Origin of the sequence: Microbacterium abyssi (genome assembly GCF_015277895.1) — a bacterium.
In the GTDB taxonomy this organism is placed as follows: domain Bacteria; phylum Actinomycetota; class Actinomycetes; order Actinomycetales; family Microbacteriaceae; genus Microbacterium; species Microbacterium abyssi.
In genome coordinates, this window is the sequence record NZ_CP063815.1 from 2256557 (window position 1) to 2312433 (window position 55877).

At 69.0% G+C, this 55877-nt stretch carries 54 protein-coding genes, 1 tRNA gene and 1 riboswitch (2 of these 56 running past the window's edge); of the genes, 28 read left to right on the forward strand and 27 right to left on the reverse strand.

What is annotated here, in order from left to right; all coding sequences use genetic code 11:
- A protein-coding gene (locus IM776_RS11005; protein WP_194420079.1) for an SDR family NAD(P)-dependent oxidoreductase crosses the window boundary here: on the forward strand, positions 1 to 158 show its final stretch. The gene continues 610 nt to the left of window position 1, outside the view; 158 of the gene's 768 nt are visible here — the last part of the coding sequence; its start codon lies off the left edge, out of view; its stop codon occupies positions 156 to 158.
- 3 nt (positions 159 to 161) lie between these two features.
- Here the strand turns inward: IM776_RS11005 and IM776_RS11010 are convergent, their stop codons facing one another.
- On the reverse strand, positions 162 to 491 hold the full coding sequence (locus tag IM776_RS11010) for a hypothetical protein (RefSeq protein WP_228479730.1): 330 nt from the start codon (positions 489 to 491) through the stop codon (positions 162 to 164).
- Positions 492 to 559: 68 nt separating this feature from the next.
- Here IM776_RS11010 and IM776_RS11015 point away from each other — a divergent pair, with 68 nt between their 5' ends.
- On the forward strand, positions 560 to 946 hold the full coding sequence (locus IM776_RS11015; RefSeq protein WP_194420080.1) for a DUF4307 domain-containing protein: 387 nt from the start codon (positions 560 to 562) through the stop codon (positions 944 to 946).
- 114 nt (positions 947 to 1060) lie between these two features.
- A complete protein-coding gene (greA, locus tag IM776_RS11020) occupies positions 1061 to 1549 on the forward strand; it encodes a transcription elongation factor GreA (protein WP_194420081.1) in 489 nt (162 codons plus the stop codon).
- Positions 1550 to 1552: 3 nt separating this feature from the next.
- Here the strand turns inward: greA and ilvA are convergent, their stop codons facing one another.
- Positions 1553 to 2782 carry a threonine ammonia-lyase gene (gene ilvA, locus IM776_RS11025; RefSeq protein WP_194420082.1) on the reverse strand — a complete coding sequence of 410 codons (1230 nt, stop codon included), beginning with the start codon at positions 2780 to 2782 and terminating at the stop codon, positions 1553 to 1555.
- Positions 2779 to 3972 (reverse strand): AI-2E family transporter, encoded by a 1194-nt coding sequence (locus IM776_RS11030; RefSeq protein WP_194420083.1) that lies wholly within the window; start codon positions 3970 to 3972, stop codon positions 2779 to 2781. Before IM776_RS11030 ends, ilvA begins: the two co-directional genes overlap by 4 nt.
- Before the next feature lie 82 nt (positions 3973 to 4054).
- On the opposite strand from IM776_RS11030, the gene IM776_RS11035 reads away from it, so the two are divergent.
- Both IM776_RS11035 and IM776_RS11040 read left to right on the forward strand, forming a co-directional pair.
- Positions 4055 to 5317, forward strand: a complete 1263-nt coding sequence (locus IM776_RS11035) for a winged helix-turn-helix domain-containing protein (RefSeq protein WP_194420084.1) — start codon at positions 4055 to 4057, stop codon at positions 5315 to 5317.
- Positions 5314 to 5790, forward strand: coding sequence for a hypothetical protein (locus IM776_RS11040; RefSeq protein WP_194420085.1), 477 nt, complete (start codon positions 5314 to 5316; stop codon positions 5788 to 5790). Before IM776_RS11035 ends, IM776_RS11040 begins: the two co-directional genes overlap by 4 nt.
- 96 nt (positions 5791 to 5886) lie before the next feature.
- Here the strand turns inward: IM776_RS11040 and IM776_RS11045 are convergent, their stop codons facing one another.
- The 3 genes from IM776_RS11045 to IM776_RS11055 all read right to left on the reverse strand — a co-directional run bounded on the left by IM776_RS11045 (position 5887) and on the right by IM776_RS11055 (position 9064).
- Entirely contained in the window at positions 5887 to 6453 is a 567-nt protein-coding gene (locus tag IM776_RS11045) for a LemA family protein (RefSeq protein ID WP_194420086.1), read from the reverse strand.
- Positions 6454 to 6524: 71 nt separating this feature from the next.
- Complete coding sequence (locus IM776_RS11050) at positions 6525 to 7838, reverse strand: D-arabinono-1,4-lactone oxidase (RefSeq protein WP_194420087.1); 1314 nt, start codon at positions 7836 to 7838, stop codon at positions 6525 to 6527.
- The gene (locus tag IM776_RS11055; RefSeq protein ID WP_194420088.1) at positions 7835 to 9064 is read right to left on the reverse strand and encodes a type III PLP-dependent enzyme domain-containing protein; all 1230 of its coding nucleotides are present in this window, start codon (positions 9062 to 9064) and stop codon (positions 7835 to 7837) included. The genes IM776_RS11050 and IM776_RS11055 overlap by 4 nt, the downstream gene beginning before the upstream one ends.
- Before the next feature lie 57 nt (positions 9065 to 9121).
- Between IM776_RS11055 and IM776_RS11060 the strand changes: the two genes are divergently transcribed.
- Both IM776_RS11060 and IM776_RS11065 read left to right on the forward strand, forming a co-directional pair.
- Positions 9122 to 9194, forward strand: a tRNA-Leu gene (locus tag IM776_RS11060).
- A gap of 129 nt (positions 9195 to 9323) precedes the next feature.
- Positions 9324 to 9590: a hypothetical protein gene (locus IM776_RS11065; RefSeq protein ID WP_194420089.1), complete on the forward strand. Its 267-nt coding sequence runs from the start codon at positions 9324 to 9326 to the stop codon at positions 9588 to 9590.
- A 76-nt stretch (positions 9591 to 9666) separates the two neighbouring features.
- On the opposite strand, the gene IM776_RS11070 is transcribed toward IM776_RS11065, so the two are convergent.
- The 9 genes from IM776_RS11070 to IM776_RS11110 all read right to left on the reverse strand — a co-directional run bounded on the left by IM776_RS11070 (position 9667) and on the right by IM776_RS11110 (position 17978).
- Positions 9667 to 11100: an NAD(P)/FAD-dependent oxidoreductase gene (locus IM776_RS11070; protein ID WP_194420090.1), complete on the reverse strand. Its 1434-nt coding sequence runs from the start codon at positions 11098 to 11100 to the stop codon at positions 9667 to 9669.
- A 31-nt stretch (positions 11101 to 11131) separates the two neighbouring features.
- A complete protein-coding gene (locus tag IM776_RS11075) occupies positions 11132 to 12427 on the reverse strand; it encodes a S8 family serine peptidase (RefSeq protein WP_228479731.1) in 1296 nt (431 codons plus the stop codon).
- Between the two features lie 11 nt (positions 12428 to 12438).
- Positions 12439 to 12957, reverse strand: a complete 519-nt coding sequence (locus tag IM776_RS11080; protein ID WP_194420092.1) for a DUF501 domain-containing protein — start codon at positions 12955 to 12957, stop codon at positions 12439 to 12441.
- Between the two features lie 45 nt (positions 12958 to 13002).
- The gene (locus tag IM776_RS11085) at positions 13003 to 13503 is read right to left on the reverse strand and encodes an FtsB family cell division protein (RefSeq protein ID WP_194420093.1); all 501 of its coding nucleotides are present in this window, start codon (positions 13501 to 13503) and stop codon (positions 13003 to 13005) included.
- Positions 13504 to 13563: 60 nt separating this feature from the next.
- The gene (eno, locus tag IM776_RS11090; RefSeq protein WP_194420094.1) at positions 13564 to 14844 is read right to left on the reverse strand and encodes a phosphopyruvate hydratase; all 1281 of its coding nucleotides are present in this window, start codon (positions 14842 to 14844) and stop codon (positions 13564 to 13566) included.
- Positions 14845 to 14923: 79 nt separating this feature from the next.
- The gene (locus IM776_RS11095; protein ID WP_194420095.1) at positions 14924 to 15592 is read right to left on the reverse strand and encodes an O-methyltransferase; all 669 of its coding nucleotides are present in this window, start codon (positions 15590 to 15592) and stop codon (positions 14924 to 14926) included.
- A 69-nt stretch (positions 15593 to 15661) separates the two neighbouring features.
- On the reverse strand, positions 15662 to 16603 hold the full coding sequence (locus IM776_RS11100) for a CPBP family intramembrane glutamic endopeptidase (protein ID WP_194420096.1): 942 nt from the start codon (positions 16601 to 16603) through the stop codon (positions 15662 to 15664).
- A complete protein-coding gene (locus IM776_RS11105; RefSeq protein ID WP_194420097.1) occupies positions 16600 to 17631 on the reverse strand; it encodes a DUF1648 domain-containing protein in 1032 nt (343 codons plus the stop codon). The genes IM776_RS11100 and IM776_RS11105 overlap by 4 nt, the downstream gene beginning before the upstream one ends.
- Positions 17628 to 17978 (reverse strand): GntR family transcriptional regulator, encoded by a 351-nt coding sequence (locus IM776_RS11110; RefSeq protein ID WP_194420098.1) that lies wholly within the window; start codon positions 17976 to 17978, stop codon positions 17628 to 17630. Before IM776_RS11110 ends, IM776_RS11105 begins: the two co-directional genes overlap by 4 nt.
- 104 nt (positions 17979 to 18082) lie before the next feature.
- Here IM776_RS11110 and IM776_RS11115 point away from each other — a divergent pair, with 104 nt between their 5' ends.
- Complete coding sequence (locus IM776_RS11115) at positions 18083 to 18556, forward strand: PaaI family thioesterase (protein ID WP_194420099.1); 474 nt, start codon at positions 18083 to 18085, stop codon at positions 18554 to 18556.
- Positions 18557 to 18650: 94 nt separating this feature from the next.
- Positions 18651 to 19844 carry an APC family permease gene (locus IM776_RS11120; protein WP_422730949.1) on the forward strand — a complete coding sequence of 398 codons (1194 nt, stop codon included), beginning with the start codon at positions 18651 to 18653 and terminating at the stop codon, positions 19842 to 19844.
- Positions 19845 to 19875: 31 nt separating this feature from the next.
- Here the strand turns inward: IM776_RS11120 and IM776_RS11125 are convergent, their stop codons facing one another.
- The 4 genes from IM776_RS11125 to nhaA all read right to left on the reverse strand — a co-directional run bounded on the left by IM776_RS11125 (position 19876) and on the right by nhaA (position 23888).
- The gene (locus tag IM776_RS11125; protein ID WP_194420101.1) at positions 19876 to 20667 is read right to left on the reverse strand and encodes an SGNH/GDSL hydrolase family protein; all 792 of its coding nucleotides are present in this window, start codon (positions 20665 to 20667) and stop codon (positions 19876 to 19878) included.
- Positions 20668 to 20735: 68 nt separating this feature from the next.
- A complete protein-coding gene (locus tag IM776_RS11130) occupies positions 20736 to 21989 on the reverse strand; it encodes a histidine--tRNA ligase (protein WP_228479983.1) in 1254 nt (417 codons plus the stop codon).
- A gap of 44 nt (positions 21990 to 22033) precedes the next feature.
- Positions 22034 to 22708 (reverse strand): nucleoside triphosphate pyrophosphohydrolase, encoded by a 675-nt coding sequence (locus IM776_RS11135; RefSeq protein WP_194420103.1) that lies wholly within the window; start codon positions 22706 to 22708, stop codon positions 22034 to 22036.
- Positions 22709 to 22721: 13 nt separating this feature from the next.
- Positions 22722 to 23888 (reverse strand): Na+/H+ antiporter NhaA, encoded by a 1167-nt coding sequence (nhaA, locus tag IM776_RS11140; RefSeq protein ID WP_194420104.1) that lies wholly within the window; start codon positions 23886 to 23888, stop codon positions 22722 to 22724.
- A 78-nt stretch (positions 23889 to 23966) separates the two neighbouring features.
- Here nhaA and IM776_RS11145 point away from each other — a divergent pair, with 78 nt between their 5' ends.
- Positions 23967 to 26660, forward strand: a complete 2694-nt coding sequence (locus IM776_RS11145) for a phosphoenolpyruvate carboxylase (RefSeq protein WP_194420105.1) — start codon at positions 23967 to 23969, stop codon at positions 26658 to 26660.
- A 120-nt stretch (positions 26661 to 26780) separates the two neighbouring features.
- Positions 26781 to 28148: an NADP-specific glutamate dehydrogenase gene (gdhA, locus tag IM776_RS11150; protein ID WP_194420106.1), complete on the forward strand. Its 1368-nt coding sequence runs from the start codon at positions 26781 to 26783 to the stop codon at positions 28146 to 28148.
- 150 nt (positions 28149 to 28298) lie between these two features.
- On the opposite strand, the gene IM776_RS11155 is transcribed toward gdhA, so the two are convergent.
- Positions 28299 to 28895, reverse strand: a complete 597-nt coding sequence (locus IM776_RS11155) for a gamma carbonic anhydrase family protein (RefSeq protein WP_194420107.1) — start codon at positions 28893 to 28895, stop codon at positions 28299 to 28301.
- 52 nt (positions 28896 to 28947) lie between these two features.
- Here IM776_RS11155 and IM776_RS11160 point away from each other — a divergent pair, with 52 nt between their 5' ends.
- On the forward strand, positions 28948 to 29307 hold the full coding sequence (locus tag IM776_RS11160) for a VOC family protein (RefSeq protein ID WP_194420108.1): 360 nt from the start codon (positions 28948 to 28950) through the stop codon (positions 29305 to 29307).
- An 11-nt stretch (positions 29308 to 29318) separates the two neighbouring features.
- Here IM776_RS11160 and mfd read toward each other — a convergent pair whose 3' ends face one another.
- Positions 29319 to 32846 (reverse strand): transcription-repair coupling factor, encoded by a 3528-nt coding sequence (gene mfd / locus IM776_RS11165; RefSeq protein ID WP_194420109.1) that lies wholly within the window; start codon positions 32844 to 32846, stop codon positions 29319 to 29321.
- A gap of 58 nt (positions 32847 to 32904) precedes the next feature.
- Here mfd and IM776_RS11170 point away from each other — a divergent pair, with 58 nt between their 5' ends.
- The 8 genes from IM776_RS11170 (at position 32905) to IM776_RS11205 (ending at position 40154) form a co-directional block, all read left to right on the forward strand.
- The gene (locus IM776_RS11170; protein WP_194420110.1) at positions 32905 to 33474 is read left to right on the forward strand and encodes a GNAT family N-acetyltransferase; all 570 of its coding nucleotides are present in this window, start codon (positions 32905 to 32907) and stop codon (positions 33472 to 33474) included.
- A gap of 204 nt (positions 33475 to 33678) precedes the next feature.
- The gene (locus IM776_RS11175; protein WP_194420111.1) at positions 33679 to 34542 is read left to right on the forward strand and encodes an Fpg/Nei family DNA glycosylase; all 864 of its coding nucleotides are present in this window, start codon (positions 33679 to 33681) and stop codon (positions 34540 to 34542) included.
- A 53-nt stretch (positions 34543 to 34595) separates the two neighbouring features.
- Positions 34596 to 34742: riboswitch (FMN riboswitch) on the forward strand.
- A gap of 52 nt (positions 34743 to 34794) precedes the next feature.
- Positions 34795 to 35826: a bifunctional diaminohydroxyphosphoribosylaminopyrimidine deaminase/5-amino-6-(5-phosphoribosylamino)uracil reductase RibD gene (gene ribD, locus IM776_RS11180; RefSeq protein ID WP_194420112.1), complete on the forward strand. Its 1032-nt coding sequence runs from the start codon at positions 34795 to 34797 to the stop codon at positions 35824 to 35826.
- Entirely contained in the window at positions 35826 to 36455 is a 630-nt protein-coding gene (locus IM776_RS11185) for a riboflavin synthase (protein ID WP_194420113.1), read from the forward strand. Before ribD ends, IM776_RS11185 begins: the two co-directional genes overlap by 1 nt.
- Positions 36452 to 37726 carry a GTP cyclohydrolase II gene (ribA, locus tag IM776_RS11190; RefSeq protein ID WP_194420114.1) on the forward strand — a complete coding sequence of 425 codons (1275 nt, stop codon included), beginning with the start codon at positions 36452 to 36454 and terminating at the stop codon, positions 37724 to 37726. Before IM776_RS11185 ends, ribA begins: the two co-directional genes overlap by 4 nt.
- Positions 37723 to 38199 (forward strand): 6,7-dimethyl-8-ribityllumazine synthase, encoded by a 477-nt coding sequence (gene ribH / locus IM776_RS11195; RefSeq protein WP_194420115.1) that lies wholly within the window; start codon positions 37723 to 37725, stop codon positions 38197 to 38199. The genes ribA and ribH overlap by 4 nt, the downstream gene beginning before the upstream one ends.
- 131 nt (positions 38200 to 38330) lie before the next feature.
- Entirely contained in the window at positions 38331 to 38684 is a 354-nt protein-coding gene (locus IM776_RS11200) for a Fe-S protein (protein ID WP_194420116.1), read from the forward strand.
- An 87-nt stretch (positions 38685 to 38771) separates the two neighbouring features.
- Positions 38772 to 40154 carry an MFS transporter gene (locus tag IM776_RS11205; RefSeq protein WP_194420117.1) on the forward strand — a complete coding sequence of 461 codons (1383 nt, stop codon included), beginning with the start codon at positions 38772 to 38774 and terminating at the stop codon, positions 40152 to 40154.
- Positions 40155 to 40245: 91 nt separating this feature from the next.
- On the opposite strand, the gene IM776_RS11210 is transcribed toward IM776_RS11205, so the two are convergent.
- A complete protein-coding gene (locus tag IM776_RS11210; protein WP_228479732.1) occupies positions 40246 to 41277 on the reverse strand; it encodes a S66 peptidase family protein in 1032 nt (343 codons plus the stop codon).
- A gap of 72 nt (positions 41278 to 41349) precedes the next feature.
- Here IM776_RS11210 and IM776_RS11215 point away from each other — a divergent pair, with 72 nt between their 5' ends.
- The gene (locus IM776_RS11215; protein WP_194420118.1) at positions 41350 to 41556 is read left to right on the forward strand and encodes an AsnC family protein; all 207 of its coding nucleotides are present in this window, start codon (positions 41350 to 41352) and stop codon (positions 41554 to 41556) included.
- A 27-nt stretch (positions 41557 to 41583) separates the two neighbouring features.
- Complete coding sequence (locus IM776_RS11220; protein WP_194420119.1) at positions 41584 to 43491, forward strand: ABC transporter ATP-binding protein; 1908 nt, start codon at positions 41584 to 41586, stop codon at positions 43489 to 43491.
- A gap of 262 nt (positions 43492 to 43753) precedes the next feature.
- Here the strand turns inward: IM776_RS11220 and IM776_RS11225 are convergent, their stop codons facing one another.
- Positions 43754 to 45619, reverse strand: coding sequence for a phosphoenolpyruvate carboxykinase (GTP) (locus tag IM776_RS11225; RefSeq protein ID WP_194420120.1), 1866 nt, complete (start codon positions 45617 to 45619; stop codon positions 43754 to 43756).
- Between the two features lie 116 nt (positions 45620 to 45735).
- Between IM776_RS11225 and IM776_RS11230 the strand changes: the two genes are divergently transcribed.
- Entirely contained in the window at positions 45736 to 47181 is a 1446-nt protein-coding gene (locus IM776_RS11230; protein ID WP_194420121.1) for an XRE family transcriptional regulator, read from the forward strand.
- A gap of 12 nt (positions 47182 to 47193) precedes the next feature.
- On the opposite strand, the gene IM776_RS11235 is transcribed toward IM776_RS11230, so the two are convergent.
- Positions 47194 to 48261: a winged helix DNA-binding domain-containing protein gene (locus IM776_RS11235; protein ID WP_194420122.1), complete on the reverse strand. Its 1068-nt coding sequence runs from the start codon at positions 48259 to 48261 to the stop codon at positions 47194 to 47196.
- A gap of 208 nt (positions 48262 to 48469) precedes the next feature.
- Here IM776_RS11235 and IM776_RS11240 point away from each other — a divergent pair, with 208 nt between their 5' ends.
- Positions 48470 to 49150 (forward strand): DsbA family protein, encoded by a 681-nt coding sequence (locus IM776_RS11240; protein ID WP_194420123.1) that lies wholly within the window; start codon positions 48470 to 48472, stop codon positions 49148 to 49150.
- Between the two features lie 105 nt (positions 49151 to 49255).
- Here the strand turns inward: IM776_RS11240 and IM776_RS11245 are convergent, their stop codons facing one another.
- Entirely contained in the window at positions 49256 to 50704 is a 1449-nt protein-coding gene (locus tag IM776_RS11245) for a glyceraldehyde-3-phosphate dehydrogenase (protein WP_194420124.1), read from the reverse strand.
- Between the two features lie 140 nt (positions 50705 to 50844).
- Between IM776_RS11245 and IM776_RS11250 the strand changes: the two genes are divergently transcribed.
- A complete protein-coding gene (locus IM776_RS11250; protein WP_194420125.1) occupies positions 50845 to 51495 on the forward strand; it encodes an HAD-IA family hydrolase in 651 nt (216 codons plus the stop codon).
- On the opposite strand, the gene murQ is transcribed toward IM776_RS11250, so the two are convergent.
- Together murQ and IM776_RS11260 are read right to left on the reverse strand one after the other, a co-directional pair.
- Positions 51488 to 52450 carry an N-acetylmuramic acid 6-phosphate etherase gene (gene murQ, locus IM776_RS11255; RefSeq protein ID WP_228479733.1) on the reverse strand — a complete coding sequence of 321 codons (963 nt, stop codon included), beginning with the start codon at positions 52448 to 52450 and terminating at the stop codon, positions 51488 to 51490. The two genes, IM776_RS11250 and murQ, sit on opposite strands and share 8 nt — an antisense overlap.
- Positions 52443 to 53336: an N-acetylglucosamine kinase gene (locus IM776_RS11260; RefSeq protein ID WP_194420127.1), complete on the reverse strand. Its 894-nt coding sequence runs from the start codon at positions 53334 to 53336 to the stop codon at positions 52443 to 52445. Before IM776_RS11260 ends, murQ begins: the two co-directional genes overlap by 8 nt.
- 141 nt (positions 53337 to 53477) lie before the next feature.
- Here IM776_RS11260 and IM776_RS11265 point away from each other — a divergent pair, with 141 nt between their 5' ends.
- From IM776_RS11265 to IM776_RS11275, 3 genes are all read left to right on the forward strand, one after another.
- Positions 53478 to 54335, forward strand: a complete 858-nt coding sequence (locus tag IM776_RS11265; protein WP_194420128.1) for a MurR/RpiR family transcriptional regulator — start codon at positions 53478 to 53480, stop codon at positions 54333 to 54335.
- A 113-nt stretch (positions 54336 to 54448) separates the two neighbouring features.
- Positions 54449 to 55441: a GNAT family N-acetyltransferase gene (locus IM776_RS11270; RefSeq protein ID WP_194420129.1), complete on the forward strand. Its 993-nt coding sequence runs from the start codon at positions 54449 to 54451 to the stop codon at positions 55439 to 55441.
- Positions 55434 to 55877 carry the 5' portion of a PIG-L deacetylase family protein gene (locus IM776_RS11275; RefSeq protein ID WP_194420132.1) on the forward strand. Its footprint extends 249 nt past the window's final position, so the window shows 444 of its 693 coding nt (coding positions 1-444); it begins with the start codon at positions 55434 to 55436; its stop codon lies off the right edge, out of view. Before IM776_RS11270 ends, IM776_RS11275 begins: the two co-directional genes overlap by 8 nt.

Genomic DNA, 55877 nt, shown 5'->3' on the forward strand with positions numbered 1-55877 from the left:
CCGAAGAAGTGGCCGCCGAGGACCGCTCACAGGTTCCGCTGGGCCGCACCGGCACGACACAGGACGTCGCCGGAGTCGCACTGTTCCTCGCCAGCGATCTGGCCGGCTACATGACCGGCCAGGGACTCAACGTCACCGGCGGCATGACGATGCACTGACGCTCAGACGGGCGGGGTCTTCCCGTCGTCGCGCGGGCGGCTGCCCGGCGCTTCGCCGTCCGAATCGGGAGCGGTCTCCGCATCCGCCTGCGCCTGTGCCGCCTGCTCGGCATCCAGTTCCTCGCGCACCTCGCCGCGGTAGCGGACCCGGCGGACGCGACGGTTCATGTCCCAGATCAGCAGGACGACGGCGATCACGACGATAACGATCACCGCGAAACCCATAGGACCGGGTGTGACCGAGTTCGGGTCAACGGTCATCGACGGCGTCGGCATCGGGGTCTCGGCTCCTGAGAACACGGCAGCGAACACCGTTCCGAAGTGCACCATCATGTGTCCGCCTCTCGATCGCAGGTCACGTAACCTGGAATCACAAGCCTAACGACCGAAAGGCACCCGCCGTGACGACCGCACTCGAGCTCGACGAGCGATATGGTCGCACCCGTCGCGGACGACTCCCCTGGGTCGTCGGCGTCATCGTGGTCGTGATCGTCGTCGCGATCGCGGGATGGCTCACCCTCTCGCAGTCCATGAACTCCGTCGACGCCGACGATCTCGGGTTCGAAGTGGTCGACGACCACAGCGTGACGGTCCGGTTCCAGGTCACCGGCGCTCAGGGCAAGGACATCGCGTGCGCGATCGAGGCGCTCGACGAGGAGTTCGGCATCGTGGGCTGGAAGATCGTCGAGATTCCGGCGTCCGAAGTCCATCTGCAGCAGCTGAGCGCGGCGGTCCCGACGGTCGCGGAGGCCACCACTGGTTTGGTGAACTCCTGCTGGGTCGCATAGAATCCTCTGAGACGACGCCCTGGCCAATTGCCGGGGCGTCTTGGCATATCCCCTCCGCCCCTTCAGGGCGGTCAGCACAATCGCCCTGAAGGGCGTTCGAAAAAGGAGCACGCTGTGTCCACAGACGCTCAGGTCCCGTTCCTCACGCAGGAAGCCTACGATCGGCTCGTCGCCGAGCTCGAGCACCTCTCGACCGTCGGCCGCGATGAGATCGCCAAACGTATCGAAGCCGCACGCGAAGAGGGCGACCTCAAGGAGAACGGCGGCTATCACGCCGCGAAGGACGAGCAGGGCAAGCAGGAGGCGCGCATCCGCACCCTCGAGCAGCTGCTGAAGACCGCCAAGGTCGGCGAGGCGCCCGCGAGCCGCGGGATCGTCGAGCCCGGCACCGTCGTCACCGCCCTCGTGGCCGGCGGCGAAGAGGTGTTCCTGCTCGGAAGCCGCGAGATCGCCGGCGGCACCGACCTCGATGTGTACAGCGAGGCCAGCCCGCTCGGTCAGGCCATCATCGGGCTCAAGGTCGGCGAGAAGACCGCCTACGAGGCACCCAACGGAAAGTCGATCTCGGTCGAGGTGACCGGCGTGGAGACGTTCGCCGGCTGATCCCTAGTCGGGAACGACGACGGGTTCGTAACCCGCGTGGCGGAGCGTGTCGAGCGTCAGCTCGGTGTGCTCCGCCCCGCGCGTCTCGATGCTCAGTTGCAGGCTGACCTCGCTGATCTGCAGCCCCTGGCCGTGCCGGGTGTGCATGACCTCCATGACGTTGGCACCGGCCTCGGCGACGAGCTCGGAGACCCGCGCGAGCTGGCCGGGACGGTCGGGCAGCGGGATGCGGATCGTCAGGTAGCGACCGGATGCCGCGAGGCCGTGCGACACGACGCGCTGCAGCAGCAACGGGTCGATGTTGCCGCCGGAGAGCACGGAGAGGGTCTTCCCGGTGTCCTTCACCTTGCCGGCGAGGATCGCGGCGACGCCGACCGCGCCGGCCGGCTCCACGACGACCTTGGCCTGCTCGAGCAGCACCAGCAGGGCGCGTGCGATGTCGTCGTCGGTCACGGTGACCACATCGTCGACGATGTCCTCGATGATCTCGAAGGGCACGTCACCGGGCTTGGCCACGAGGATGCCATCGGCGATCGTCGGAAGGGTGGTGATCTCGACCGGGTGCCCCGCCGCGAGCGACGGGGGCACGGCGGCTGCGTTCTCCGCCTGCACGCCGATGACGCGGATCGTCCGCCCGATCTTCGCCGCGGCGGCCTTGGCGGCGGCTGCGACTCCGGCGATGAGCCCTCCCCCGCCGATGCCGACGATGATCGTGTCGACGTCCGGAGCGTCCTCGATCAGCTCGAGGCCGAGCGTGCCCTGCCCGATGACGATATCGCGGTGGTCGAAGGGGTGGATCATGATCGCGCCGGTGCGTTCGGCGAACTCCGCCGCGAGCCGCAGCGAGGTCGCGACCGTCTCCCCCTCGAGCACGACCTCCGCGCCGTAACCGCGTGTCGCAAGCAGCTTGGGGACCGGCACACCCAGGGGCATGAAGATCGTCGCGGGGATGCCGAGAGCCTGCGCCGCGAGGGCGACGCCCTGTGCGTGGTTGCCGGCGGATGCCGCGACCACGCCGTGCGAGCGCTCCTCCGCGGTCAGCTGCGCGAGCCGGTGCCCTGCACCGCGGATCTTGAACGAGCCGGTGCGCTGCAGGTTCTCCATCTTCAGCAGCACGGGCGATCCGAGGATGTCCGAGAGCGCCCTGGACGGCAGCGTCGGCGTGTGGGAGATCACACGTTCCAGCCCCCGCGCGGCGTCTTCGAATTCGGCCAGGGTGGGGACTGCGCTCATGTGTTCCTCCGTCGCCGCTCGCGCGGCACTGTACTCCAGATCAGATCGCCGGCGGGTTGTCGCCCGGTTCGCCACGACCCGGTGCTGAGCGTGACCGCGACCACGTTCACGAACGCGGCCAGCGGCACGGCGAACAGCGCACCGGGGATGCCGGCGATCATCGACCCGCCGGCGACGACGAGGACGACGGCGAGCGGATGCACCTTCACCGCCGAGCCCATCAGGATCGGCTGCAGGACATGCCCCTCGAGCTGCTGGACGCCGATCACCACCACCAGCATCCAGAACGCGTTCCATGGGTCGTTGTAGACCAGCGCGAGGAACACGGCGACAGCACCCGTGGCGACCGCACCGACGATCGGGATGAACGCACCGAGGAACACCAGCACCGCGACGGGGATCGCCAGCGGCACGCCGAGCAGGAAGGCGCCGAGGCCGATGCCGATCGAGTCGATCGTGGCGACCAACAGCTGGGTCTTGGCGTAGTTGACGACGGTGCGCCAGCCGCTGCGCGCCGACGCGTCGACGGCGGGCCGGGCGTCGCGGGGGAAGAGCTTGGTGGTCCAGCGCCAGATCCCGCCGCCGTCGGCGAGCAGGCAGATGAGGATGAAGACGGTCAGCAGCGTGCCGACGACGACGTGCCCTGCGGTCGAGCCGATGGCGAGTGCGCCGGACCAGAGCAGCTCCGCCTGCTGCTGGATCAGGGCCCAGCCCTGGTCGAGGTACTCCTGGATCTGCGTCTCGGTCAGGTGCAACGGGCCGTCGATGAGGTACTGCCGGAACTCCTCGATCGCCGCGGTGGTCCTGGCGTGCACCTGCGGCCACTCCCGGCCGATCTGCCAGCCGACGAGCCACAGCAGGCCGGTGACGATCGCGATCGTCCCGATCAGGGCGAGGATGATCGCGAGCCAGCGCGGGAATCGGTGCCGCAGCATCCACTCGAAGGCGGGCCAGAGCAGCGCCGTGATGAGGATGCCGACCAGGATCGGGATCACGAGGAGTTTGAGCTGGATGACGATCCAGATGATGACACCGGCGGCGGCGGCGATCAGCAGCAGGCGCCAGGCGTAGGCCGCGCTGACGCGCAGCGAGAACGGGACGGTGTTGTCCGCTTCGGTGGATACCGTGCGATCGGTCGGCATGCGACCCCACAGAAGATCGCGCTTGCGGGGGCGCTGCTCGTCCGTCATGCGCCAAGTCTAGTTGCGGCGCTGTGCAGATGCTGTGACGTAGCGCGACCGCGATGTCGGAGCCGGGCGATACGCTGACCGGGTGTCCGAGACTCTCAGTGCCGCTCAGGCCCGACGTGTCGCCCTGGCCGCCCAGGGCTTCACCAGACGCCGGCCCTCCGCGAAGGTCGCGTCTCGGCATGTGCACAACGCCATGGAGCGCCTCGGGGTGCTGCAGATCGACTCGGTGAACGTCTTCGCCCGCAGCCACTATCTCCCGCTGTTCTCGCGGCTCGGCGCCTACGATCCCGCCCTGCTCGACCGCATCTTCATGTCGCGCACCACGCACTACGTCGAGTATCTCGCGCACGAGGCGACGTTCGTACCGGCCCTGGACTGGTCGCTGTGGCGCTTCCGCATGGACGATTTCCGGCGACGGTGGGCGGACGATCCCGGTTCCTGGATGAACCAGAACGCCCGCACGATCGCCTGGGTCAAGGACGAGTTGCGCGCTCGCGGGCCGTTGCGACCCGCCCAGCTGCGCGCCGACGCGCCCCGCGAGCGCGGCACCTGGTGGGACTGGGACGAGGTGAAGCTCGCCCTCGAGCACCTCTGGCGCATCGGCGAGGTCGCCGTCAGCGGCCGCCGGGGATTCGAGCGTGTGTACGCGCTCGAGGAGCAGGTGATCCCCGACGAGGTGCGCCGGGTGGAGATCTCGCGCGAAGACGCGATCCGCGAGCTCGTCCGCCGCGCCGCACGCTCGTACGGCGTCTCCACGGACGCGGACCTCGCCGACTACTACCGCATCCGCGATCGCGTGGCCGTCCGCCGCGCGATCGACGACCTCGTCGACGCCGATGAGCTGCGTCCGGTCCAGGTCCGCGGCTGGGAGAAGTCGGGTCGTCAGCTGCCCGCCTGGATGCACCGGGATGCCGTACTGCCCCGCCGCGTGGAAGCGGCGGCCCTCCTCACCCCCTTCGACCCGGTCGTCTGGTTCCGCGAGCGCGCGTTGAGGGTCTTCGAACTCGACTACCGCATCGAGATATACGTCCCCGCCGCCAAGCGTCGCTTCGGGTACTACTCGCTGCCCGTGCTCGTGGGCGACCGGATCGTCGCACGCGTCGACCTCAAGGCCGATCGTGCCTCGTCGACGCTGCAGGTGCAGTCGGCGTGGTGGGAGCCGCAGGCGCGGACTGAGGATGCCGATGCGATCGCGACGGAGCTCACGTCGGCGGCGTCCTGGCAGGGGCTGGAGAACATCTCGGTGTCCGGTTGGGGCGACGCAGCGGATGCGGTGGCCGGTGCCCTGCACGTCGGGCGCAGTGGCGTGCGGCGTCACGTGCACGAGCGGGAACTGTCGGCGTGAGACGACGGACGACGTGGATCGTGCTCGCGGCGGCCGCCGCCGTGATCGTCGCCGGTCTCGTGTGGCTGACGCTGTCGTCCGGTCAGAGCAACCCACCGCGGGCGCTCGGCGGCGCAACCGCCGATGAGCCGAAGGCCGGTCCCGAGGCGACGGCGCTCGCACAGCGGCAACTCGACGCGCGGCTGGCGACTTGCACTGAACCCGCAGCCGAGGCACCGGAGTCCTGCGGCATCGCGATCCCGTGGGCGGCGGACTTCGCCGCCGTCGAGGTCATCCACTACCGCATCGAGAAGACGCCGGAGCTGACGCTCACGCCGCCGACATTCCGCGCGGATGACGGCATCCTCGTCGCGACCGTCACCGGCACCGGTCTCAACGGCACGGCGAAGACGCTGACCTATCGCACCGAGAACTGGATGCTGCGCGGCGACGTGCGCGCCAAGCGCGCCGGGATCCTACTGGAGCCCTGGTAGGCGTAGGGTTTCGACTCGCTCGCGCTACGCGCGTGCTCGCTCAACCTTGATACGCAAACGGCTCAACGCGCCTGCGGCGCATTGAGCCGTTTCGTATCAAAACTGCACGCGCGGGGGCTCGGAGATCGCGGCGCCGTCGGCGACCTCGAAGAACTCCCGCTCGGTGAATCCGAGTCCGCGGGCGAACAGGTTGTTCGGGAAGACCTTGATCTTCGTGTTCAGCTCGCGCACGCCGCCGTTGTAGAAGCGGCGGGCGGCCTGGATCTTGTCCTCGGTGTCGACGAGCGCATGCTGCACCTGGAGGAAGTTCTGGCTGGCCTGCAGCTGCGGGTAGGCCTCGGCGACGGCGAACAGGCTCTTGAGCGCCTGCTGCAGGTGCCCCTCCGCGATGCCCGCTTCGCCCGGGCTGGTCGCGGCCAGTGTCTCGGCGCGAGCACGCGTGACGTTCTCGAACACGGCCTTCTCGTGCGACGCGTACCCCTTGACCGTCTCGATGAGGTTCGGGATGAGGTCGGCTCGTCGCTTCAGCTGCACTGTGATGCCGCTCCACGCCTCGTCGACGCGGACGTTCAGCTGCACCAGGGAGTTGTACGTCGCCCAGAAGTAGATGCCGATGAGCACCAGCACCGCGACGACGATCAGTACCGGAATGAGCCATTCCATGTCAGGCAACCCCCTTGGACCGAATTTCCTTCATCCTATCTGCGCACCCTGCATGTGCACTGGGCACGGGCTCACTCTCCGAGCACGCGCTCGAGGTGCCTGTTGGCGAAACGACGGGCGGGGTCGAGCCTGTCCCGCAACGCGACGAAGTCGCCGAACCGCGGGTAGCGCTCGCGCAGCTGCTCGGCGTCCAGGGTATGCAGCTTTCCCCAGTGGGGGCGGCCGCCGTGCTCGAGGCAGATCTTCTCGACGGCCTCGAAGTACGCCGTCGGGTCGGCGCGCCAGTACCGGTGCACGGCGATGTAGCCGCTGGCGCGACCGTGCGCGGTGGAAAGCCAGAGGTCGTCGGCCGCCGCGAAACGCACCTCGATCGGGAATTCGATCCTCCAGCCCCGCTGCGCGATGAGCGCTTGGATCTCGCGGAACGCCGGGACGACGTTCTCGGCGGGGAGGGCGTACTCCATCTCGCGGAATCGCACGTTGCGGCTCTGCGTGAGTACCGAATGCGAGCGATCGGTGTACTCGCGGTCGCCGGTGAGCTTCACCGCGAGCCTGCTGAACGGCGGTGTGACTGCGGGGATGACCTGGCCGGCCGCGCACACGATGCGGTAGACCCCGTTGGACAGGAGCGTCTCATCGATCCACCTGCCCACGGTCGGGAGCGGCTTGCGCGGCGCCGACTCGGGAAGTCGCGTCTGACGCTTCGTGAGCGCGACGTCGGTGTGCGGGAACCAGTAGAACTCGAAATGATCCGATGCCGCGACCCGGTCGTCCAGCGTCGTCAGCGCCTCTTCAAGCGGCACGGGCTCATCGATCGCATGCATCACGAACGCGGGAACGCACTGCAGCGTCACCTCGACGATGATGCCGAGAGCCCCCAGCCCCAGCGCGACCGCCGGCAGCAGATCGGAGTTCTCGGTGTCACTGACCCGCAGGAGCTCGCCGTCGGCGGTGACGAGGGTCGCGCCGACGACCTGCGTGGAGATGCCTCCGAATCGGGCGCCGGTGCCATGTGTCCCAGTCGAGATCGCGCCGGCGATGGACTGCCGGTCGATGTCGCCGAGGTTCTCCATTGCGAGGCCGTACGGTGCCAGTAACCGGGGGATCCGGTGCAGCCGGGTGCCTGCGAGCAACGTCACCCTGGAACTGTCCGTGTCGATCGACACGATCCCCTGCAGATCGTCGAGTTCGAGCAGTACCCCCGGGGCGACCGCGATGCCGGTGAAGCTGTGTCCCGCTCCGACGGCCTTGATGGAGAGGTTGAGGGCGACCGCCGCCTGCACGGCGCGCTGCACGCCCTCGGGGCTCCGCGGGCGCTCCACCCGCACCGGCCTCACTCGCGTCGATCGCGCCCAGTTCTGCCAGGTGCCGCCTGGTCGAGTCACAGGAACGCCTTTCCTTCACCGCGATACGTCGGCAGCTCATCGATCACCTCGGTGCCGGAGATGAGCCGGTAGGCATCGATGCGCTCCGCGGGTTCGCCGCTCTTCGCGTGCCGGAACCAGACGCGGTCGCCGATTCTCAGCTCGGCGGCGGCGCGACCGCGCAGCGGCGTCTGCACCTCTCCTGCGGCCTCGCGCGGCATGGTCTGCAGCCCTTCGGGCCACACTGCTCGGGGCTGGCGCGAGGCGACGGCGGGGCCGGAGGCGATCCAGCCGCCGCCGAGCACCGTGGCGATGTCGGCGGCCGGGCGTCGCACCACGTCGAACGCGAAGGCGCTGGCGGGCGCGAGGCGGAACGAGCGATAGCCGTCGAAGAGGTGTCCCGCGAGCAGTCCGCTGCCGGCCGAGGCCTCGGTGACGGACTCGTCGCTGCCGGTGAACTCCAGCGAGCCCGTGCCGCCGCCGTTGAGGAACTCCAGCGGTGCGATGTCGGTGAGCACGTCCGCGATCTCTGCGCGTCGCCGGCGCAACTCCGCGCGCGAACGAGTCTGCACGGCGCGGATCACCGGGGCGTCGGGCCCGTTGTCGCCCTGCCCCGCGATCTGCGCCTCGTACATCTGCAGTCCCACCAGCCGGAATCCCCGCCGTTCAACGATCGTGCGAGCGAACCGTGCGACGTCGGATGCCGTGAACAGCGGCGACCGTCGCACGCCGATGTGCCCGAGCGTCGCGGAGCGCCACGAGGCGTCGGCGTCGATGGCGACGCGGATAACGGCGCGCTTCTCCGGTGCTGCGATGCTGTCGATGAAGTCGAGGTGGGCGACGTCGTCCACCATGAGGGTGATGCGGGACGCGGCATCCTCATCGTGCACGAGACGCTCGAGGCTCGCCCGGTCGACGGTCGGGTAACCGAGCACGATGTCGTCATGGGTCTCGGCGAGCCAGAGAGCCTCGGCGAGCGAGTACGACAGGATGCCGCGGTAGCCGGGAATCCGCAGCACGGCGTCGAGCACGGCGCGCACGCGCACCGACTTCGAGGCGACTCGGATCGGGATGCCCCCGGCGCGCACGAGCAGGTCCATGGCGTTGTGCCGCAGAGCGTCGAGGTCGATCACTGCCACTGGCGCGGCGAGGTGGGAGGTCGCCGCCGTCAGCCGCGACCACCACCTCGCGGGGTCTTCCCAGGCGTGATCTGCTGGCGACGTCGGCGGCGCTGTGAGGTCGAGCACTCCCCCACCCTATGACCTCGTGGCCCCATGACGCGCGGCTAGGCTGAGGGGTGTCACGCCCCCATAGCCCAATGGCAGAGGCAGGCGACTTAAAATCGCTTCAGTCTGGGTTCGAGTCCCAGTGGGGGCACGGGCTTACCAGAAGTGCTCGCCGCGGAGCAAGGGTTAGGCCTCATTTTGTTCAGTTCCATCGTGCCCTGCGAGTCTGATTGCAGAGCGAGCGTTCAAGACCAGCTCGCAGGGAAGGACAAACGAAGCGATGACCATCATCACGACGGCTCCAGTCAGTACCGCCCCCGCACGAGTCCGCTGGGCAGAGGTCGACGACGACCTCTGGGTCGCCGATATCGGCGGTGCATTCGGAGGATCGATCGACTCGGCCGACGGCCGCCACCTCGCCAGGGATCCATTCGGACGCGAGCGTGGAGAGTTCGACACCTTCGATCAGGCGCGGCGTCACCTCGAGGCGTTCCTCGCCCACCCGGCGATGAGTCGGCGTCTGCCAGCACCGTCTGCGGACGACTGAATCGCCCCTCGCGTCGAGAACGCAGAAGCCGCCCTCCCCACATCGGGGAAGGGCGGCTTCTGCGTTCTCGAACTGACTACTTCGACGCAGCCGTCTTCTCAACGGCCGGCTTCGCAGGAGCCTTCTTCACCGGAGGCTTCTCGGCGGCGGGCTTGGCTGCCGGAGCGGCGGCGGGTGCGGCATCCGCTGCCGGACGCGGACGTGCGGCGAACTCCTCGAAGATGTAACGCGGGTTCTGCACGGTCTCGAGGTTGACGAGGTCGCGACCGAGCCACAGGTTGTTCCACCAGCCCCACAGGACGCGCCACTTGCGCTCCCACGTCGGCATCGCAAGGCCGTGGTAGCCGCGGTGAGCGACCCAGGCGACGAAGCCCTTCAGCGCGAGGTTGCCGGACTGGAAGACGCCGTTGTAGAGGCCCAGACCGGCCACGGCACCGAGGTTCTTGTGGAAGTAGTCCTTGGTCTCCTCGCCGCGGAGGACGGCGGTGAGGTTCTTGGCGAGCCGCTTTGCCTGCCGGACGGCGTGCTGAGCGTTCGGTACGCAGTAGCCGCCGACGCCACCGCCGGACAAGTCGGGCACGGCCGATACGTCACCGGCGGCCCAGGCGCCCTCGACGATCTCATCGGCGGTGCCGACGCGCAGGTCGGCGCGGGTCTGGATGCGGCCGCGCTCCTCAGCGGGAAGGTCGCCGCCGCGAACGACGGTCGGGTTGGCCATGACACCGGCGGTCCAGATGATGAGGTCGGTCGGGATGACCTCGCCGGTGGACAGTGCGACATTGCCGCCCTCGGCGCCCTGCACCTGCGTGTCGAGATGCACGTTGGCGCCGCGCTTCGCGAGGTCTTTGAGGACCCACTCGCTGGTCTTGAGCGAGACCTCGGGCATGATGCGGCCCATGGCCTCGATGAGGTGGAAGTGCGTGTCCTCGAACCGGAGCTGCGGGTACTTGGAGACCAGGGAAGAGGACAGCGAGCGGAGCTCGGCGAACGCCTCGATGCCGGCGAATCCGCCGCCGACGACGACGACGGTGAGCAGACGGTCGCGCTCGGGCCCGGCGGGCAGCGAGGCCGCCTTGTCGAAGTTCGACATCAGCTTGTCGCGGACCGCGACAGCCTCTTCGATCGTCTTCAGGCCGATGGCGTTGTCGGCGATGCCCGGAATCGGGAAGGTGCGCGAGACGGCTCCGGCCGTCACGACGATCTGGTCGTACGCGAATTCGTACGGGTCTCCGACCGGAGGAGTGATCGTGGCGACCTTCTGCGCGTGGTCGATGCCGGTGACCTTGGCGGTGACCACGTGGGTGCGCTTCAGGTGACGACGGTGTGCGACGACGGCGTGGCGTGCCTCGATCGATCCGGCTGCGACCTCAGGCAGGAACGGCTGGTAGGTCATATACGGAAGCGGGTCGACCATCGTGACCTCGGCCTCGCGCTTGCGGAGGTGCTTCTCGAGCTTCCACGCTGTGTAGAAACCCGCGTAGCCGCCGCCGACGATCAGAATCTTGGGCACAGTGCTGTTCTCAGGCACAGAGGGACAACTCCTAGTCAGGCTGCTGGCGTGCGTTGCGCGCCGATCGGATACGCCGGGCAGCTGCGGTGACGCCTAGCCCGATAAGAATACCAGGGACTGTGAGCACGATGAGCGGCAGGGTACCGTAGCGCAGCGATTCCACGCTCGGAAGCAGCGGAGAACCCGCCTCGGTCGGCGCTTCCGGTGCCGGCAGCGGATCAACCTCGACCGGCGTCACCTCGGGAGCCGGCGCCGGTGCCGAATCGGCACGACGGTAGAGGCGGATCCACTCCGCGAGATCGCCCATCGGGTTGGCGTCCACCAGAGGGACGGATGCCGACACCGCCGCGGAAGCATCCAGGAGCCCATAGCCGTACAGCGGATCCGGCACCTCCGTGACACCGGGAACCGGGATGGCGGTCTTGATGATGCGGTTGATGACGTTCGCGGCATCCAGCTCGGGGTGCGCTGCGCGCACCAGGGCCGCCGCACCCGCGACGATGGGGGCTGCGCCGCTCGTGCCGCGCCACGGAGTCAGCTCTCCGTCTGCCGACACCCCGATCAGCCCCTCGCTGGGCGCGGAGATGCCGATCGTGATGCCCTGCGTCGACGCGTCGAAGCTCGCCGTCCCGGTCTGGTCGACGCCGCCTACCGTGAGCACGCCAGGGATCGTCGCCGGTGCGCCGACCATCGAGGTGCCGCTGCCGCGGTTTCCGGCGGCGACCACGACCACGACATCGTGCTCATAGGCGTACAGGAACGCATCGTCCCAGCTCTCATCCCAGTCGAGGGTGTTGGTCGTGAGCGACATGTTGATGATGTCCGCGCCGTTGTCGACCGCCCAGCGGATGCCCTCCGCGATCTGATCCGCGAACGGCACGACCGCCGCGGCGCCGAAACCGATCGATACGGACAACAGCTTCGCCTCCGGCGCGACACCGATCATTCCGGTGCCATCGGCCTTCCCCCGCCCTGCCGCGACCGAAGCGACCAGAGAACCGTGGTCCGGGTCGATCGTGCCGACCGGTGAGCGGCCGTCCGGAGAACCGCTGCCCGAAACGTCGATGCCGCCGACGACGGCCTCGCCGAAGGTCGCGGGCACCTTGCCTATGCCGGTGTCGATGACGGCGATGGTGACGCCTTCTCCACGCGTCGTCTGCCACGCCTCCCGGATGCCGGCGCCGTCGAGCCAGTACTCCAGCGCGCGCACCGGGTCGGCCGGGTCGTCCGGGATCGGCGGTGTCGGCGTCGGGCTCGGCGTCGCCGCGGCGCCGGTGAGCAGGACGGATGCCGCGATCGTCGCCGCTGCGACGGTGCTTCGCAGCATCGCCTTCAGCGTCATCGCGTCGCGGCTCCAGGATCTTCGCACTCGCAACGGGCCGGTGACCACGCGGCGCGCTCGAGTGCGGCGTCGCCGATCGGGTTCACGCCGTGCCCCGCCGCGAGCGCATGGCCGGCGAGAGCGTGCAGGCACTTGACCCTGGTGGGCATGCCGCCCGCGGAGATCCCGGCGATCTCTGGGACCTCGCCGAACTGTGCGCGGTCGGCGAGGTAGGCCTCGTGCGCGGCGCGGTACGTCGCGGTGACGTCGTCCTCATCGAGTTGCGCGGCGAGCTCCGGCATGACCTGCGTCGCCTCGAGGGTCGACATGGCCGCGGTGGCTGCGGGATGCGTCAGGTAGTAGAACGTGGGGAACGGCGAACCGTCATCCAGGCGAGGGCTCGTGGCGACCACCGTGGGGTTGCCGCAGACGCAGCGCGCGGCGATGCCGACGACGCCGCGGGCCGGGCGGCCGAGCTGCGCCGACACCACGTCGATCTCGGCGGACGTGGGCGGGTCGAAGGGCGGAGTCGTCACCGTCTCAGCCTACGGGAGGAGCACCTGGAGAAACCCTCCGGACGCCTACTCCGCCTGGCTCGCGTTCTGCGAGAGACCCGCTCCTGCGACCGTGCGCAGCAGCTGCGGCATCCAGTCGGAGGGCGTCTTCTCCAGTTCGTCGCTCACCGGCGTCTGCTCCTGCGGCAACGAGGCGGGATCGAGGTCGTTGTCGACGAGGTAGACGACCTCGCCGGGCTTGACGTAGTAGAGGCGCTCGCGCGCCTGCGTGGTGATGTACGCCGGGTCCTCCCAGCGATCGCGCTCCTGTTCGAGCGCCTCGATCTCCTCGGCGCTCACCAGCACGGACGCCTCGAGCGCAGCGATCTTCTGACGCTGGTCGATGTACGTGCCGAGCGTGGGAACGAGCACCCACGCGCCGAGGACGACCAGCGAGAGCATGATGGCCATGAACCCCGAGAGGCGGATGCCCGAGGCCCATTCGCGGACATCCACCTGCGGACGCCGCTTCGGCTGTGCGCGCGGTTCGACTCGTGCACGAGAAGGGGGAACCGGACGCCTGGTCATGGTTCCCCCTTCTGTCGTGGTCTCAGCTGCGCGCGTGTCTCAGCGGGCTCCGTTCAGCGTTCAGCCCTGGAAGCGGGGGAACGCCGAGCGACCGGCGAACACGGCCGCGTCCGCGAGGTCCTCTTCGATGCGCAGAAGCTGATTGTACTTCGCGACGCGCTCGCTGCGAGCCGGCGCACCGGTCTTGATCTGTCCCGCGTTCGTGGCGACGGCGAGGTCGGCGATGGTGGTGTCCTCGGTCTCGCCGGAGCGGTGCGACAGCATCGCCGTGTAGCCGGAGCGCTGGGCGAGGCTGACCGCGTCGAACGTCTCGGTGAGCGTTCCGATCTGGTTCACCTTCACCAGCAGCGAGTTGGCGACGCCGCGCTTGATGCCGTCAGCCAGGCGGGCCGGGTTCGTGACGAACAGGTCGTCTCCGACGAGCTGCACCTTCGAGCCGAGTGCCTCGGTGAGGAGCTTCCAGTTGTCCCAGTCGTCCTCGGCGAGCGCGTCCTCGATCGTGACGATCGGGAAGTCGTTGACCAGGCCCTGGTAGTACTCGATCAGCTCGGGTCCGCTCCAGTCCTTGTCGTCGAGGCGGTAGACGCCGTCGCTGTAGAACTCGGTGGCGGCGACGTCGAGGCCGAGGGCGATGTCCTTGCCCGGGGTGAAGCCGGCCTTCTCGATCGCCTTGATCAGGAACTCAAGGCCCTCGCGGTTGCTGGGCAGGTCGGGGGCGAAGCCGCCCTCGTCACCGAGGCCGGTGGCGTAGCCGGCGGCCTTCAGCTCGGCGCGCAGCACGTGATAGGTCTCCACGCCCCAGCGCAGCGACTCAGAGTAGGTGTCGGCGCCGATCGGTGCGAGGAAGAACTCCTGCATGTCGATGCCGTTGTCGGCGTGCTCGCCGCCGTTGATGACGTTGAACAGCGGCACGGGCAGGACGTGCGCGTTGGGGCCGCCCAGGTAGCGGTACAGCGGGAGGTCGGCGCTGTCTGCGGCAGCCTTGGCGACCGCGAGGCTGACGCCGAGGATGGCGTTCGCGCCGGTGCGCTTCTTGTTCTCGGTGCCGTCGGTCTCGTTGAGGATCTCGTCGACGATGCGCTGCTCGCTGGCCTCGACGCCCTCGATGGCGGGACCGAGCTCGTCGATGACCGCCTCGACGGCCTTCAGGACGCCCTTGCCGCCGTAGCGGGCCTTGTCGCCGTCGCGGAGCTCATACGCCTCGAACGCGCCGGTGGATGCGCCGGAGGGAACCGCTGCCCGCTGGACGATTCCGTCATCGAGGAGCACCTCCACCTCGACGGTCGGATTGCCGCGGGAATCAAGAATCTCGCGTGCGCCTACAGCCTCGATGAGTGCCACGTATGTGCTCCTTGCTCAGAGAAAGGGTGGTGTGGAGCGTCGTCGATCCGTGGCCAGTCTAGTGCGCGGCATCCGCCGATCACAGGACGAGAGCGAGCGCCATGCCGTCCCAGCCCTTGACGCCCACGGTCTGCAGCGCGGTGGCGTCGAAGCGCGGGTCCTCGGCCAGCATCCGCAGGCCGTCGCGGGTGCCGGCGACCATCGGGTCCTCGGTGTCCTCGTTCACGATCTCGCCCTCGCGGCCGATGTTGTCGAGCATGATGACCGTGCCGGGCCGTCCGAGCCGCGCGGCCCAGTCCAGGTAGATCGTGTTCGACTGCTTGTCCGCATCGATGAAGACGAGGTCGAAGGGCTCGGAGCCCTCCAGCGTCGGCAGCACATCGGCAGCACGCCCGATGCGAATCGCGACCCGATCGCCGACCCCGGCGGCGTCGATGCTGGCGCGCGCGATGGCGGCGTTCGTGGGCTCCGCCTCGATGGAGACGACCTCACCGCCGTCACCGACCCCTCTGGCGAGCCAGATGGTGGAGTATCCGCCGAGCGTGCCGATCTCGAGCGCACGGCGGGCGCCGCTGATCCGGGCGAGCAGGTTCAGCAGCTTCCCGCTGACCGGTGCGACCTCGATGGGCGGCATTCCGGCGCCCCGCTGAGCGGCCAGCGCCGCCTCCAACCCGGGGTCGTGTCCGACAAGGAGATCGGAGAGGAACTCGTCTGTGCGTCGCCAGTTCGCGGGCGTCGATTGGGCCATGGCTCCACCCAACCCCGGCGCCCGTGCGGCGTCAAGAGCGGCCCCGTCGCGCCCTGCATGTGCACCCGGTCAGCCGCGCGGCACGGACAGCAGCCGCCCCGGCGCGCCGTCGAGTTCGGGCTGCCGGCGGAACTGCCCTGTCAGCGCGAGCACGACCACGACGACCGCGCAGACGATCCATCCCGAGACCCCCATCGGACCCGCGAGCGCCATGTCGAAGGTGGTTCCCGAGGCGTAGAGCAGGGTGATGAGAGCGCCCGAGGCGTTGATCGTGCCGTGGGCGAACACCGCCGGCCACAGTGACGCGGAGCGCAGTCGCAGCCAGCCGAGCAGCACGCCCCAGGCGATGCATCCGCCGGTCATCAGCAGCACACCGGTGATGTCGAAAAGGGCGAAGTTGTAGCCGAGAAGGATGACCGGTGCGTGCCAGAGTCCCCAGATCACACCGCTGATGAGCAGCGCCGGCCAAGTGCCGAGCAGACGCAGTACCGGCAGAAGGAACCCACGCCAGCCCAGCTCCTCGCCGAATGCGAGGAGCGCGTTGATGGTGGCACCCGCGAGCGGGATCATGATGAGCTGCGAGAGGATGACGACTCCGACCGGCGGCAGTGGAGTGTCCGCGGGAACGGAGGCTGCCAGCGTGTCCGCGAACCCGGAGAAGTGCACGAGGTCGAGCTGCACCCAACCGCACAGCGCCGCCACGAGAACGGATGCCGCAACCAGGATGAACGGCGCGAGCAGGCCGAGCACCATCATCCAGACGATGCGCTTCGCCGGACGCAGCGGCCAGATGCCCAGGAACCGCAGTCGCTGCCCCTTCGGCACCGGGCGGAACACGAGCATGACGATGATCACGGCGATCGCCGGCGTGAACATCATGATCGGAACGAGGACGCCGAACAGCGGGCTCGCCAGGCCGCCGCTCCCCCAGAGCGGCAGCGCGATCAGCCAGGCGAGGCCCATGGCGAGAACGATGAACGAGATGGTGGCGACCGGCCGGATGCGAGTCATGAGTCTCCTCCTCTGTCTGATGCGGTTCGTGCACCGCTGACCGCGGCGGTGAGCACTGCGGCGGCGGTTCTGGCATCGTCGATCGTGACGACGAAAGGGCGACCGCTCGTGCGGGTCACCTGGAGGCCCTCGCCGGTGCGGAGGACGATCCCCATGCGTCCGTCGACGCCGATGCGCAGCCCCCAGCCGCCGAACTCCGCCATGGGGTTCACATCGATCACCTGCACGTTCGTGATGTCGTTCGCCGGAATGATCCAGCGCGGCCGGCCCACGATGGAGCGCACGAGGAGCCCAGAGCTTCCGACTCGCACGCGGAAGACGAGAGTCGCGCCGATCAGCACGACCACCAGCACAGTGACGACGGTCGCGATCCACGCGCCGACGATCTCATCGAGGACGACCATCCAGATCGTCGTGCAGACCAGCAGCAGCACCGCCGCCATGAGGATGATGATGCCGGTGCGGCCCATCGTCGCCGTGCCGAACCATGCAGCTTTCTCGCCCGGCGCCAGCGCGAGCGGCGATGCCGACCGCTGCCCTGCGCCCGCGGCCATCGTCACATTCGGCTGCAGGAACCAGCCGATGACGCCGAAGAGCGCCAGCGCGGCGAACGCGGCTGCCATGAGCACGCCCGTCTCTGCCGTTGCGCCGTCAGAGCCGCGCTGAACCGCCACCGATGCGACGGACGCGACGGCCAGCAGCGCCGAGGTGCCCAGCGAGACCGCTCCGAGGAATCGACAGACGATCCCCCAGGACTGTTTCGCCGCGACCAGCACGGGGATCGTCATGAGAAGCGGGAGCAGCACGCCGATCCCCACCTGCAGCCAGACGAAGACGACAGGGCCTCCGTAGCGGTCCGGTCCGCCCGGCCCCCAATGCGTGACGACGCGGTCAGGCAGATCCGGCAGCCACATGAGAATCAGTACGGTCGCGATGGCTGTGAATACGAGCGGTGCGACGAGTCCTACGACCAGGAAGGCGCGACGCGCGCTGCGGATGCCGTCGTGGCGCGGTGCGGGAGTGTTCATGATTCGGTCTCCGTGATGATGGCGGCGAGTGTGACGGGTGAGATGCCGAGCGAGGCGGCACGGCGCACGAGGTCGGTGACGTCTCCGGCGAGACCGGCGAGGGGCGCGGCGGAAGCCGATACCGCGGCGCCTCGCCCCCGTCGAAGATCGACCAGTCGCTCGTCCCGCAGCTGCTGATACGCACGCAGCACCGTGTGCAGGTTGATGTCGAGCGCCTCGGCCACCTCGCGCGCGGTGGGCAGCCGATCGCCGGGCACGAGACGGCCCGCGAGGATGTCGGCGCGCACGGAGGAGGCGACCTGCTCGTACAGCGGTCGCGTGCTGTCCGCGTCGATCCTGATCAGCATCCTCAGCCTCCCGGTAAGTTCTAATAATTCGATTGGAAGTAGAACAACTGTGGCAACCCTTCAATCACTTTCCGACCGATGTCACCGCTCGCCAGACTGAGCACATGAAGATCACTCCGCGCCGCCTCGCGGTGGGCATGAGCCTGTGGATTCCGAACCTGTTCAGTGGCATCCGCATCCGGCGCTTCAGTGAGGACTGGACGCATGCGACCGTCGAACTGCACGTCAACGTCTTCACCCGCAACTACGTCAAGACCGCCTTCGGCGGCTCGATGTCGGCCATGACCGACCCGTACTTCTTCATGCTCGTGATGCACCAGCTCGGACGCGACTACGTCGTGTGGGACACCCGCGGAGAGATCGAGTTCGTCAAGCCGGGACGCGGCGTGCTCACGGCGCACTTCCACGTCTCCAAGGATCAGGCGGAGGCACTGCGCGAGCGCGCGAAGGGCGGCGCGAAGGTACTCGAGTGGTTCGAGACCGAGATCACGGATCGCGACGGCGACGTCGTGGCGAAGGTGCGCCGCGAGGTGTACATCCGCGAGAAGAAGCGTGTCACCGCAGCCCGCCGCGGCTGAGCACCATCCGTTCACCGCTGCGTGAAACGATGGGCGCGTGAATCTCGCACGTCGCCTGTCCCTGACGGATGCCGTCGCCATCGGCCTGGGCTCGATGATCGGTGCCGGCGTCTTCTCGGTATGGGGACCGGCGACCGCCGCCGCGGGCTCCGGACTGTTCATCGCGCTCGGGATCGCCGCGGTGGTCGCGTTCTGCAACGCCACCTCCTCTGCGCAGCTTGCGGCCGTGCACCCGGTCGCTGGCGGCACCTATGCGTACGCCCGCGCCGAGATCGGACCGTGGTGGGGCTTCGTCGCGGGATGGAGCTTCCTGATCGGCAAGCTCGCCAGCTGCGCGGCGATGGCGATGACCTTCGCCGCCTACGCCGCCCCCGCGGGGTGGGAGACCATGGTCGCGGTCGTCGCCGTCGCCGCACTCGCGGCGGTGAACTGCTTCGGCGTCACGCGCACGGCGCTGCTCACCCGCATCCTCGTCGTCGTCTCGCTGCTGGGCCTGACCGTCGTCGTCGCCGTCGGGTTCTCCTCGGCGCCGACGGCGGAGCCCGCACCGCTCCCCGACCTCACCGCGTACGGCGTGCTGCAGGGTGCGGGGCTGCTGTTCTTCGCGTTCGCCGGCTACGCACGCATCGCCACCATGGGCGAGGAGGTCCTCGATCCCGCGCGCAGCATCCCGCGCGCGATCGTCCTTGCGCTCTCGGGCGCGCTCGTCGTGTACGCGCTGGTCGCGGTCGTCGTCGTGCTGACGCTCGGGGCGGATGCCGCGACCCGCGCCGCGCCGCTGGCCGCAGTCGTCGACGCCGCCGGGCTTCCCGCGCTCGAGCCGATCGTGCGAGTCGCGGCGGCCACGGCATCCCTCGGCGCGCTCCTCGCGCTGCTCACCGGCATCGGACGCACGACTCTCGCGATGGCTCGCGAGTCCGACCTGCCGCGGTTCCTGAGCGCCGTGCACCCGCGATGGCAGGTGCCGTACCGCGCCGAGATCATCGTCGCGCTGATCGTGATCACCGTCGTCCTCGTCGCCGATCTGCGCGGAGCGATCGGCTTCTCGTCATTCGGCGTGCTGCTGTACTACCTGATCGCGAACGCGGCGGCGTTCCGTCAGTCCGGCGCGGCGCGGCGCTATCCGCGCGCGCTGCAGGTGCTGGGCGTGCTGGGCTGCCTCGTGCTCGTGAACACGCTGCCCGTCGTCGCGTCGCTGATCGGAACGGCGGTGGTCATCATCGGCGTCATGTACCGGATGCTGCGACTGCGCCTCACCCGCGCGCGCAGCGGTACGCCCGCGGCGTGATGCCCGGCACGGCGCGGAAGTCATTGGACGTTCAGCGAGCCGACACCGGAGCAGACTGCGTGAGCGCCATCTCGACGGCCGGCAGGAGCGCCTCGGCGGTGCGACGGTAGCCGGCGGCACTCGGGTGGAAGCGGTCGAGGCTGAACATCTCGTCCGGCTGCTCCCGGAAGGTAGGGCCGACGGCCTGGCGCAGATCGACCGGCAACGCGCCGGTGCGCCAGGCCACCTTGGTCTGCTCGAGTGCGAGTCGGTGCGACATCCGCGACAGCAGCGTGCGCAGCGGCTGCGGGACGGGCTGCAGTGTTCCCAGGTCGGGGCAGGTGCCGACGACGACCGGCGTCCCGCGCTCCTGCAGGCGGGTGATCGTCCGCTCGAGGTCTGCTGCGGCCGACCACGGCGGCACCATGTGCGTGACGTCATTGCCGCCGACCACGATCACCGCGACGTCCGCACGGTACTCGTCCGGCAGGCTGTCGAGCTGACCGGCGAGGGCCGTGGACTCCGACCCGACGACGGCTGCCGTGCGCAGGCGCACCGGACGCAGCATCCGCTTGGCGACGGCCTTCGCGATGCGACCGCCGAGCGTCTCCTTGCGGTGCTCGGCGCCGAGCCCGGCGGCGAGCGAGTCGCCGAGCAGCAGGAGGTCGATCGGGGTGCCCTCGAGCGACTTCTTCCACACCCGGTCGGCATTTAGCGAGATCTCGCCCAGCGGCTTGCCTATGCGACGCCGCGCGATCGCGGCCTGCCCGGTCAGCAGCATCCGCACGCCGAAGGCGACGACGCCCAGCACCGCGCCGATGGCCAGGATGCGCACCCGGATCATGCCCCCATTCGACAGGGTTCTCGTGAACGCGGCGTGAACGCGGCTCGCCGCGTGCGCACGTCACGGGGTCACGTGAGGGGCTTGAGCTCCAGCGTCCCGGGCTCGGCGCCGGCCGAGACCGTCGTGAAGGCGTTGTAACCGTCGGCGGCGGACCGCTCGAGGAGCGCCTTGAAGTTCTTCACCCGGCGCTCCAGCCGCACACGACCGTGCACCATCAGGGCCGCCTTGTGGGCGATGAGCTCGGCCAGGGGAACATCCGCATCATGGACGAGGACGATGGCCTGGCTGCCGGCACCGGCCACGGGCTCGAGCAGGTCGGCGAGCCGCTCGAATCCGAGCGAGAATCCCACGGCCGGCACTTGCTGTCCGAGGAATCGGCCGATCATCCCGTCGTAGCGTCCGCCGCCCCCGAGAGAGTACGACACCGAGGGGTGTGCGAGCTCGAAGATCGTGCCGGTGTAGTAGCCCATGCCGCGCACCAGGAACGGATCGAAGACGAGCGGGATGTCGCCCTGCCCTGTTCCCGCCGCAACGGCCTCGCCGATGCCGACCAGGTGCGCGACGATCTCATCGGGCGCGCCGTCCGGCAGCGCCTTGCGGATCTGCCGTTCGCCGTACGGGTTGTACTCCATCGTCTGCGGGCGGCGCAGGTAGGCGTCGAACGCGTCGACGGCGGATGCCGTTGCACCCCGTTCGCGGAGCTCGGCGACGATGCCGTCCGGGCCGATCTTGTCGAGCTTGTCGATCGTGATCAGCACGCCGGGGCGCTCGTCGGCGGCGAAGCCGAAGGCGTCCAGCATCCAGTCGAGCACGCGACGGTCGTTGACGCGCACGCTCGCGCCGTCGAGCCCGAGCGCCCCGAGGGCGTCCAGGGACGCGACCATGAGTTCGGCCTCTGCACGCGCAGAGTCGTCGCCCATGATGTCGATGTCGCACTGCATGAACTGCCGATAGCGCCCCTTCTGCGGACGCTCGGCACGCCAGACCGGGCCGATCTGGATCGCACGGAACACGGCGGGCAGCTGACCGCGATTGCTGGCGTAGAACCGGGCCAGCGGGACGGTGAGGTCGTAGCGCAGACCGAGGTCGCTGAGCGCGGACGGGTCGTCGGCGGCCTCGCGGATCGCCTCGGCATCCAGGCCACGGCGCAGGATGTTGTACGACAGCTTCTCGTTGTCGCCGCCGATGCCCGCATGCAGACGGTCGTACTCCTCGACCGCGGGGGTCTCGATCTCGTCGAAACCGTGCGCCAGGTAGCGCTCGCGGATGACGGCGAGCAGGCTCTCACGGCGGGCCTTGTCAGCGGGGAGGATGTCGCGCATGCCGCGCGGCGGGTTCACAGTAGCCACAGCCCCATCTTTCCAGGTCAGCCGGCCTCCGCCGCTCGGACCTCGTCCTCGACGACGCGGAGGCGCTCGCGGAGGGCGCGCTCGGCGTCCCAGCCGTTCGCGCGGGCGGTCGCAGTGAGCGTCAGCAGCAGGTCGCCGAGCTCGTCCTCCGACTCCGGGGCCGCACCGATCTCGGCGGCGTCGTGCGCGGCGAGGGCGATATCTTCGCCCGCTCCCACCGAAGCCGCGCGTCCGAGCACCTTCTGCGCGAGCGCGAGTGCCGGCATCCCGCGCGGAACGCCGTCGAGCACGCTGCGGCGCTCACGCTTCTCGGCCGCCTTCGCGGCATTCCAGTGCACGAGCACCTCTTCTGGCGTGTTCGCGACCTCATCGCCGAACACGTGCGGATGCCGCCGCACCATCTTCTCGGTGAGAGTCTGTGCCACGTCGTCGATGTCGAACGGATCCTCCGGATCCTGTGCGGCGATCGCCGCGTGGAACAGCACCTGCCAGAGCAGATCGCCGAGCTCCTCGCGCAGTTCCGCCCGCTCCCCCGTCTCGACGGCGTCGATCACCTCGTGCGACTCCTCGATGAGGTACGGCACGAGGTCGCGGTGGGTGATCTGCTGCGACCACACGCAGCGTTCGCGCACGGCGCGCATGGTCTCGGCGGCGGCTCGCAGCGCATCGGCGTCGGTCACGGCGTCCCCCATCTCTCCCAGGCCGTCAGGAGCTCGCGGCCGCCACGCGGCGGTGCCACGCCGCCCGCGACGAGACGATGATCCCGGAGAGCACGAGCGCGATCAGCGAGCCGACCAGCACGCCGAGGATCGCCTGGTCGCGGATGTCAGTGTCGTTCGCGAACGCCAGGTTGGCGAGCAGAAGCGACACGGTGAACCCGATGCCGCCCAGCGTTCCAGCCGCCACCAGATCCATGACCGTGAGGGCGGGAGCCTTCTCCTTCGCCCCGATCCGGAGCGCCACCCAGCCGAACAGGGTGATGCCGATGATCTTGCCGATCGGCAGCGCGATCGCGATGCCGAAGAACGCCGGCGACAGCTCGCTGGGCGACACCGCGGGGATCACGACGAATGCGGCGGCGAAGGCGAAGATCGGCAGGATCGCGCCGTTCACCCACGGATCGAGCACGTGGCGCGCGCGCATCGACGGCGACTGCGCGATCGCGAGGCCGAGCATGACGCCGGCGATCGTCGCGTGGATGCCGGAGAGCAGCACGAGCGCCCAGACCAGCACGCCGATGACGATCATCGCGGCGATCACGAGCCACGCGTGCTTGACGGGCAGCATCCGCGAGAGGAAGCCGAAGGCGACGACGCCGACCACGGCCAGCGCGAGGTAGATCCAGTTCAGGTCGTGCGCGAAAAGCACGGCGATGAAGATGATGCCGATGATGTCGTCGAGGATGGCGAGCGCCAGCAGGAACACGCGCACAGCCGTGGGCAGACCCTTGCCGAACACCGCAAGCACCCCGAGCGCGAACGCGATGTCGGTCGCGGTCGGGATGGGCCAGCCGGATGCGGTGCCCTCACCGCCCGCGATCACGAGGTAGATGATGATCGGCACCAGCACGCCGCCGGCGGCCGCGATCGCCGGCTGCAGCGCCTTGCGGAACGAACTGAGGTCGCCGCGGGTGAGCTCGTACTGCAGCTCCATCGCCACGACGAAGAAGAAGATGGCGAGAAGACCGTCCGAGATCCAGTGCGCGACCGAGAGGTCGATGGCCGTCCCCGGGATGGCGATGTGGAAGTCCAGTACCGCGGCGATCGGCCCCTGGGTCGGGAGGTTCGCCAGCAGCAGGCCGAGGGCCGCCGCCAGCAGCAGCAGAACCGCGGGGAACTGCTGCGTGCGCAGGAGGTTTCGGGAGTCAGACATCCGCTCCATGCTATGCCCGGGCCGTCACGGCGCGTCACGTGGTCGGGAGCTCCTCGGCGGCGCGGCTAACCTCGAAAGATGACCACGGAGCCGACCTACACAGAGCCCACGCAGACCGAGGCCATCCGCGTCATCGGCCGGTTCGAAGCCGGGCGAGGCATTCCCGATGAGATGCGCGCCGATGTGCGCATGCTCGGCGGCCTGCTCGGACAGGTGCTGCAGGAGTGCGGCAGTCCAGGACTGTTCGAGGATGTCGAGCGCCTGCGCCTGGCGACGATCCAGGCGTACGAGGCCGAGAGCGCCGAGGCGTTCGAGCGCGCGACGGAGATCGCCGAGTCGTTCACCGTCCAGCGGGCCGACGAGGTCGCCAGGGCGTTCACCTGTTACTTCCACCTCGTGAACCTCGCCGAGGAGCACCAGCGGGTCCGGATCCTGCGCGAGCGCGCCGGCAAGCCCGGGCGCGAAGATGCCGCCGACACTGTCGCCGCGGCCTACGCGCAGCTGCGCGGCGAGGTCGGCGAGGACGAAGCGCGGCGCCGGCTGTCAGGACTCCGGTTCCACCCCGTCTTCACGGCGCATCCCACCGAGGCGCGACGGCGCGCGGTGTCCACCAGCATTCGCCGGCTCTCCGAACTCCTCACCGCGCACGACGCGTCCAGCGACGGTGGTGCCGAACAGCACCGCGCCCGCCGCCGCATGCTGGAGGAGGTCGACACGCTCTGGCGCACCGCTCCCCTGCGCGCGCAGAAGCCGTCGCCGACCGACGAGGTGCGCACGGTCATGTCGGTGTTCGACGAGACGCTGTTCACGACGGTGCCGCACGTGTACCGCCGCATCGACGACGCCCTGCGCGGTGAGCAGTCCGGCGCGAGCGAACCGGTCGTGCCCGCCTTCGTCCGCATCGGCTCCTGGGTGGGCGGCGACCGGGACGGCAACCCGTTCGTGACGGCATCCGTCACCAGGGAGGCGGCCGATATCGCCGCCGACCATGTTCTGCGCGGTCTCGAGCGCGCCCTTGAGCGGATCGGCCGCGCGCTCACGCTGGATGCTGAGAGCACACCGCCGAGCGACGACGTCGTCGCGCTGTGGGAGGCGTTCTCGGCATCGCACCAGGACATCGCAGACGAGATCGCCGCGCGCTCCCCCGAGGAGCCGCACCGACGCGTCGTGCTCGCATTCGCGAACCGGGTCGCCGCCACGCGCCTCGGCACGCCCGGCGGCTACTCCGCGCCCGAGGAGCTCCTCGGCGACCTCCGCGCCGTGCAGACTTCGCTGTCGGCATCCGGCGCGAAGCGGCATGCTTTCGGCGGCATCCAGCACCTCATCTGGCAGGTGGAGACCTACGGCTTCCACCTCACGGAGCTCGAGGTGCGCCAGCATTCGCAGGTGCACCGGCACGCACTCGCCGAACTCGAAGCCGGCGGCGAGCTCAGCGAGCAGACCCTCGAGGTGCTCGAGGTCTTCCGCGCGATCGCCGAGATCCAGCGCAGCTACGGCCTGCGCGCCGCAGGTCGCTACGTCGTCTCGTTCACGCAGTCCGCCGAGGACCTCGGGAACGTTCATCGCCTCGCCCGCCACGCGCTCGGCGACGACGTGCCCGTGCTCGACGTCGTGCCGCTGTTCGAGACGTTCGCCGACCTGCAGGCTGCGCCGGCGATCCTCGCCGAGGTCGTCGGATTCCCCGAGTTCCGCAAGCGTATGACCGCGACAGAGAATCGCCTCGAGGTCATGCTCGGGTACTCGGACTCGTCCAAGGACGTCGGACCCGTCGCCGCGAACCTCGCGCTCTACGAGGCGCAGGAGAAGATCGCCCTCTGGGCGCAGGATGCCGGGATCGAACTGACGCTGTTCCACGGACGCGGCGGGGCGCTCGGCCGCGGCGGCGGCCCGGCTAACTCCGCGATCCTCGCCCAGCCGCCGCACTCTGTCGACGGCCGCTTCAAGCTCACCGAGCAGGGCGAGGTCATCTTCGCCCGTTACGGCGAGCCCGCGATCGCGATGCGGCACATCGACCAGGTCGCCGCGGCAACGCTGCTCGCTTCCTCCCCGAGCGTCGAGGAGCGCACCAGCGGTGCCGCCGCGCGCTTCGCGGACATCGCGCAGGTGATGGATGCCGCCTCCCGTGAACGCTTCTTCCAGCTCGTGAAGGCCGACGGCTTCGCCCCCTGGTTCGCCACCGTCACCCCGATGGAGGAGATCGGACTGCTCGCGCTGGGCTCCCGCCCGGCACGCCGTGGCCTGTCCGTCGAGTCGCTGGAGGACCTCCGGGCCATCCCGTGGGTGTTCGCGTGGACGCAGGCGCGCATCAACCTCGCCGGCTGGTTCGGCCTCGGCACCGCGCTGGGGGCCGTCGGCGACGAGGCGCTCCTCAGGGAGGCGTACCGCGAGTGGCCGCTGCTGCACACCATGATCGACAACGTCGCCATGAGTCTCGCGAAGACCGACGAGCGGATCGCCCGCCGCTACCTCGCGCTCGGCGACCGCGATGATCTGGCCCAGCTGGTGCTCGACGAGCTCACCCTCACCAGGGAGTGGGTCATCCGTCTCACCGGCGGCACCGGTCTGCTCGAGAACAAGCCGATCCTGCAGCGGGCCGTGGCCCTCCGCAGCCCCTACGTCGACGCGCTCTCGCTGCTGCAGCTGCGCGCCCTGCGCGAGCTGCGGTCGGCGGCATCCGCCTCGGCCGAAGGCTCGGGAGCCGACGATGAACAGCGCCGCCTGCTCCTGCTCTCGGTCAGCGGCGTCGCCGCGGGCCTGCAGAACACCGGATGATCCCTGTGTCGGCGCCCCGGAAATCCCCGGGGTAAAGTGAGATCTCGCGCCCGATCCGGCGCCCCGATATCACGCGACACGATCGCCCCTCAGCCACAACACCCAGAAAGCCGTCCCCGCGTGACCGCCACCCTCACTGACTTCCACCCGCTCACCGAGTCCGTACAGCCCGTGTTCGACACGGTGCTGGCACGGAGCCCGCACGAACCCGAGTTCCAGCAGGCCGTGCACGAGGTACTCGGAACGATCTCGCCCGCGCTCGAGCGGCACCCGGAGTATGTCGAAGCCGGCATCCTGGATCGGATCGTCGAGCCGGAGCGTCAGATCATGTTCCGCGTGCCGTGGATCGATGACGCCGGGAAGCTGCAGGTGAACCGCGGCTACCGCATCCAGTTCTCCTCCGTGCTCGGCCCGTACAAGGGCGGTCTGCGCTTCCACCCCTCGGTGAACCTGTCGATCATCAAGTTCCTCGGCTTCGAGCAGATCTTCAAGAACGCGCTCACCGGCCAGGGCATCGGGGGCGCCAAGGGCGGATCGGACTTCGACCCGCACGGCCGCTCGGATGCCGAGATCATGCGCTTCTGCCAGTCGTTCATGAGCGAGCTGTACCGCCACCTCGGCGAGCACACCGACGTCCCCGCGGGCGACATCGGCGTCGGCGGCCGTGAGATCGGCTACCTGTTCGGCACCTACCGCAAGATCACCAACCGTCACGAGTCGGGCATGTTCACCGGCAAGGGCACCGGATGGGGCGGCGCCGAGGTGCGCACCGAGGCCACCGGCTACGGCGCGGTGTTCTTCGCGCAGGAGATGCTCGGTGTGCACAACGAGTCGTTCGACGGCAAGCGCGTCGGCGTCTCCGGCTCCGGAAACGTCGCGATCTACGCCATCCAGAAGGCCACCCAGCTCGGGGCCACCGCGGTCACGGCATCCGACTCGTCCGGCTACGTCGTCGACGACGCCGGAATCGACCTCGACCTGCTTCGCCAGATCAAGGAGGTCGAGCGCGGCCGCATCGTCGAGTACGCGAACCGTCGTGCGAGCGCCCGCTTCGTCGAGGGCGGCAGCGTCTGGGACGTGCCGGTCGACATCGCCGTACCGTCGGCCACGCAGAACGAGGTCAGCCTCGAAGACGCCGAGGCGCTCATCGCGAACGGCGTCCGCGCGGTCTCCGAGGGCGCGAACATGCCGTGTGTTCCGGATGCCGTCGCGGCGTTCCAGCGGGCCGGTGTGCTGTTCGCCCCGGGCAAAGCCGCCAACGCCGGTGGCGTGGCGACCTCTGCGCTCGAGATGAGCCAGAACGCCGCTCGTCAGCGCTGGACCTTCGACGACAGCGAGAACAAGCTGCGTGAGATCATGCGCGACATCCACCAGGCGGCATTCGACGCGGCCGAGAAGTACGACGTCGCCGGTGACTACGTCGCCGGTGCGAACATCGCCGGCTTCCAGCGTGTCGCCGCGGCGATGCTCGCACAGGGCGTCATCTGAGTCGGTTCTGCTGATTGCGGTTCGGTCGCTCCGCACAGATGGCTGGCCGTTCGTACGAGTGGCCGTCGACCTCGACCGGTCCGGCCGCCGTTCGTGCACTTCGCCAGCCATCCGTGCGGCGGTGATGGGGCGGATGCCGGGAGAAACGAGCTAGAGCGCGTGGTCGTCGGCGTGCCGCGCCAATGACGACCCGTAGCGCTCTGTGAGCTGCACCATGAGGTCCGGGGTGTCGCGGTCGACGCCGAACACGTGCCCGGGGAAGTCCAGCTCAGGCTGCGCCTCGGCGATCTCATCCGCCTGATCCGGTGAGAACAGCTGCACCGGATCCCCCGCCGCCACCCACCCGATCGGCACGACGGTGCCCTCGGGAAGCACGGCGCGACGCGTCACGATCGCGTTGACCCTGATCTCGCACCGTGCACCGACGATCGAGCCGTTGAAGATGCGGGCACCCGAGGCGAAGAACACCTCCTCACCCACCGTCGCGCCGGCGATGCTCGCCAGTGTGCCGACGAGCGTGTGGTCGCCGATGTGCACGGCGTTCGCGGCGGTGGCGCGGATCAGCGCGTTCTCCATCACGATCACGTGCTCGCCGAGCGTGATCGGGCCGCCCTCCGCCGTGATCACGGCGCCGTGCAGCACCTGGCAGTTCGGTCCGATCTCCACGTCGCCCGAGATGACAGCGGTCGGCGCGATGACGGCGGTGTCATCGATGCGGGGCCGAGCCCCGAGGTGCTCGTACAACATGCCGCCAGACTAGCCCTTGCGTCACGGTCGGCGCTGGGCATACGGTCGCGGCATGACGGTGACGAGACTGTTCCCGATTCTGCGCACGAACGACCTGCCGCGACTGGTGACGTTCTATGAGAGAGCGTTCTCGGCATCCGTGGAGTATCGCTACGAGCACGAGGGGCGAGCGGTCTATGTGGCGCTCGCAGTCGGCGGTGGCACGATCGGCATCGGCTACGAGCCCGAGGTGTCGCCCGGCGATCCTGTCGCGATCTGGCTGTACGTCGATGACGTCGACAGCGCGTACTCCCGCGCGACGGACGCCGGGGCGACCTCGGTCGCCGACCCTGATGACATGCCGTGGGGCGAGCGCGTCGCGCAGGTACGCGATCCCGACGGCACGCTGCTCCACCTCGGTTCGGCGGCCTGATCCGCCCGGGATCAGCTTCCGGTCTTGACCGGCTCAGGGAACAGCGCGGTGAGCAGCTGCGAGACCCAGGCGAGGAGCTCGGCATCCTCCGGAAGCGGCACGACCAGCGCCTCTCCCCCGGCGACGAGCTTCGCCTTCGGGTAGAGCCGCTGCAGCCGGACCTTCATCGAGTCCTCGAGGCGGGCGGGCGCCACGCGCAGGTTCGAGCCCATCACGACGACGTCCGTGAGACCGGCCACGGCGGCGCGACGGCGCAGGCGGGCGACGGCGACCAGCCCGTCGACCTCTTCCGGCGGAGTGCCGTAGCGGTCGGTGAGCTCCTCGAGCACGAGGTCGATCGCGTCGTCCTTGGCACTGGGCGCCGCAGCGGCGGACAGCTTCTGGTACGCCTCCAGGCGCAGCCGCTCGCTGTCGATGTAGGTCTCCGGGATGCGGGCGTCCACCGGGATCTCCATGCGCAGTTCGACATCGCTCGAGGTGTCCTCGCCGCGGAAGTTCGCGACGGCCTCGCCGATCATCCGCAGGTACAGGTCGAAGCCGACGCCGGCGATGTGGCCCGCCTGCTCCGCACCGAGCATGTTGCCGGCGCCGCGCAGCTCGAGGTCCTTCAGCGCGACCTGCGTGCCGGAGCCGAGATCGTTGTTGATCGCGATGGTCTGCAGCCGGTCCGCCGCCGTTTCCGAGAGCGGTTTGGAGTCGTCGTAGAGGAAGTACGCGTACGCGCGCTCGCGCCCGCGCCCCACGCGCCCGCGCAGCTGGTGCAGCTGCGACAGGCCGTACTTGTCGGCCTTGTCGATGATGATCGTGTTGGCGTTGGAGATGTCGAGCCCCGTCTCGACGATCGTCGTCGAGACGAGCACATCGTACTTGCGCTCCCAGAAGTCGTCGACGACCTGCTCGAGCTGATGCTCGCCCATCCGGCCGTGCGCGACGGCGATGCGCGCCTCCGGGACGAGTTCTGCGAGCTCGCTTGCGACCCGCTGGATCGACTGCACCCGGTTGTGCACGAAGAAGATCTGCCCCTCGCGGAGGATCTCGCGACGGATCGCCGCAGCGATCTGCTTGTCACTGCGGGGTCCGACGAACGAGAGGATCGGATGCCGGTCCTCCGGCGGCGTCGCAAGGGTCGACATCTCGCGGATGCCGGTCACCGCCATCTCGAGCGTGCGCGGGATCGGCGTGGCGCTCATTGCGAGGATGTCGACGTTCGTCTTCAGCTTCTTGAGCTTGTCCTTGTGCTCGACGCCGAAGCGCTGCTCCTCGTCGATGATCAGCAGCCCCAGGTCCTTGAACATCACCTGATCGGTGAGGATCCGATGGGTTCCGATGACCATGTCGACCGACCCGTCCAGCAGTCCGTCCAACGTGAGACGCGCGTCCTTGTCGGTCTGGAAGCGCGAGAGCGCCCGCACCTTCACCGGGAAGCCGGCGAAGCGCTCGGTGAAGGTCTCGAAGTGCTGTTTGACCAGCAGCGTGGTCGGGACGAGCATCGCGACCTGCTTGCCGTCCTGGATCGCCTTGAACGCCGCTCGCACGGCGACCTCGGTCTTGCCGAAGCCGACATCGCCGGACAGGAGGCGGTCCATCGGGATCGGCCGCTCCATGTCGGCCTTGATCTCGTCGATCGTCTGCAGCTGATCCTGCGTCTCGGCGAACGGGAAGGCCTCTTCCAGCTCGCGCTGCCACGGCGTGTCCGGTGCGAACGCGTGGCCCTTGGCGGACATGCGCGCGGAGTACAGCTTGACGAGCTCGACGGCGATGTCTCGGACCGCCCTGCGGGCCTTGCCCTTGGCCGCCGACCAGTCGCTGCCGCCCATCTTCGACAGCGTCGGGGCCTCGCCGCCGACGTACTTGGAGAGCAGATCGAGCTGGTCGGTGGGCACGTAGAGCTTGTCGCCCGGGTACCCGCGCTTGGACGGCGCGTACTCGAGCACGAGGTAGTCGCGCGTCGTTTTAGTGGCGTTGCGGCCGCCCGTGGAGACCTCGCGCTGCGTCATCTCGACGAACTTCGCGATGCCGTGCGTGGCGTGCACGACATGGTCGCCGTTCTTCAGCTGCAGCGGGTCGACGACGTTCCGGCGGCGCGATGCGAGCTTCTTGACGACTCGCTGATCGCCACCGATCGTGCGCCCGTAGAACTCGTTGTCGGTGAGGACGGCGAGCTTCGCCTCCGGAACCTGGAATCCCGACTCGAGGGATCCGAGCACGAGCGTCGCGACACCCGCATCCGGTTCGTCCGTGAGGGCCTGGACGGGGCGGGCGGCGAGTCCACGATCCGAGAGGACGTCGTTCGCGCGGTCGACGAGTCCGGTTCCGGATGCCACGACCACGACCCGCCAGCCATCGGCCAGGCGCGCGGCCACGAACTCGATCGCGCCGTCGACGTTGCCGTGGAACGAGGGGATGATCGACGCGTCGATGTTCGCGGCATCCGCATCGTCGGTCGCGAACGGGCTGAACCGCCACCAGACGCCGTCCCGCTCGCGGACGATCTCACGGAGCCGCGCGACGCTGAGGAAGTCTCCGGCACCCAGGTCGATCGGAGCGGATGCTCCGGAGGTCGCCGCGCTCCACGCGGCATCCAGGAACTCCCGGTTCGTCTCGCCGAGGCTCTGCGCACGGGCGCTCGCACGCTCAGGATCGACCAGGGCGACGGCCGTGCCGGGCGCGAAGTACTCGGCGAGCGACTTCAGAGGACCTGCGACGGCGGGCAGCAGCGACTCCATGCCCTCGACCGGGATGCCCTCTGCCATCTTCTCCAGCATCCCGGCGATCGCGGGGAACCCGGCGACGAGCGAGCGCGCCTTGTCGCGGACATCCGAGGTGAGCAGCAGCTCGCGCGTCGCAGGCAGCTCGACGAGGTCGACCTCATCGGGCAGTGACCGCTGATCGGCAACCGAGAACGCACGGATCTGGTCGATCTCGTCACCGAAGAACTCGACACGGTACGGGTGCTCGCTGGTCGGCGGGAAGACATCGAGGATGCCGCCGCGCAGCGCGAACTCGCCCCGACGGGACACCATGTCGACGCGCGTGTAGGCGCGTTCGACCAGCTGCTCGACCGCGTCATCGAGCTCGAGGCCGCGAGCGCCGAGCGCGAGGCTGAGCGGGGCGGTGTCACCGAGGTTGGCGGCGATCGGCTGAAGCGCTGCGCGCACCGAGGCGACCACGATCAGCGGCCGCTCACCCGACCAGGTGGTGATGCGGCGCAACGTGTCCAGGCGCCGCCCGACGGTGTCGGCGCTCGGGCTGAGACGTTCGTGCGGCAGTGTCTCCCAGGCGGGAAAGCTGAGGATCTCGGCATCCGGCACGAAGGAGGCCAGCGCCTGAGAGAGCGACTCCGCCCGCCGTCCGGTGGGTGCGATGACGAGAAGGGATGCCGGATGCCCCTGGCTCGCGCGCTTGTCGAGGAGACCGGCGATCGTCGGGGCGTCGAGCCCATCGACGAGTCCGAGGTCGGCATCGGTCTGCGCCCAGGTGAGGGCGTCGTGGTAAAGGTTCGCCTTTTCCAAGGCGCGCAGAATCCCTGGAACAGTCACCAGGCAAGCTTAGACGCGGCATGCGACACCAGGGCCCCCGGCTCAGTAGCCTGTCCGGATGGAACCTGTCACCCTGCACACCGAACGCCTCGTCCTCCGCGCTCCGACGGCGGCCGATGTCGACGCGATCACGGCGGCGTGCCAGGATCCGGAGATTCCGCGTTGGACGACGGTTCCGAGCCCCTATACCCGCGATCACGGCGAGGGTTTCGTGCAGCTGATCGCGCAGTGGTGGGCCGACAGCAGCCAGACGATCTGGGGCATCTTCCACGACGACGTGCTCGTCGGCGTCGTCGGACTGCACCACATCACGTCGCACCCCAGCGGGGGTTCGACCGAGCTCGGCTACTGGGCGACCGCCGCATCACGCGGACAGGGCTTCATGGTCGAGGCCGCGCGTGCCGTGATCGACTGGGGCTTCGCCGAGCTGCGGCTCGCCCGCATCGACTGGCGCGCTGTGGCCGGCAACATCCCCTCGGCCCGCACGGCGCGTGCGCTGGGGTTCCGATACGAGGGGCTGATGCGTCAGGCTCTCACCAGCCCGCGCGGACGCGACGACGGCTGGGTGGCCGGGCTCCTGCCGTCCGACGACCGCACGCCCGTGGAGTGGCCGATTCCGCTCGGCTGAGGCGCAGCATCCGGCCGGGCATGTCGGGAAAGATGCGGGTTTCCGCCGGCCGCACCCGCAACAACCTGGACACGCATTCGAGCATGTCGGGGAAGTGGCGAGGGAGCACCCGCTGCACCCGCACCAACCCGGACACGCTCCAGCTGCCGAGCACCGCACAGTCTCACCCTGCCGAACGTCGGCGCCGAGTGGCAGGATGGGCGCATGCCGGAGATGCCGGAGGTTCAGGGACTCGTCGACTTCCTCGGCGAGCGCACGGTCGGGCACGCCATCACCCGCACGAACGTCGGCGAGATCGCCGCGCTGAAGACCTATGATCCGCCGAACACCGCCCTGCACGGTGCGACCATCACCGCGGCCTCCCGCCACGGCAAGTTCGTCGTCGTCTCGTGCGGCGACGAACTGCACCTCGTGTTCCATCTCGCCAAGGCCGGGTGGCTGCGCTGGTACGAGCTGCTCCCGACGACGCTCATCAAACCCGGCAAGTCGCCGATCGCGCTGCGCGTCGCGCTGGACGATGACGGCGGCTTCGACCTCACCGAGGCCGGCACGAAGAAGTCTCTCGCGGTGTACGTCGTGCGAGATCCGCAGGACGTTCCCGGGATCGCCCGCCTCGGGCCGGAGCCACTCGGCGACGGGTTCACCCGCGACATATTCGCGAGCCTCCTCGAGGGCCGACGGATGCAGATCAAAGGGCTGCTGCGCGACCAGTCCGTCATCGCCGGGATCGGCAACGCCTACAGCGATGAGATCCTGCACGCCGCGCGCATGTCGCCGTATGCGATCAGCGGAAAGCTCGACGACGAAGAGATCGATCGGCTCTTCAGTGCGATGAAGACGACGCTGACGGATGCCGTGGCCGAGGCATCCGGAAAGCCGCCGGCCGACCTGAAGGACGCCAAGCGCGCCGGGTTCCGTGTGCATGCACGCCGAGGCGAAGCGTGCCCGGTCTGCGGCGACACCGTCCGCAGCGTGTTCTTCGCCGACCGCTCACTGGAGTACTGCCCCACCTGTCAGACCGACGGCAAAGTCCTCGCCGACCGGCGGCTCTCCCGACTGCTGAAATGACGCCGACGACGCGGAATGAAACGCGCGCGCAAGCGTTGAGTACACTGAGCATCAAACGTGCTCCGGGGTCGGTGTGAATCCGAACCGGCGGTGACAGTCCGCGAGCGTCGAGGGAAACCGAGATGCCGATCCGGTGGAATTCCGGTACCGACGGTGATGCGAGGGCAATCTCGCTAGTCCGGATGGGAGGCAGCACGATGCGCGACAACGTGCGTTCTGTCATCCCCGGAGCCTGAAAACGAAGGACGACGGATGGCAGTGACCGAGGCGGAACGCCGCGCAATGTCGCGTGCACTCGAACTCGCCGCGCGCGGGCCCCGCGGCGTCAATCCGCAGGTCGGCGCCGTCATCCTCTCCCCTGCCGGCGACATCATCGCCGAGGGCTGGCACCGGGGCGCCGGGACTCCACACGCAGAGGTGGATGCACTCAGCAGCCTCGCAAACGACGCGGCGCGCGACGCGACCGCGATCGTGACTCTCGAGCCGTGCAACCACACCGGCCGCACAGGGCCCTGCGCGCTTGCGCTCATCGAGGCCGGCGTCTCGCGTGTCGTATACGCCCTCGACGATCCCGGCGCTGTCTCCGGCGGCGGCGCCGAACGCTTGCGCGATGCAGGTGTCGAGGTCGAAGCCGGCGAACAGGCGGATGCCGCCCGCGCACTCGTCGCGGATTGGCTGTCCGCGCAGCAGGCCGGTCGCCCGCACGTCACGGTGAAGTGGGCGCAGAGCATCGACGGCCGCGCCGCAGCTGCGGACGGCACCAGCCAGTGGATCACCGGATCTGAGGCTCGCGCCGATGTGCACCGCCGCCGCGCCGCGGCCGACGCGATCGTCGTCGGCACCGGCACCGTGCTCGCCGACGACCCGTCGCTGACCGCCCGTGACGGCGACACCCTGCACGCCCACCAGCCGATCCCGGTCGTCATCGGCGCCCGTGAGACGCCTGCTGATGCCGCGGTCCGCCGTCACCCCCATGAACCGCTCTTCTACGGAACCCGCGACCTGCACGCGGTGCTCGCGGATCTTCATGCCCACGGCATCCAGCGCGTGTTCGTCGAAGGCGGGCCGACGCTCGCCAGCGCGTTCATCGCCGCGGACCTCGCCGACCGCATCCTCGCGTACATCGCGCCGGTGCTGCTGGGCGGCGAGCGCGTGGCTCTCACGGACATCGGCGTCCCGACCATCGACGCCGCGCACCACCTGACCGTCGACGAGTGGGTGCCGCTCGGCGCCGACCTGCTCGCGATCGCGCACCCCACTGCACTCCAGGAAGGGACACACTGATGTTCACCGGAATCATCGAGGAGATCGGCGAGATCACCGCCGTCGTGCCGTCCGGCGACGGCTGGCGACTGACCGTCCGCGCCCCGAAGGCCGCGCAGGATGCCGTGCACGGCGAGTCCATCGCGGTGTCCGGTGTCTGCCTCACCGTGGTCGATTCGACCTCCGACACCTTCGACGCCGACGTGATGAAGCAGACGCTCGACGTCTCCGCACTGGCGGCGGCATCCGTCGGCACCCGCGTCAACATCGAGAAGGCGATGCCTGTCGGTGCACGCCTGGGCGGCCACATCGTCCAGGGCCACGTGGACGGCACCGGCGAGATCGTCGAGGTGCGCCCCGGCGACCAGTGGAGTGTGCTGCGCGTCGCGATCCCGGCTGACCTCGCCCCGCTCGTCGTCGACAAGGGATCGATCTCGATCGACGGCACCTCCCTCACTGTCAGTGCAGTGAGCGACGCATCGACCGTCGCCGGCTGGCTCGAGGTCTCGCTCATCCCCGAGACGCTCGCCGCCACCACCCTCGGCAGCCGCGTCGTCGGCGACCGCGTGAATCTTGAAACCGACATCCTCGCCCGTCATGTCGAGCGCCTCCTGGCGTTCCGGGCTGTCTCGGAAGGAGGCTCGCGATGAGCCTTTCCACCATCGAAGAAGCTCTCGAGTCGCTGCGTGCAGGCCGCCCTGTCATCGTCGCCGACGATGAGAACCGCGAGAACGAGGGCGACGTCATCCTCTCGGCCGAGCTCGCCACCCCGGAATGGGTCGCGTGGACGGTGCGCTGGTCGTCGGGATTCATCTGCGCGCCGATGCCGTCCGACCTCGCCGATCACCTGAACCTGCCGCCGATGGTCGAGGCCAACGAGGACGCCCGTTCCACCGCGTACACCGTGAGCGTCGATGCCGCAGAGGGCGTCACCACCGGCATCAGCGCCTCCGATCGCGCCCACACGCTGAACGTGCTCGCGAACCCGTCCTCGACCTCGACGAGCATCATCCGCCCCGGGCACGTGCTGCCGCTGCGCGCGGTGGACGGCGGCGTGCGCGAGCGCGGCGGTCACACCGAGGCCGCAGTCGAGCTCATGAAGCTCGCAGGGCTCCAGCCGGTCGGCGCGATCGCCGAGGTCGTCGCGGAGGACGGCAGCATGATGCGCCTTCCCGGCCTGAAGGAGCTCGGCGCGCGCGACGGCGTACCGGTCATCACGATCGAGCAGCTCATCGCGCACCTGAACGAGATCGATCCGCTCGACGGCCCCATCGCGTCCTCGCGGGCCGGCAAGCGGCGGGTGAGCCTGCGCGCCGATGCCACGGTGCCGACCGATCATGGTGTGTTCCGCTTCCTCGCCTACAAGGACCGCGTGACCGGCACCGATCACATCGCGGTCGTCTCGGGCGAGCTCGACGAGACCGCTCTGGTGCGCGTGCACTCGGAGTGCCTGACCGGTGAAGCGTTCGGCTCGCTGAAGTGCGAGTGCGGCCCGCAGCTGGATGCCGCGCTGGACGCCATCGAGCAGGACGGCGGCGTGGTCATCTACATGCGCGGTCACGAGGGCCGCGGCATCGGGCTCATCAACAAGCTGCGCGCTTACAGCCTGCAGGAAGAGGGGCTCGACACCGTCGACGCGAACCTCGCCCTGGGCCTCCCCGCCGACGCCCGCGAATACGCGGCGGCGGCCGGCATCCTCAGCGACCTCGGGGTATCGAAGGTGCGCCTGCTCACGAACAACACCGACAAGGTCAAGCAGCTTCGCGAGCTGGGCCTCGACGTGGTCGAGCAGGTGCCGCTGATCGTCGGCGTCGGCCCGAACAACCACCAGTACCTCGAGACCAAGCGCGACCGCATGGGCCACATCATCGGCGAGGCCGAGCTGGCAGCGGCACTCGCGCACGGAAAGGACAACGCATGAGCGGCGCAGGAGCACCCTCCCCCCACGAGAAGATCGACGGCAGTGGTCTGAAGGTCGTCGTCATCGCCGGAACCTGGCACGACGTCATCACGAACGGACTGATCGCAGGCGCCGAGCGGGTGCTCGTGGCATCCGGTGCGTCGTACGAGACCGTGCGCGTTCCGGGGTCCTTCGAGCTCGCCGTCGCCGCGCAGGCGGCGTTCGCCGGCGGAGCGGATGCCGTGGTCGCCCTCGGCGTCATCATCCGCGGCGGCACCCCGCACTTCGAATACGTGTCGGCCGCGACGACCGATGGACTCACGCGCGTCGCGCTGGATGCCGGCAAGCCGATCGGCTTCGGGGTGCTCACCCTCGACGACGAGAAGCAGGGCCTGGATCGTGCCGGGCTCGAGGGCTCGAAGGAGGACAAGGGCGCCGAGGCCGCGGATGCCGCGCTGCGCACCGCGCTGGTGGTCAAGGCGCTGCGCGATTGACCTGTTCTGCTCCGGCACACCTGCAGGGCCGAGGCGCGGATGCAGGGGCATCCACCGTGGGACAACCCGCCATGCATCCGGTGAGCATGCCCTTGCTGGCATGAGCATCGCCGCCCCGATACCCTAAGCGCATGGAGACTCTTCGGCACGTCGTCGTTTTCATCCACCTCGTCGGCTTCGCCACGCTGTTCGGTGCATGGGCCGTGCAGGCATTCGGCGGGAAGCGCGAGTTCACGCGCCTGATGAGCATCGGGATGACGATCGCCGCCGTCGCGGGCCTGATCCTCGCCGCCCCGTGGGGCATCGAGGGCGCCATGAACTACCCGAAGATCGGCGTGAAGCTCGTTGTGCTGCTGATCATCGGCGCTCTGCTGGGCATCGGCTCGGCCCGCCAGAAGCGCGACGCTCAGGTGCCCGCGGCGATGTTCTGGCTCGTCGGCATCCTGACTCTCGTCAACGCCGGAATCGCGGTTCTCTGGCGGTAACACGCGGCAACCGGCGCACAGCGGTTTCTCAGGAGGCGTAAACTCCCGGGGTGCTCGTCATGCGAGCATCCGAACGTCAGGAGCATCTTGAGCACCACCGCCACACCAGCCAACCCGCGCTCTCGCGTCATCACCGCGAGCCTGGTCGGCACCACGATCGAGTTCTACGACTTCTACGCCTACGCGACGGCCGCAGTCCTCGTCTTCCCGATCCTGTTCTTCCCGAGCGACAACGAGACCGCCTCGCTGCTGGCATCCTTCGCCGTATTCGGCGCCGCGATGGTCGCGCGTCCGATCGGCGCGATGGTGTTCGGCCACTTCGGCGACAAGTACGGCCGCAAGGCCACGCTCGTGGCATCCCTGCTCACGATGGGAATCGCGACCGTCCTCATCGGCGTGCTGCCGACGTTCCAACAGATCAACTGGGTCGCTCCCCTGCTGCTGCTCGTCCTGCGCCTCGCGCAGGGATTCGCGCTCGGCGGCGAGTGGTCGGGAGCGGCTCTCGTGGCGACGGAGAACGCACCGAAGGGCAAGCGCGCCTGGTACGGATCGTTCCCGCAGCTCGGCGCCCCCATCGGCTTCATCATCGCGAACTTCATCTTCCTCGCCATCAACTGGCTGCTGCCGCACGCCGAGGCCCCGTCGCTGAAGTCAGAGGCGTTCCTCGCCTGGGGCTGGCGTATTCCGTTCCTGTTCTCCGCCGTCATGGTGATCATCGGCCTGTGGGTGCGACTCAAGCTCGTCGAGTCCGACACGTTCAAGAAGGCGGGCGAGAGCGGCACCATCCGGAAGATGCCGCTCGTCACGGTGTTCCGCCACTACTGGAAGCAGCTCATCCTCGGCACGTTCATCATGCTGGCGACGTACGTGCTGTTCTACCTGATGACGAACTTCACGCTCACCTACGGCACCGCCCAGACCGATGCCGCCGTGCCCGGCTCCGGGTTCGGCTACACCGACTTCGTGCTCATGCAGATCATCGGCGTCGTGTTCTTCGGTGTCTTCACCCTGCTGTCCGGCCCGATCGCCGATGCCATCGGGCGTCGCAAGCTGCTGCTGTGGGTCACCGGTGCGATCATCGTGTTCGGCCTGACCTTCAACCTGTTCCTGCTGCCGCAGGTCGACCCGAAGTTCACCGGCGCTCTGACGCAGGCGTTCCTCATCCTGGGCTTCATGCTCATGGGCACCACGTTCGGTCCGATGGGCGCGATGCTCCCCGAGCTGTTCCCGACCAACGTCCGGTACTCGGGCTCTGCGATCTCGTACAACGTGTCGTCGATCCTCGGTGCCGCTGTCGCGCCGTTCATCGCCGTCGCGCTGTGGGCAGCGACCGGAGGGTCGCCGTGGCTGGTCGGCGTGTATCTGTCGTCGATGGGCGTGCTGACCTTCATCGCGCTGATCTTCACACCCGAGACCAAGGATCACGACTACGAGTCCGACCTCGGGTTCGCGCAGAGCGCGGAGCTGTAGACAGCTCCATCGACGCCCCCTCCGGCCGTCGACGCCCCCTCGTTCCGACGCATCTACGAGGGGGCGCCGGCGCGAAGAGGGGGCGTCGGCGTCAGTAGCGGGCGAACACCCTTCGCGACGCACCGTCGAGCACCATCCGGCCGCCGTAGGGCACGATCCACTGCGGCCGGGTGTGCCCGAACGGCACGCCGACGCAGGTGACGGCATCCGGGTTGTAGCGGCTGACCGTCTCGATGACGATGTCGCGCTGTGCCGCGCGGAGCGCGTCGGCCTCTGCCGGCGACGGGTGGAAGTCGAAGTCACTCACCGGCGGCCGAGCGACGACGACCCCGGCGACGGCCGAGAGGATGCCGCGCTCCCCCAGCCCTCGCATCCAGCGGCCGACCCAGGATGCCGCAGGGCGCTCCTCGCTCGTCTCGATGAGCAGGATCGTGCCTGCCAGAGCGGATGCCGGCGGCAGCCGATCCGCGAGGGCGAGCTGGTCGATCACCTCGAGGCAGCCGCCCCAGGTTCGCCCCTCGACGCGCACGGCCGGGCCCGCCCACGTCCAGGGCTCGGTCGGGATGCGGTCGCCGTACTCGGAGAGCGCCCGCGGGTCCTGCCAGCGCTGCCCGACGTCCTCCGACTCGCCCGGTTCGGTCAGCTCGAGCTCGCCGCCGTCCAGGAGGGCAGCGCGCAGCGAGCGGAGGTGCACGTCGTCGACGGCGGGGCCCGGCCCGAGATGCACGGCGGTGGAGCCGCCGTAGAATCCGGGGATGCCGAGATCCCACAGCCAGTTCAGGATGTTCGTGTTGTCGCTGTAGCCGAGGAACGGCTTCGGGTCGGCAAGCGCGAGCGCGGCGTCGAGATGCGGGATGACGAGGATCTGGTCGTCGCCGCCGATCGTCGCCAGGATCGCGCGGATACTCGGATCGGCGAACGCCGCGTTGACGTCCGCCGCGCGCGACTCGGGTGAAGCGTCCAGCTGACGCGTCGTCGGGTACTCGACCGGGATGAGTCCGGTCAGCTCCGTCAGCCGGTGCAGCGCCTGCTCGTGCAGTTCCGGGGCGACGGCGGGAGCGGCGAACGCGGGCGAGAGGACCGCGACGCGATCGCCGGGGACGAGCTTGGGCGGTGTCAGCATCCGTTCATTCTGGCACCGCCGCATCGTCAACATCGATTGACACGCGCCACCGTGTCAACATAGATTGACGGCATGACCGTTCACACCGCTCAGGATCTCGATCCCGAGGGCGAGCCGATCGCCGAACTGCACCGGCTCGCAGATGTCCGTCGTGGTCTCGCGCGCGCCGAAGAGGCTCAGGTCCGCCGCGCCCGCCTGGCCGGGTACTCCTGGCAGGCCATCGCGAGCGCCCTCGGCGTGACGAAGCAGGCCGCCCACAGGAAGTACGGTCGTAGGTAACCCCTTTTCTTCAGATCGAGGTCTCGCATGTCTCGTACGGCGCCCACTCGCCGGCGCGGACGCGGTGCGCCGCAGGACGGCCCGCGCGCCACTTTCCGCCAGCTTCTCCCGTTCCTGTTCGAGCACAAGCGCACGCTGATCGTCGTCGCAGTGCTCAGCGTCATCGGCGCCGCGACCTCGCTCGTGCAGCCGCTGCTGGTCGGACAGGTGATCGTCTCGGTGCAGGCCGGCGACGCGCTGGGCCTGCTCGTCTGGGCGCTGGTCGGTTTCGTGATCGTCTCGTCCGTCATCTCCGGCTACCAGCACTACCTGCTGCAGCGCACCGGCACCGCGGTCGTGCACTCCAGCCGCCGCCAGCTCATCGCCCGCATCCTGCACCTGCCGATCCGGGAGTTCGACTCGCGCCGCACCGGCGATCTCGTCTCGCGCGTGGGCACCGACACGACGCTGCTGTACGCCGTGCTGACCCAGGGTCTCGCGGACGCCGTCGGCAGCGTTCTCATGTTCGCCGGCGCGCTGATCGCCATGCTCATCATCGACCCGATCCTGCTGCTCATCATCGTGGTCGTCGTCGGGGTCTCCCTGGCCGTCGTCGTGCTGCTCGGGGGCCGGATCCGGACGGCCTCGACCGCGCAGCAGGTCAAGGTCGGCGAGCTGGCGTCGGCCGTCGAGCGCGCGGTCGGATCGATCCGCACCGTCCGCGCGTCCGGCGCGACGGACCGCGAGACGGATGCCGTCTCCGGCCTCGCCCGCGACGCCTACGGGCTCGGCGTGCGCATCGCCAAGGTCTCCGCGCTCGTGGTTCCGATCTCCGGCGTCGCGCTGCAGCTCTCACTGCTCGCAGTGCTCGGCGTCGGCGGCTTCCGCGTCGCCGCGGGCGCGATCACCGTGGCCTCGCTCATCACCTTCGTGATGTTCCTGTTCATGATGCTCATGCCGCTGGCGACGACGTTCGGCGCGATCACCTCGGTGAACCAGGCGCTCGGCGCCCTGGGCCGCATCCAGGAGGTGCTCGACCTCCCGACCGAGGACCAGGAGGATGCCGCGATCGCCGCAACTCTCCCGAACCGTTCGGCGAGCCCGGCCGATCCCGCGACCACCGTCCCCGCACTCTCGTTCCACGACGTGCGCTTCCGCTACCCTGACACGGTCATCGCCGCGCGCGAGGCCGCCGCGAACGAAGCCCGCAGCCTTCTCATCGACGCTCACCTCGAGCGCGCGGAGGAAGCCGTGGATGCCGAGACGCAGGCCGACCACGACGTTCTCCGTGGCGTTTCCTTCGAGGTTCCGCCCGGATCGCGCGTGGCGCTGGTCGGACCGAGCGGGGCGGGCAAGAGCACGATCCTGTCGCTCGTCGAGCGCTTCTACGACCCCACCGGCGGTTCGATCCGCCTCAACGGTGAAGACATCCGCACCTACCCCCGCGCCGAGCTGCGCGCGCAGTTCGGCTATGTCGAGCAGGATGCCCCGACCCTCGCCGGCACGCTCGCCGACAACCTGCGGCTCGCCTCCCCCGACGCCACCGACGCCGACTGCGAGCGGGTGCTGCGCGCCGTGAACCTCGGCGATGTGCTCGAGCGCGGACCGCTCGGCCTCGAGACACCGGTCGGCGAAGACGGCGTGATGCTGTCGGGTGGTGAGCGCCAGCGGCTCGCGATCGCGCGGGCCCTGCTGACCGAGGCGCCGATCCTGCTGCTGGACGAATCGACGTCATCCCTCGACGGCGTCAACGAGCAGCGCATGCGCGAGGCGATCGACGCGGTCTCCGCCGATCGCACGCTCGTCGTGATCGCGCATCGCCTCTCCACGGTCGTCGACAGTGACCGCATCATCGTGCTCGAGGCAGGCGAAGTCGTCGGCAGCGGAACGCACGCCGAGCTCATCGAGTCGACGCCGCTGTACCGGGATCTCGCCCGTCATCAGCTGCTGGCGTAGCGGACGGCGAGCGACCGAGAGAGGCTTCGACTCGCTTGGCTCGCTCAGCCCGTTTCGTCTTCGGGCTTCGCCCTTCGCTCAACGACCCGCGGGATCCGGGCCTGTTCGAGGGTGCGGGCGCTGTCCCGATCCGCAGACTGATTCCCCCGAAACGTCAGCAGAACGGGACAGGCCCGGTCATCTCGCGGCGGCAGGATGGCGGGACCACTCAGCCATGGGTCTGTCCCTGCCATCCCGCCGCCGCGGGTCTGTTGCGCGGCGCTTACTGCGCCTGCGTGAGCCGGTAGCGCAGCGAGGCGAGCTCGGTGCGCAGCGCCGCCGGTAGGGTGTCGCCGAACGTGTCGTAGAACGCCTCGGTCGACTCGGCCTCCTTCGCCCATGCGGCGGGGTCGACGGCGAAGAGCTCCTCGAGGTCCTCCTCGGGGACATCGATGCCGTCGAGGTTCAGATCTTCGATGAGCGGCAGCCGGCCGATGGGGCTGTCGACGGCGGCGACCTCGCCGCTGATGCGACGGATGATCCAGTCGATCACACGCGCGTTGTCGCCGAAGCCCGGCCACAGGAAGCGCCCATCCGAGCCGCGGCGGAACCAGTTGACCTGGAAGATCCGCGGGGCGCGGTCGAAGCGCAGCTCCCGGCCGACCTTGAGCCAGTGGGCGAAGTAGTCGCCCATGTTGTAGCCGCAGAAGGGCAGCATCGCGAACGGGTCGCGGCGCAGTTCGCCGACGGTTCCCTCGGCGGCGGCGGTGCGCTCCGACGAGATCGTCGAGCCGAGGAAGACGCCATGCGTCCAGTCGGTGGCCTCGACCACGAGCGGGACGTTGCTGGCCCGGCGTCCGCCGAACAGGATGACGTCGAGCGGGACGGCCTCTTCCCAGTCCTCCGAGATCTGCGGGCACTGCGCTGCGGCGACGGTGAAGCGCGAGTTCGGATGCGCGGCGGGGCGACCCGAGTCGGGCGTCCAGTCGTTGCCCTCCCAGTCGATCAGGTTCGCCGGCGGGGTGTCGGTGAGGCCCTCCCACCACACGTCGCCGTCGGGGCGGAGCGCGACGTTCGTGAAGATCGTGTTCCCCCAGAGGGTCTCGATCGCGGTGACGTTGGTCGCCTCTCCGGTGCCGGGTGCGACTCCGAAGAAGCCCGCCTCCGGATTGATGGCCCACATGCGGCCGTCCTCACCGGGCCGGATCCAGGCGATGTCGTCGCCGAGGGTCTCGACCTTCCAGCCGGGGATCGTCGGGCGGAGCATCGCGAGGTTCGTCTTGCCGCACGCCGAGGGGAACGCGGCGGCCACGTGGTACGCCTTGCCCTTGGGGTCGACGACGCGGATGAGCAGCATGTGCTCGGCGAGCCAGCCCTCGTCGCGGGCGATCACCGAGGCGATGCGCAGGGCGAAGCACTTCTTGGCGAGGATGGCGTTGCCGCCGTAGCCCGATCCGTACGAGTAGACCTCGAGGGAGTCGGGAAAGTGCACGATGTACTTGTCGTCGTTGCAGGGCCACTCGACGTCCTGCGCACCCGGTGCGAGAGGAGCACCGACGGAGTGGACGGTCTTGACCCAGGGCGCGCCCTCGGCGATCTGACGGGTGACCGCGTCGCCGACGCGGGTCATGATGCCGATGGATGCCACGGCGTAGGCGCTGTCGGTGATCTGCACGCCGATGTGCGAGAGCGGTCCGCCCACGGCGCCCATCGAGAACGGCACGACGTACATCGTGCGCCCGCGCATCGAGCCCTCGAAGATCTCTGTCATCTTCGCGCGCATGTCGGCCGGGTCGGCCCAGTTGTTCGTCGGGCCGGCATCCTTCTCCTGCTCGGAGGCGATGAACGTGCGTGCCTCGGTGCGAGCGACATCGCTCGGGTGCGAGCGTGCGAGGTACGAGCCGGGCCGCCACTCGGGGTTCAGCTTGATGAGCTTGCCCTCGTCGACGAGACCGCGCAGCAGGGCGTCGTTCTCAGCGGCCGAGCCGTCGACCCAGTGCACGTCGGAGGGCTGCGTGAGCTCGCGGATCTCCTCCACCCAGGCCTTGAGTTCAGCCATCGCAGCGGTGTCGTACTTCGGAGCCGCGCCCAAGGCTCGCACTGCGCTGACGGCGGGAACGCGAGGGGTGAAGGTCTCGACCATAGCCATGACTGCTCCTTGAAGATCGAAGAGATCGGTGTCTGCATCCATTCTGGGCAATCAACTGCCGCGCTTTCGGCCGGTTTCGCTCTAAAGAAGTGAGTTTCTTTCGCTATGCTCAAGGAATGAGCAGCTCCGGCATCCACCTGACGACTCTCGGTCATCGCATCCGCCACCATCGGGTGGCCCAGGGCTTCACTCTCGACGAGCTCGGGGCGAGGGTCGGCGTCGCCGGTTCGCAGCTCAGCCTCATCGAGAACGGCAAACGCGAGCCCAAGCTCTCGCTGCTGCAGGCGATCGCCACCGCCACCGGCACCGAGGTCGCCGACCTCATCTCGGGCGAGCCGCCGAACCGACGCGCGGCCCTCGAGATCGAACTCGAGACGGCACAGGCGAGTCCGGTGTTCCGGCAGCTCGGCATCATTCCCGTGCGGGTGTCGAAGAGCATGCCCGATGAGACGATCGAGGCGATCCTCGGGCTGCATCGCGAACTGCAGCGACGCGAGCGCGAGGCCATCGCCACCCCGGAAGAGGCGCGCCGCGCGAACACCGAGCTGCGGCTGCGCATGCGTGCGCAGAACAACTACATCGGCGACATCGAGAAGCTCGCCGAGAAACAGCTCAAGGCCGCCGGGCACGTCTCAGGCGCCCTCACGCACCGCACGGTGATCATCATGGCGCAGAAGCTCGGCTTCGAGCTGATCTATGTGAACGACCTGCCGCACTCCACGCGCTCGGTAACGGATCTGGAGAACAGCAGGATCTATCTGCCGCCGGCATCCATCCCCGGTGGTCACGGTCTGCGATCGATGGCGCTGCAGGCGATGGCGCACCGCCTGCTCGGTCACACGCCGCCGACCGACTACGCGGACTTCCTGCAGCAGCGGCTTGAGATCAACTACTTCGCCGCGGCGTGCCTGATACCCGAGACGGCAGGAGTCGCGTTCCTGCAACAGGCGAAGAAGGACCGCAACCTCGCCGTGGAGGACTTCCGCGACGCGTTCGGCGTGACGCACGAGGCGGCCGGCATGCGCATGACCAATCTCATGACCGAGCACCTCGGAATGAAGCTGCACTTCCTGCGCGTGGACGAGACCGGCGCCATCACGCGCGTGTACGAGAACGACGACCTGCCGCTGCCGATGGATGTCACCGGCGCGGTGGAGGGCCAGCCGGTGTGCCGCAAATTCCAGGCGCGGGCGGCGTTCACGCAGCAGAACCGCACGACCGAGCGCTACCAGTACACCGATACGCCGTCGGGCACGTTCTGGTGCGCGACGCAGACCGGATCGGGCAGCGACGGCGAGTACTCGGTCACGGTCGGGGTGCCGTTCGACGACGCGCGCTGGTGGCGCGGACGGGAGACCCCTGATCGCGCTGTGTCGGCATGCCCTGATGAGGCGTGCTGCCGGCGCCCCGCGCCGGAGCTCGCCGGGCAGTGGGCGGGTCGCTCGTGGCCGAGCGCGCGCGTGCACACGCACATGTTCTCGCCGCTTCCCCGCGGCGCGTTCCCCGGCGTCGACGACAGCGAGGTGTATGCGTTCCTCGACCGGCACGCGCGCGAGGAGTGAGGCGCCGACCCCTCACCCGGTGATGAACGCGGCGTAGCGGTCGAGCGCGGCGGCGACGTCTTCGTCCGACGCCGCCCCTGGCGTGAGCAGCTCGGGCACCGGATCGTCGGCGTGCCGCCCGATCGCGGTGGAGTGCCGCCACGTGCCGACCACTACGCCGCCTGAGACGATGATCGGGCGTACCATGCCGTTCTTGCCCGGCCCCACGGCTGCCAGATGCTCCGGCGGGCAGGCGACGCTGCGGTCCTGGTACGAGATGTAGTACTCCTCGAACGGGCCGAGTGCGATGACGGATGCCGCGCGCGGGCTGCGCCGCGGGCGCGTGCGGGCGGCGAACACGCCCTCGTCGACCTCGTGGATGCGTTCGTCGGGGACGGATGCCGCGGCGCGCGCGGTTCCGAGCGTGATGCCGGCCCACCAGGCGAAGTCCTCGGCGGTCGCGGGACCGTGTCCGACGATGTAGCGCGCGAACATCTCGGCGGCCGGAGCGGCCGGGGCGGCGGAGGCGCCGATGTGCTCCTGGGCGAGGACGAACAGCTGCTCGCGCGACGCGCCCTCGGGCCTGGGGACGACCGGCCCCTGGCAGACGATTCCGCGCAGCGCGAGGTTCTGCACGGCGTGCAGCCCGCGCTGCCCGGTCGGGTCGATGCCGGCATTCGCGAGCACGGCGAACAGCTGTGCGCGCGTCATCGCGTTGCCGCCGCGCAGGGCACCAGTCAGCACACGCTCCACCGTCAGGAGCTCTTCTGGCCCGAGACCGAGCTCGCGGTACCGCGGCGCGGCCATCCGCAACTGCCGCTCCCCCGTGACAGCGAGCACCCAGGCGAGATCCTCGGCCGGGAGGATGTGCAGGGTGCCGCGCTGCGTCCACGCGCGGATGAGCACGCCGCGGTTGAAGAGCCTGTCCACCGCGCGCAGCGTCGGCGCCGTCGAGGTTCGAGCGGCGAGTGCCCACCGGCCGGCCCAGAACTCCTGCGCCTGGACGGCGAGCAGGTGACGCGCGGCATCCGCCACAGACCTCGCCGGAGCTGTCAGCCGATGTGAGCGGAGGCGCTCGGCGCGCAGCGCGTGCGGTTCCATGTGCCCATCCTGCCCGCCGCCGCCGACATCGCGCGGTGGGGTGGTCGGAGCGGGCTCGTCCGCACACCGCTGAGCGCCTCCGCTCACGCTGGATGGATTTCGCCGGTTCTGAGCGCCTCCTAACCGACAGGATGCATCTGGCATGACGCGCCGCGGCGGCCGGTAGGGTCGAGGCGAACGGTGTCGTGGACGACGAGAACGGATGACGATGGCTGCGCAAGCGCGGAAGACGAACTGGTTCGCGATCTGGATCTCGATCGGCGTGGTGATCGCGCTGGTCGCGGTGGGCGTCCTGGTCGTCTGGCTCAACCAGCAACAGGGCGCGGATTCTGCGGCGCCCGGCGGGAGCATCGTGGAGGAGCAGACCGGAGCCATCCTGATCGGCGACGGCCCGGACGAGGTCGAGATCTGGTTCGACTTCTACTGCCCGCATTGCCAGGATTTCGAGGACGTCTATGGTCCCGGCATCCAGGATCTCGTCGATGACGGGGCGATCACCCTGCGTCTCCAGCCCGTGGCGCTCGCGGGCCTCAATGCGGCATCCGGCACTGAGTTCTCGGAGCGATCGGGAGGCGCGCTGTACTGCGTCGCCGACGCGGCACCTGACGCAGCGCACTCGTTCTTCACCCAGCTGTTCGCGATGAAGCCGAGCGGCGCCGGGCTCACCGACGACGAGCTGTCCGCCCTCGCCGCCGACGTCGGCGCCTCCGACGCCGCGGATTGCATCGCGGACGGAACCTACCGGCAGTTCGCCGTCGACCAGGCGCAGCAGCTTCCGACGGATCCGCAGAGCGGCGGAGCAGGCACCCCGACGCTCGTCGTGAACGGCGAGTACGTCGCGATCACGGGCGATGTGGATGCCGACATCGTCGATCGCCTGAACGGCTGATTCGTCCGTCCAGGCGGTATCAGTTCGGTCAGTTCTGAGCGCGCGTAACCGACCGAACTGATACCGCACGAGTACCGTGCGCGACGCCGCTCCGGCTCGCGCCGCTCACGCCCGCAGCGTGACCTCACGGCGCCGCGGTAGCACGACGGGGTGCGACCCGGCCATGACCTCGAGCACGCGGATGACCTGGCAGGAGTACCCGTACTCGTTGTCGTACCAGACGTAAAGCACCACGTCGCGGTCGTTCGCGATCGTCGCCAGCCCGTCGACGATGCCGGCGCGATGCGAGCCGACGAAGTCGGTGGATACGACCTCGGGGGATTCGACATAGTCGATCTGCTGACGCAGCTTCGAGTGCAGCGACACTCGGCGCAGGTAGTCGTTGAGCTCGCCCCTGTCGGCCGGGTTCTCCAGCGTCAGATGCAGCACCGCGAGCGAGACATCGGGGGTGGGAACGCGGATCGCGGAGCCGGTGAGCTTTCCCTCGAGCTCGGGCAGGGCGCGCGCCACCGCCTTGGCGGCCCCTGTCTCGGTGATGACCATGTTCAGCACCGCCGAGCGTCCGCGTCGGTCGCCGGAGTGGAAGTTGTCGATGAGGTTCTGGTCGTTCGTGAACGAGTGCACCGTCTCGACGTGGCCCCGCACGATCCCGTACGCCTCGTCGACAGCCTTCAGCACCGGCGTGATCGCGTTGGTCGTGCAGGACGCCGCAGACAGGATGCGGTCCTCGGCGGTGATCGTTGCGTCGTTGATGCCGTGCACGATGTTCTTCAGCATCCCCTTGCCCGGCGCGGTGAGCAGCACGCGTGCGACCCCCTTGGCCTCGAGGTGGCGGCTGAGACCTGCTTCATCGCGCCAGCGCCCGGTGTTGTCGACGACGATCGCGTCGTCGATGCCGTAGGAGGCGTAGTCGACGGATGCCGGATCGTTCGAGTAGATCACCTGGATGCGCGTGCCGTTGGCGATGATCTGCTCGGCTTCCTCGTCCACCGTGACCGAGCCCGCGAAGCGACCGTGCACGGAGTCGCGCATCAGCAGCGATGCGCGCTTGATGAGGTCGTTCTCCGAACCGCGGCGCACGACGATGGCGCGCAGGCGCAAGCCGCTTCCGCCGCTGGTGTGCGCGATGAGGATGCGGGCGAGCAGACGCCCGATGCGGCCGAAGCCGTACAGCACGACATCGGTCGCCTCCGCCGGCGTCGCGCCCATCGCCGGAGCGAGGATCCCGCGCAGGTACTCGTCGAGCGGCACATCGGAGTCGGTCCGCTCGGCGACGAGGCGCGCCACGTCGATCGAGGATGCACCGGGCGCGAGCTCTCGCAGCGACTCGAGCACGGCGAGGGTGTCCTCCAGCGCGAGCTCCTCGTGGCCGAGCTGCGCGATCCGCTCGTGCAGCTCGATGATGCCCGTGGTCGACAGGCCGAGCAGCCGGTGCCCGTGCAGCGACGTGACCACCTCATGATCCCTGCGGAGTGCGCCGACCAGCGGAACCATCCGCTCGGCGAGCTCTTCTCTGACCATCCAGTCGTCACGGTGTGCCGCGAAGTCGTTCATCTGCGTCCTTGCATGTGTGAGCGCGCGCCGAAGATCTTCCGGCGCGCAGGTTGCCGGGTGGAACATCGGGGGATGCCTCCAGCGTACGGGGCGCGGAGGCGTCGGACGAACCATCAGGCCGCCCGGGCTAGCCTGGATCCATGCCGACAGTCATCACCGCCCGCGCCGCGCTCCTCGACATGGACGGCACCCTCGTCGACTCGACCGCCGTCGTCGAGCGCCTCTGGCTGGAATGGGCCGAACCCCACGGTCTCGACCGCGACACCGTGCTGAGAACCGTGCACGGGCGCCAGGGCTGGCAGAGCATGGAGATCCTGCTGCCCGAGCGCGACCGCGCGATCAACCTCGTCGAGAACCAGGAGATGCTCGCCCGCGAGAGCGCCGATACGGACGGTGTGGTGGCGATCGCCGGCGCCGCCGAGCTGCTGCGCGCACTCCGGGGATTCCCGCACTCGATCGTCACCTCGGCGGACGTCGCGCTGATGACCGCCCGGATGGGAGCGGCCGCCCTCACCGTCCCCGAGCTCGCCGTGACGGCCGAGCGCGTGACGAACAGCAAGCCCCATCCGGAGGGCTTCCTGCTCGCGGCATCCACCCTCGGCATCGATCCCGCCGACTGCGTCGTCTTCGAGGACTCCGGTGCCGGCATCCGCGCAGGACTCGACGCCGGAATGAAGGTGATCGGCGTCGGACCCCACGCGCCCGCATTCGGACCCGCGCATCACGTCGACGACCTCACGCAGATCGTGATCGCGCCGGCCGGCGACGGGTTCGAGATCCGGATCAGCTGAGCGCGGTGATCGCCTCGCGCAGGATGCCGTCGGCCTCGGCCAGGGCGCCCCTCGCGCTCTCGACATCCGCACCGGTCGCGAGCGTCAGCAGTGCGAGCTTGACGGAGCCGTCCGCGGCGCGCAGGGCGTCTGACGCCTCGCCGACGCCGACGCCGGCGATCTCGGTCACCGTCCGGATCGACCGGGCGTGCAGCTTCTCGTTCGTTGCCAGCAGATCGACCATCACGCCGCGGTAGGTCTTGCCCAGTTTGATCATCGACAGCGTCGTGAGCATGTTGACCACGAGCTTCTGCGCGGTGCCGGACTTCAGCCGCGTCGAGCCCGAGATGAACTCGGGGCCCGTCACGATCTCGATCGGGATCTCGGCGGCCGCACCGATGTCGGAGCCGCGATTCGAGGCGATCGCGACGGTGAGCGCGCCCATCCCCCGCGCATACCGCAGCGCACCGACGACGTACGGCGTGCGGCCCGATGCGGAGATGCCGACGACGGTGTCGCGTTCGGTGAGTGCGAGCTCGCGCAGCGAGGCCTCCGCAGCATCCGCGTCGTCCTCCGCATTCTCGACGGCCGCGCGGATCGCAGTCTCGCCGCCGGCGATGATCCCGACGACCATCGAGGGATCCGTGCCGAAGGTGGGAGGGCATTCGCTGGCGTCGAGAACGCCGATGCGGCCGGCAGTGCCGGCGCCGATGTAGATGAGCCGGCCGCCGCGACGGAAGCGCTCGGTGATCCCGTCGACGGCCCGCCCGATGTCGTCGGCGCGCTCGGCGACCGCCACGGGAACCAGACGGTCCTCGGCGTTCATGCGCCGGACGAGCTCGACGGTGCCGAGCAGATCGAGATCGCCGCGCTCGGTCGTCGCCGCCTCGGTGTCGAGCTGCGACAGCACGCCGAGCAGCTCGGCGAGGCGGGAGGAGCCATCGGCGGATGTATCAGGCACGGTGTTCTCAGGCACGGTGGACGAACCTTTCGTGAGGCATGTCGGTGCGACGCGCGAGGAGCGCGGCGCCGTCGAGGGCATCGCCGGCGGCGGGCGCTGTCGCGCGCCCGGCGGCGGTCAGAGAGCGTTCCAGCTCGGCGCGGAACCAAGCATGGTCGGTGAGGCCGCCGTGGATCACGACATCGGAGGCGCCGGATGCCGCGACCGCGGTCGCCGTGAGCAGCCGAACCGCCTCGCTGGCCACCCGGGTGGCCACGGCGTCACCCGCAGCGGCGGCATCGAGCACCAAGGGAGCTGCGGTCGCGAGCAGCCGTGCCACGGGGATGTCGCCGGCGAGCCAGCTGATGGCATCCGATGCGGGTGCGATGTGTGCACGAATCGCTTCGGTGAGCATCGTCTGCTCCCCGAGTCCATCGCGGAACCGCAGAGCCGCACGGACGCCCTCTCTGCCGATCCACGAGCCGCTCCCGAGATCGCCGAGGTCCGGCCCCCAGCCGTCGACTAGGCGCACGCCGTCATCGTCGGTTCCGAGGGCCACGGCGCCCGTTCCCGCGATCAACAGCGTTCCACGAGCACCCTCGAGTGCGCCGGCGTGTGCGGTGACTACGTCGGATGCGACGGTGACGCGGGCTCCGGTCTCCTCCGCGAGCCGGTGTGCGAGTTCGAGCGCCGCCTGAGGCGCATTCCAAGCACCCGCGGCGCCGACGCCGAGCTCATCGATCCGACCGGCATCCTGGAGCAACGGCACGATCACCGCCAGCGCCGTGTCCACGCCGGTTGCGGTGGCGAGGCCCGGGGCACCGGCACCTGCGTATGTCTGACGGCCGTCCGGCCCCATCACCGAGAGACGACAACGGGACTTGCCGAGGTCGACGGCGGCGACGGCCACGTGGGGTGACATCTCTTCTCCACTCCGTGATCGGCGACGCGGCGCGGACGCGCTGCGAAAAGAGACTACATGCAAGATAGAGTCGCTGAAAAGAATTTACCATCAAGTGATGCGGCGACCCGACATACTGTATTCCGACCCGAAGGAGCGCGGATGAGCATCCAGTCGACGATCGAGGCAGCAGCCTCGACGCTTCCCCCTTCGCTCGCGCGCATCGCGACCGTAGTGCGGGAGAACCCGTCCACGGTGATCGATCTCACGATCAACGAGCTCGCCGAGAGATGCAGCACATCCGTCGCATCCGTGGTGCGCTTCTGCCGTGCGATCGGATTCAGCGGTTACGCGCCGCTGCGCATGGCGCTCGCCACGGAACTCGGCAAGGAGTCTGCCCAGTTCTCCGCACGAGGAGCCTTCGGTTCAGAGATCTCCGACGACGACACGCTGAGAGCGGCGGTCTCCAAGCTCGCCGCCCTCGAGCTTCTCGCCATCGAGGAGACCGTCGGGAATCTCGACTTCACGGTGCTCGACGCCGCCATCAGCGACATCGACGCGGCCGATCGCATCCTGCTGTACGGCATCGGCGCGAGCCAGTTCATCGCGGAGGACCTCGCCCACAAGCTCCTGCGCGTGGGCCGGAACGCCCATGTGATCACCGATCCCCACGAGGCGATCGCGTCCACCGTGCTGAACACGGGCCGCACCGTTGCCATCGGCTTCTCACACTCCGGAACGACTGTCGAGACCGTCCGATTCCTGAAGACGGCTGGGGCGAGCGGCGCTGCGACCGTCGCCATGACATCGGCTAAGGGATCACCGCTCGCATTGGCTGCCGACCACGCGCTGTTCACCGTCGTGCGCGAATCGACCTTCCGAGCCGGTGCCATGGTCAGCCGCATCGCGCAACTTACGCTCGTGGACTGCCTGTTCGTCGGCGTCGCGAAACGACGCTTCTCAGAGACGATGGACGCGCTGCACCGCACTCGCGAGGCCACCCGCATGCTGCGCGACTGACCTTCCCGGCTCAAGTTCCAGATCGTCATGTTTCCGTGATGTAAATGATCTCCATTTGTGTCGACAGAATTGAACATTGTTGCCATACTGGGCTCATTCCCAGCGAGAGGACGATGACGTTGACGCAGTTCCCGAGCACCGTGACGGTGCGAAGCTTCCGACCGGGTGATGGTGAGGCGGTCGCCGACGCATGGACGCGGTCAGCCCCGCGCGATCCGATCACAGCGAAGCGATTTCGTGACCTGATCCTCCTGGATCGGAACTTCGATTCCGCGGGAATGTTCATCGCAGAGGACCAGGGGGCGGTCGTCGGAGCAGCATACGCCGTCCGGCGCCGCGTCGCCCACGATCGCGACGATCTCGAACCCGCCACCGGATGGATCCCGTTCTTCTTCGTCGTACCAGCACACCGGCGCGCGGGCCTCGGCCGCCATCTTCTGTCCCTGGCCATCACCTGGTTGCGCGAGAACGGCGCGCGCGAGGTCGTCTTCTCGGCCTACACTCCGAACTACTACCTCCCCGGTCTCGACGCTGTGCGCTACCCCGAAGCATCGGCGCTGCTGGCTTCGATCGGCTTCAGCCGCATTGACCGCCCGAGCGCGATGGACATGTCGCTGATCGGCTACGCGATGCCTACAGAGGTGCGTGAGCGCATCAACGCTCTCCGCGCGGCGGGCTGGTACCTGGGCACGCCCGACGACGACGACCTCGTCCCGCTCATCCGCATAGCCGGCGAATCATTCAACTCCGACTGGGCGCGCGCGATCCGCGAAGGAGTCGTCGGCGGCATGCCCACCGAGCGGATCATCATCGCACGAAACCCCAGCGGCGAGGTGCTCGGGTGGGCCATGCACGGCACGTACGAATCGGTCATCGAGCGGTTCGGCCCGTTCGGGGTTCTTCCCGAGAGCCGCGGAACCGGTCTCGGGAAGGCTCTGCTGCATCTCACCCTCGAGCGCATGTCGGCTCTCGGGGCGCACAGCGCATGGTTCCTCTGGGCCGATGAGGGATCGACGGCTTCGGCGCTCTACGCCAAGACCGGTTTCGCCGCCACCCGCACTTTCGACATCCTGCGAGCAGAGATCGGAGAGATCGACAATGTCTAAGACCGTCATCGCGATCGGTGGTCACATCGGCGACATGGAGCTGACCGCCGGCCCCACCCTCGCCAAGGTCGTGCTCGAAGGCGGCCGTGCGATCATCATCGACTGCACCTACGGTGAGCGCGGGCATCCCACGATCACCCCAAGCGTCTACCGCGAACAGAAACTCCACGAGGCGCGGTTCTTCGCCGATGCGATCGGCGCAGAACTCATCACCCTCGACTACTCCGACGGCTTCCTGCCCGACGACGAGGCCGTGGCCGAGCAGATCGCCACCGTGATCCGTGAAGCGAAGCCCGATATCCTCATCACACACTGGCTGCACTCCATGCACCGCGACCACGAGCGCGCCGCACAGGCCGCAGAGCGCGGTGCGTTCTTGGCATCCGTCCCGATCGAGGAGATCGACGCAGAACGCCACTCCGTTCCCACGATTCTC

What these genes read in the sequence shown, in the direction of transcription:
- IM776_RS11010 (WP_228479730.1), bottom strand. Translation starts at nt 491, where the DNA reads ATGATGGTGCACTTCGGAACGGTGTTCGCTGCCGTGTTCTCAGGAGCC.
- ilvA (WP_194420082.1), bottom strand. Translation starts at nt 2,782, where the DNA reads ATGAGCGCAGTCCCCACCCTGGCCGAATTCGAAGACGCCGCGCGGGGG.
- IM776_RS11030 (WP_194420083.1), bottom strand. Translation starts at nt 3,972, where the DNA reads ATGACGGACGAGCAGCGCCCCCGCAAGCGCGATCTTCTGTGGGGTCGC.
- IM776_RS11045 (WP_194420086.1), bottom strand. Translation starts at nt 6,453, where the DNA reads ATGGAATGGCTCATTCCGGTACTGATCGTCGTCGCGGTGCTGGTGCTC.
- IM776_RS11065 (WP_194420089.1), top strand. Translation starts at nt 9,324, where the DNA reads ATGACCATCATCACGACGGCTCCAGTCAGTACCGCCCCCGCACGAGTC.
- IM776_RS11075 (WP_228479731.1), bottom strand. Translation starts at nt 12,427, where the DNA reads ATGCTGCGAAGCACCGTCGCAGCGGCGACGATCGCGGCATCCGTCCTG.
- IM776_RS11085 (WP_194420093.1), bottom strand. Translation starts at nt 13,503, where the DNA reads ATGACCAGGCGTCCGGTTCCCCCTTCTCGTGCACGAGTCGAACCGCGC.
- IM776_RS11095 (WP_194420095.1), bottom strand. Translation starts at nt 15,592, where the DNA reads ATGGCCCAATCGACGCCCGCGAACTGGCGACGCACAGACGAGTTCCTC.
- IM776_RS11100 (WP_194420096.1), bottom strand. Translation starts at nt 16,603, where the DNA reads ATGACTCGCATCCGGCCGGTCGCCACCATCTCGTTCATCGTTCTCGCC.
- IM776_RS11105 (WP_194420097.1), bottom strand. Translation starts at nt 17,631, where the DNA reads ATGAACACTCCCGCACCGCGCCACGACGGCATCCGCAGCGCGCGTCGC.
- IM776_RS11110 (WP_194420098.1), bottom strand. Translation starts at nt 17,978, where the DNA reads ATGCTGATCAGGATCGACGCGGACAGCACGCGACCGCTGTACGAGCAG.
- IM776_RS11115 (WP_194420099.1), top strand. Translation starts at nt 18,083, where the DNA reads ATGAAGATCACTCCGCGCCGCCTCGCGGTGGGCATGAGCCTGTGGATT.
- IM776_RS11120 (WP_422730949.1), top strand. Translation starts at nt 18,651, where the DNA reads ATGATCGGTGCCGGCGTCTTCTCGGTATGGGGACCGGCGACCGCCGCC.
- IM776_RS11125 (WP_194420101.1), bottom strand. Translation starts at nt 20,667, where the DNA reads ATGATCCGGGTGCGCATCCTGGCCATCGGCGCGGTGCTGGGCGTCGTC.
- IM776_RS11130 (WP_228479983.1), bottom strand. Translation starts at nt 21,989, where the DNA reads ATGCGCGACATCCTCCCCGCTGACAAGGCCCGCCGTGAGAGCCTGCTC.
- IM776_RS11135 (WP_194420103.1), bottom strand. Translation starts at nt 22,708, where the DNA reads ATGGGGGACGCCGTGACCGACGCCGATGCGCTGCGAGCCGCCGCCGAG.
- nhaA (WP_194420104.1), bottom strand. Translation starts at nt 23,888, where the DNA reads ATGTCTGACTCCCGAAACCTCCTGCGCACGCAGCAGTTCCCCGCGGTT.
- IM776_RS11145 (WP_194420105.1), top strand. Translation starts at nt 23,967, where the DNA reads ATGACCACGGAGCCGACCTACACAGAGCCCACGCAGACCGAGGCCATC.
- IM776_RS11155 (WP_194420107.1), bottom strand. Translation starts at nt 28,895, where the DNA reads ATGTTGTACGAGCACCTCGGGGCTCGGCCCCGCATCGATGACACCGCC.
- IM776_RS11160 (WP_194420108.1), top strand. Translation starts at nt 28,948, where the DNA reads ATGACGGTGACGAGACTGTTCCCGATTCTGCGCACGAACGACCTGCCG.
- IM776_RS11170 (WP_194420110.1), top strand. Translation starts at nt 32,905, where the DNA reads ATGGAACCTGTCACCCTGCACACCGAACGCCTCGTCCTCCGCGCTCCG.
- IM776_RS11175 (WP_194420111.1), top strand. Translation starts at nt 33,679, where the DNA reads ATGCCGGAGATGCCGGAGGTTCAGGGACTCGTCGACTTCCTCGGCGAG.
- ribD (WP_194420112.1), top strand. Translation starts at nt 34,795, where the DNA reads ATGGCAGTGACCGAGGCGGAACGCCGCGCAATGTCGCGTGCACTCGAA.
- IM776_RS11185 (WP_194420113.1), top strand. Translation starts at nt 35,826, where the DNA reads ATGTTCACCGGAATCATCGAGGAGATCGGCGAGATCACCGCCGTCGTG.
- ribA (WP_194420114.1), top strand. Translation starts at nt 36,452, where the DNA reads ATGAGCCTTTCCACCATCGAAGAAGCTCTCGAGTCGCTGCGTGCAGGC.
- ribH (WP_194420115.1), top strand. Translation starts at nt 37,723, where the DNA reads ATGAGCGGCGCAGGAGCACCCTCCCCCCACGAGAAGATCGACGGCAGT.
- IM776_RS11200 (WP_194420116.1), top strand. Translation starts at nt 38,331, where the DNA reads ATGGAGACTCTTCGGCACGTCGTCGTTTTCATCCACCTCGTCGGCTTC.
- IM776_RS11210 (WP_228479732.1), bottom strand. Translation starts at nt 41,277, where the DNA reads ATGCTGACACCGCCCAAGCTCGTCCCCGGCGATCGCGTCGCGGTCCTC.
- IM776_RS11215 (WP_194420118.1), top strand. Translation starts at nt 41,350, where the DNA reads ATGACCGTTCACACCGCTCAGGATCTCGATCCCGAGGGCGAGCCGATC.
- IM776_RS11220 (WP_194420119.1), top strand. Translation starts at nt 41,584, where the DNA reads ATGTCTCGTACGGCGCCCACTCGCCGGCGCGGACGCGGTGCGCCGCAG.
- IM776_RS11225 (WP_194420120.1), bottom strand. Translation starts at nt 45,619, where the DNA reads ATGGCTATGGTCGAGACCTTCACCCCTCGCGTTCCCGCCGTCAGCGCA.
- IM776_RS11230 (WP_194420121.1), top strand. Translation starts at nt 45,736, where the DNA reads ATGAGCAGCTCCGGCATCCACCTGACGACTCTCGGTCATCGCATCCGC.
- IM776_RS11235 (WP_194420122.1), bottom strand. Translation starts at nt 48,261, where the DNA reads ATGGAACCGCACGCGCTGCGCGCCGAGCGCCTCCGCTCACATCGGCTG.
- IM776_RS11240 (WP_194420123.1), top strand. Translation starts at nt 48,470, where the DNA reads ATGGCTGCGCAAGCGCGGAAGACGAACTGGTTCGCGATCTGGATCTCG.
- IM776_RS11245 (WP_194420124.1), bottom strand. Translation starts at nt 50,704, where the DNA reads ATGAACGACTTCGCGGCACACCGTGACGACTGGATGGTCAGAGAAGAG.
- IM776_RS11250 (WP_194420125.1), top strand. Translation starts at nt 50,845, where the DNA reads ATGCCGACAGTCATCACCGCCCGCGCCGCGCTCCTCGACATGGACGGC.
- IM776_RS11260 (WP_194420127.1), bottom strand. Translation starts at nt 53,336, where the DNA reads ATGTCACCCCACGTGGCCGTCGCCGCCGTCGACCTCGGCAAGTCCCGT.
- IM776_RS11265 (WP_194420128.1), top strand. Translation starts at nt 53,478, where the DNA reads ATGAGCATCCAGTCGACGATCGAGGCAGCAGCCTCGACGCTTCCCCCT.
- IM776_RS11270 (WP_194420129.1), top strand. Translation starts at nt 54,449, where the DNA reads ATGACGTTGACGCAGTTCCCGAGCACCGTGACGGTGCGAAGCTTCCGA.